The sequence below is a fragment of the Paraburkholderia heleia NBRC 101817 genome (genome assembly GCF_000739775.1).
In the GTDB taxonomy this organism is placed as follows: Bacteria; Pseudomonadota; Gammaproteobacteria; order Burkholderiales; family Burkholderiaceae; genus Paraburkholderia; species Paraburkholderia heleia.
The window spans coordinates 113,787-161,028 of sequence record NZ_BBJH01000001.1; the positions used below are offsets into that span (position 1 = coordinate 113,787).

The window sequence follows — 47,242 nt, forward strand, 5'->3', positions numbered from 1 at the left end:
TCGCCGCGCGCGAAGCGTTGCTCACCGCGTATCAGAACGCCGCCTATGCGCAGCAATATCGCCGCGTGGTCGAGCGCATTCGCGCGAAAGAGACGGCGCTCGGCGACGCGAAGCTGCCGCTCACGCGCGCCGTTGCCGTCAATCTCGCGAAGCTCATGGCCTATAAGGACGAATACGAAGTCGCGCGTCTTTATGCCGATCCTGCGTATCTGCAGAAGCTGCGCGAGCAGTTCGAGGGCGAGCCGGGACGCGACTACCAGCTGAACTTCTGGCTCGCACCGCCGCTCGTCGCGAAGCGCGACGAGCACGGTCATCTCGTGAAGCGCCGTTTCGGTCCGTGGGTGCTGCCGGTGTTGCGCACGCTGGCTCGCATGAAGGGGTTGCGCGGCACGGCGCTCGACGTATTCGGCAAGACGCAGGAGCGTCGCGACGAACGTCGCTCGATTGTGGAATACGTGGCGCTCGTCGACGAATTCTGCGCGAGCCTCGACGCGCAGCGCCTGCCCGTCGCACTGCAGCTGGCCGCGCTGCCCGACGAGATTCGGGGCTTCGGCCACGTCAAGGCGCGCAATCTCGCTGCGGCCGGGAAAAAGCAGGAGCGCTTGCTGGCCGACTACCGCACGCCCGCCACGCAGCGCGCCACGGCGTAACCGGCCAGCCGGCGATCAGGGGAGCAGGCGCCTGCCGATCAGGCGCGGCAGGCGCAGCGCCAACCCGCTCACGAGCCGCAGATGCATGCCCGCGAGCAGCAGGTTGTCGCGCACGTAGTTGAAATGCGAAACGCCGCCTTCATCGGCGCCGAAGTAACGCACCGGCGCTTCGATCTGGATCGGGCGCACGCCGGCCCAGCACAGGCGCACGGCGGCTTCGGGATCGAAGTCGAAGCGGCGCATCCACGTCTGGCGCTGCATGATCGCCTTGAGCGGCGCGATCGGGTACACGCGAAAGCCATACAGCGAATCGCCGATGCCGGCCCACAGTGTCTCGAAGTCGGCGAAGAAGTTCGACAGGCGCCGTCCCTGCACGCGCAGTTGCGGCGCGCTCGCGTCGAACTTCGGCAGGCCCAGCACCATGGCTTCGGGCGCGGCCTGCGAGGCGGCCATGAATTCGGGAATCAGCGCGGCGGGGTGCTGGCCGTCGGAGTCCATCGTCAGCACGTGAGTGAATCCGCGCGCGGCGGCGGCTTCGAGCCCCGCGAGCACCGCGCCGCCCTTGCCCCGGTTGTCGGGCAGCACGATGACGTGCAGGCCGGGGTCGTCGTTGGCCATGGCCTGCAGGCGCGCGGCGCTGCCGTCCGTGCTGCCGTCCACCACGACCCACACGGGGTTCCATTGCGCGCGTGCACTGCGTACGGTCTCGTCGAGCCTGGCCCCCGGGTTGTAGCTCGGGATCAGGACAAGATGCGTGGATGAAGGCGTGGCCATGGCAGCGAGTGCCTCGACAGCGTGAGACCCTGGAAAAATTCTAGCGCGCGCATAACCGCCTGGGCGGACGTCCGGCGCATCGTGCGCGGGGGCTTCGTATCGGGATGCTTCAGCGCTCGCGCCCGTGCCTGTGTCGGGCGCGGGGCGCGACTGCCGCTTTGCGTCGAAGGGTTGCACAGACACTCGTATTTCCTCAGAGGATGCAGCAGCGGAAAACGCGCCGCGTGTTCAGGCCAGGCCGCCGTTGATCGAGAGCACTTGCCCTGTCACGTAGGCGGCCGCGTCGGACACCAGGTACGCCACCATGCCCGCGACTTCCTCGGGCTGGCCGGCACGCTGCGCGGGCACGAGCTGCTTGATGCGCTCGGCGGGAAACGCGTGCCCGGCCATCGGCGAGGCGATGATGCCGGGCGCCACGGCGTTCACGGTGATGCCGCGCGAAGCCAGCTCCAGCGAAAGCGATTTCGTTGCGCCGATCAACCCGGCTTTCGCCGCCGCGTAGTTCGCCTGGCCGCGATTGCCCATCACGCCCGCGAGCGAGGCGATGTTGACAATGCGCCCGCGGCGCGTGCGGATCATCGGCATGAGAAGCGGCTGGGTAACGTTGAAAAAGCCGTTGAGCGACACGTCGATCACGCGGTGCCATTGCTCCCGGCGCATGCCCACCAATGGCGCGTCGTCGTGAATGCCCGCGTTGTTGACCAGGATCTGCACGGGCGCGTCTTCCACGAGACGGGCGAGCGCCGCTTCGGCGGCGTCGGCGTCGGTCACGTCGAAGGCAATGGCGTGCGCGCTGCCGCCCGCCGCGACGATGCGCTGCGCGACGGCCTCGGCCTCGGCCAGCCGCCGGTTCGCGTGCACCCAGACCTCGTGGCCCGCCTGCGCGAGCGCAACGCTGATGGCCTGCCCGAGTGCGCCGCTGCCGCCTGTCACGAGAGCACGCATGGGTTTTCCTCCCTCAATCCTGGCCAGCGCCGGCAGGCATGGCACCGCGCGCCGCGCACGTCAGTCAACGCACGCGGTGCGCCGCGACATAGGCGGCCAGCGTGCCGAGCGTCGCGAAGATCTTTTCGTTTTCCGGATTGTCCGAGCGCAGCTCGAAGCCGTACTTCTTCGAGATCAGCAGCGCAATTTCCAGAATGTCGATCGAGTCGAGCCCGAAGCCTTCGCCGTAGAGCGGCGTGTCGGCGCTCACTTCGTCGAGCGAGACATCTTCGAGGTTCAGCTCTTTCACGATCTGCGTGGCGAGCTCTTGTTCCAGTGCGTTCATCATGCGTGGGCTCTCCGGGCGTGTGGGCCGACAGCACCGGCCGCCCGTTTTTAGGGTTCGTTTGCTGTAAAAGTTACCAGGATTCTAAGTGAAGGGTATCGGTGCGTATACCGGGCTCCCAGGCGAAAGGGTTACAGAGGGTCGGTGCCAGGCGGCGCGCATTTTTGCGGCCGGAACGCGCGAGACGCTTGCGCGGCGTTGGGCCTGTCTGGATCGGACAAAAGCCCTGGCTGGCGCGATTCCCAACATTCGGTTACAAACCGGCGTCGGGCAGGACAGGTGATCGGGTCCCGTCAATCTTAAAATGTGCGTGCCTGGACACGCTTGCAAGAAACCGGCCCGATACTTGCCTTTCTTATGATGATTCGGGGCGCTTGCCTCACCCTACGATTCGCTTACGAGCCTATTTGCGATATAAGCCAGATGCCTTCCTCACTTAGCCAGACCGCCCTGGTTCGCACCGGGGCCGAACGCCCGCCGGCGCCATGCATATGGCGCGCCGGCGCACGCGTGCGCGGAGGCGGGCGATGAGCGCCGTGGCTGCGGCGGCGCGCGCGGCGTCTGGCGTGGCGGCGGTGGCCGCCTGGCAGATCGGCGCGCACTACGCGGTGGCGACCCCGGGCGCGCACGGCTTCGGCCTTGCCATGACGCTCGTGCCGCCGCTCGCGATCGCGCTGGCGGCCGCCGCGCGCTCGCCGCGCCGGGCGTGGCTGCTGCCGCTCTGGACGCTCGTGGTGCTCGCGCTGTGGTTCATGCGCACGCCGCTTGCTTTGCACTTTGAATGGGGGCTGTATCTGGAGCATGTGAGCTTCAACCTCGCGATGGCGCTCTTGTTCGGGCGCACGCTCGCGGCGGGGCGCGTGCCGCTTTGCACGCAGTTCGCCTCGCTGATCCACGGCGGCGCGCTGACGCCCGCCGTGGCGCGCTATACGCGCCAGATCACGCTCGCGTGGACGCTCTTTTTCGTCGCGATCGCCGGCGTTTCGACGCTGATGTTCGCGGTTGCACCGATCGTCGCGTGGTCGACGTTCGCCAACTATCTGGCGTTGCCGCTCGTGGCGGCGATGTTCGTCGCCGAGCACGCGTGCCGGCGTTTCGTGCTGCCTGGCGAGCCGGATGCCGGCATGCTCGACGCGATCCGCGCATACCGGCAGACGACCCGGGTCCGCGCGGAGCATTCCTGATCATGGATGCCGCCAGCCAGCCCGGGGACAGGCAGGGAACAACGCAGGAATCCGTATTGACTGAAGTTATGCAGACTCATCCGCTCGTTTTTCATCCGTCGCCCGACCAGGTCATTGCCTGGCGCGACGGCGCGCCCGTCACGGTGCGCGCGTTCCTCGCCGATGTCACGCGTGTGGCCGCGGCGCTGCCGGCGGGCGGCCACGTGTTCAACGTCTGCCGCGACCGCTACCGCTTCACCGTGGGCCTGTGCGCGGCGCTCGTGTCCGGCCGCATCAGCCTGCTGCCCTCCACGCAGACGCCGGAAACCGTGCGCCAGCTCGCCTCGTTCGCCCCCGACGCGTTCTGCCTGCACGACGCGCCCGATTGCGCGATCGACCTGCCGCGTTTCGCCTGGCCCGAAGCGCCGCAGCAAGCCGACGCGAACGCGCCGTTCGCCGTCCCGCAGATCGACGCCTCGCGCGTCGTGGCCTACGTGTTCACGTCGGGGTCCACCGGCGCGCCGGTGCCGCATGGCAAGACATGGGGCGTGCTGGTGGCGGGCGTGCGCGCGTCGGCCGAGCGGCACGGCCTGCTCGCCGCGCACGACTGCACGATCGTCGGCACGGTTCCGCCGCAGCACATGTACGGTTTCGAAGTGACCGTCCTGCTCCCGCTGATCGGCGGCTGCGCGTTCAGCAACCGGCTGCCGTTCTATCCCGTCGACATCCGCGACGAACTCGAAGCGGTGCCGCAACCGCGCGTGCTCGTGACCTCGCCGATCCATCTGCGCGCGCTGCTTGCCACCGATCACGCGCTGCCGCCGGCCGAGCGGGTGCTCTCGGCCACCGCGCCGCTCTCGGAAAAGCTCGCGATAGAAGCGGAAACGCGCCTGAAGGCGCCGCTCGTCGAAATCTACGGCAGCACCGAAACCGGCCAGATCGCGACGCGCCGCACGGCGAAGGGGGCAACGTGGCAACTGCTCCCGAAGCTTCGTTTCGAAGCGCGCGAAAGCGCGGCGCAGGACGACGAAGGCCCGACCATGTGGGTATCGGGCGGCCATGTGGAAGAGCCGGTGCCGATGGGTGACGCGATCGAACTGCTCGACGCTGAGCGTTTCCTCCTGCACGGCCGCAAGACGGACCTCATCAACATCGCGGGCAAACGAACCTCGCTCGCGTACCTCAATCATCAGCTCAACGCGATTCCAGGCGTGGTGGACGGTGTGTTCTTCATGCCCGACCACCTCGAGCACGATGCGCGTACGGGCCACGACGTCGTGCAGCGCCTCGTCGCGCTCGTGGTCGCGCCGACGCTTGCGCTCGCCGATCTGCAGCGTGCGCTGCGCGAACGCATCGATCGTGCGTTTCTGCCGCGTCCGCTCCTGTTCGTCGATGCCCTGCCGCGCAACGACACCGGCAAGCTGCCGCACGACGTGCTCGCTGCGTTCGTGGCGCGGCAGATGCGCGGCGCTCCCGCGCAGGACGCGCAGGACGCGGGCGACGCTTTGGCCAAGCCGGCGTCCGCGCTTTCGTTCACGATTCCCGCCGATCATCCCGCGCTGCCTGGCCACTTCCCGGGTCACCCGATCGTGCCCGGCGTCGTGCTGCTCGATCACGCCATCGACGCGATCGGCGCAGCGCTGAACCGGCCGTTCGACACGTTCAGGCTCAGCAACGCGAAATTCCTGAGCCCGGCCGCGCCCGGCGAAGCACTCGACCTCGCCTGGGACGCGGCGGTGAGCGGCGCGATCCGCTTCACGCTGCGTGCTGGCGCACGCGATGTCGTGAGCGGTGTCATCAGCGACGCAGCGGCTGACGCGCCCGGCGCCGGGCCGCTCACGCGCGCGAGCGCGCAGACTGGAGCGCAGCCATGACGAAGCGCACCGACTGGGCGAACCAGCAGGAGCGCAGCAACACGCTGCTCCTGCGCATCATGACCTGGCTCTCGCTGCGCCTCGGCCGCCGCGCGGGCCGCGCGCTGCTGCATCTGATCGCGCTGTATTTCGTGCTGTTTTCACCGCGCGCGTGCGCGGCCTCGCGCGATTACCTGCGCCGCGTGCTGGGCCGCCCGGCGCACTGGCGCGACGTCTACCGCCACGTGTTCACGTTCGCCTCGACGATCCACGACCGTATCTATCTGGCGAACGCGCGCTTCGACATGTTCGACATCCGCCCGCACGGCCATACGCTCGTTGACGAGACGCTCGCCAAGGGGCGCGGCGTGTTCCTGATGGGCGCGCACCTCGGCAGCTTCGAGATCGTGCGGGCGCTCGGCCGCACGCGGCCCGACCTGCGCGTGGTCGTGACGATGTACGAGGAGAACGCGCAGAAGATCAACGCAACGCTCGCCGCCGTGAATCCCGCGGCGAAGCCCGAAGTGATCGGGCTCGGCCAGGTCGGCTCGATGCTGAAGGTGCACGAGCGTCTCGACCAGAACTGCATGGTGGGCATGCTCGCCGACCGCACGCTGCTCGCCGGCGACGCCGCCACCATGCGGCGCATGGCGTTTCTCGGCGAGCCGGCGGCGTTCCCGCTCGGACCGCTCTACATGGCCGCGATGCTCAGGCGCCCGGTGCTCTTCATGACGGGCCTGTATCGCGGCGGCAATCGCTATGACGTGCACTTCGAAACGCTGGCGGACTTCACCGACGTGCCGCGCGAGTCGCGCCAGCGCGCCATCGACGCGGCGCTCGCGCGCTACGTCACGCTGCTCGACCGCTATTGCCGCAAGGCGCCGTACAACTGGTTCAACTACTACGACTTCTGGCAGGGCGGCAAGCAGGGCGCGAAGGTTGGACAAGCAGCCCCGGCAACTGCGGCGGCAGGCGCTGCGGCCCGGGGGCCGGCGCCGGTGCGACGCCACGCGGCGCGCCCCCCTGCCGAGCTTCCCGTGCACGAGGTGACCGACGCATGAGCGCGATCCGCCGTTGCGCAAGCTTGCGCGCGCGCTGCCTGCGAGCGCTGGCGAGCGCCGCTTTCATCGCCGCTTCCCTCATCGCGGCGGGCGCGCCTCGCGCGCCGGCACAGGCTGCCGAAACCGCGCAGCCCGCCTGGACGCTCGACCGCCTGATGTCCACGCTCGCGCAGCACAAGTCCGGCCGCGCGAGCTTCACCGAGACGAAGTACCTCTCGATCGCCACGCAGCCCGTCGAGTCGTCGGGCGAACTCGTGTTCGTCGCGCCCGATCATCTGGAAAAGATCACGCAGAACCCGAAGCCCGAGCACCTCGTGGTGGACGGCGACATGCTGACTGTCCAGCGCGAGAACCACACATACACGCTGGCGCTCGCGCGCTATCCGGAGCTGGGCGCGTTCATCGAGAGCATTCGTGCGACGCTCGCGGGCAACCGCTTCGCGCTGGAGCAGGTGTACAAGGTCGCGCTCACGGGCGAGGGCGACGACTGGACGCTCACGCTCACGCCGCTCGACTCGCGCATGCGCAAGGTGGTGAATACGATCACGATAGACGGCACACGCGACGCGATGCGCAGCGTCGCGATCCAGCAGGCAGACGGCGATCATTCGGTGATGCGCCTGCACGCCCTTTCCGCGGACGCGAACTGATGGATCCGCGCGCCCATCCGGTCCTTGCGCGCGGCTTCGCGCTCGTGCAGCGCCGCGCCGTTGCGGTGTGGCTGCTGGGCCTCGTCGCATGCGCGGTGGCGATCGGCCGTGCGAACTTCACCGCCGATCTCTCGGCGTTTTTACCGCGTTCGCCGAGCCCCACGCAGCAAGTGCTCGTCGATCAACTGCGCGACGGCCTGGCTTCGCGGCTCATTCTGATCGGCATCGATGGCGGCTACGAGAGCACGCGCGCGGCGCTTTCGCGCCGCGTGGCGGCGAGCCTGCGCGCCGATCCGCAATTCGTGGCGATTCACAACGGCTCGGGCCAGAACGACGCGCGCGACGAGCAGTTCATGTTCGCGCACCGCTACGTGCTGAGCCCTGCGGTCACGCCGCAACATTTCACGGAGCAAGGCCTGCACGCGGCGCTGGGCGAGAGCCTCGATCTGCTGACGTCGTCGGCGGGCCTCGTTGCCAAGGATCTGCTGCCGCGCGACCCGACGGGCGAAGCGGCGGCCATGGTCGGTCAGCTCGACAGCGCGGCGCAGCCTGCGAGCCGCGGTGGCGTCTGGGCCTCGCGCGACGGCCGGCGCGCCGTGCTGGTGGCGCAAACGGCGGCCGCCGGCTCCGACACCGACGCGCAGTCCCACGCCATCGACGCCGTGCGCGCCGCCTTTGCTGCCGCCACGCGCACCTTGCCCAATGCTTCGGCCTACCAGGTATCGCTGACAGGGCCGGGCGTGTTCGCGGTCGCCACCCGCGACGCCATTCGCCACGACGTGGAGCGCCTCTCCACCCTGAGCCTCGTGCTGATCGTCGCGCTGCTGCTCACGCTGTACCGCTCGCCGCGCACGCTGGGGTTCGGGCTCTTGCCGGTGTTCTCGGGCGTGGCGGCGGGCATTGCCACGGTTTCGCTCGTGTTCGGCACAGTGCATGGCTTGACGCTCGGCTTCGGCACGACGCTGATGGGCGAAGCGGTGGACTATTCAATCTATCTGTTCGTGCAGTCGTCGCAGGGCGGCCCCCGCGGTGCGCCCCAGGGCCGCGAGACGATGCGCGCCTGGCTCGCCGCTTACTGGCCGACCATCCGCCTTGGCGTACTGACCTCGGTGTGCGGTTTCGCGACGATGCTGTTCTCGGGCTTCCCCGGCCTCGTGCAACTCGGGCTCTATTCGATTGCGGGCCTCGTGAGCGCCGCGCTCGTCACGCGCTTCGTGCTGCCGCAGCTGTGCGGCGCAGCCGTCGCGATTCGCGATGTGTCGCGCATCGGCGCGGCGCTCGCGCGCCTCGCGCACGCCGCGCCGCGCCTGCGCTGGCCGCTCGCGGCGCTCGTGCTCGCCGCCGTGGCGTCGCTCTGGCTGCATCGCGACGTCCTCTGGAGCCACGAGCTTTCCTCCCTGAGCCCCGTGCCTGCTGCGAGCCAGACGCTCGACACGCGTCTGCGCGCGGACGTCGGCGCGCCCGACGTGCGCTATCTCGTGGTGATCCCGGCCGCGAGCGAGCAGGCCGCGCTCGAAGGCGCGGAGAAGGTCGGCGCGCAGTTGCAGCCGCTCGTCGAGCGTGGCGTCCTGGGCGGCTTCGAGAGCCCCGCGCGCTACCTGCCGAGCGACGCCACGCAGCGTGCTCGCCTCGCGAGCCTGCCTGCCAGGGACGTGCTCGCGGCGCGCCTGCAGGAAGCGATCAGGAACCAGCCGGTGGACGTGAGGCCCGACGCCTTCGCGCCGTTCCTCGCCGACGTCGAGGCGGCGCGCAACGCGCCGCTCGTCACGCGCGCGGACCTCAAGGGCACGTCGATGGCGCTCGCTGTCGATGCGCTGCTGACCCGGCGCGACGGGCAATGGAGCGCCATGCTCGCCTTGCGCGCGCCGCGCAATACGCAAGGCGCACAGGCCGTGAATACGCCGAGCCTCGACGCCAGCGCCGTGAGCGGCGCCGTCGCCCGTGCGAACGTGCCGGGCGCACTGTTCGTCGACCTGAAGGCCGAAGCCGACCGCATGTACGTGGATTACGTGCACGAAGACATTCGGCTCTCGCTCGCGGGTTTCGTCGTCATCGTCGTGCTGCTGGTATTCGCGCTGCGCTCGATCTCGCGCGCGGCGCGCGCGCTCGCGCCGCTCGTCGCGGCGGTGCTGGTCGTGGCGGCGGGATTCGCGCTGGCGGGCGTGCCGCTGACCATCCTGCATCTGGTCGGCATGCTGCTCATCGTCGCGGTGGGCTCGAACTATGCGCTGTTCTTCTGCAAGCGCGACGACCAAGCGGGCATCACGCCGCGCACGCTCGTCTCGCTGCTCGTCGCCAATCTCGCGACGGTGGCGGGCTTCGGTCTGCTCTCGCTGTCTCATGTGCCGCTGCTCGAAACGTTCGGACTGACGGTCGGGCCGGGCGCGATGCTCGCGCTCGTGTTCGCGGCGATTCTCGCGCCGCCGCTCGTGCGCAGCGGCGCCGGAGCGCACATGAGCGCCGGTACGCCCGACGAGCGGCGGCCCGCTCGCCCGCGCACCGAACGCGCGCAGATGCGCCACCCGCACGGAGGCCGCGCATGAACCCGGCTTCATTGCCCGCTACGCGAGTGACGCACGCCCCCGCCGCGGCGCGACGCTGGAAGCCGTCGCCGTTCATCTGCGGCGCAGCGGCGCTGCACGCGGGCGCCGCCGCCGCCGTGGCCGCGCAGCCGCACGCATGGCCGTGGGCAGCGGGCAGCGTGGTCGCCTCGCATCTCGCGCTCACCGCCGCGGGCCTGTGGCCGCGCAGCGCACTGCTCGGCCCGAACTGGGTGCGCCTGCCCGAGCACGCGGGGCGGCGCATCGCGCTCACCGTCGACGATGGTCCGGACCCCGAAGTGACGCCGCGCGTGCTCGACCTGCTGGACCGCTTCGATGCGCGCGCAACGTTCTTCTGCATCGGCGAGCTGGCGCAACGCTACCCGCATCTGGTCGAAGCGATCGTGGCGCGCGGCCATGCCGTCGAAAATCATAGCCAGCGCCATCGGCATACGTTTTCAGTCTCGGGGCCGTTCGTGATGAAACGCGAGATCGAGGCGGCGCAGCGCACGCTCACCGAAATTGCGGGTACACCGCCACGCTTTTTTCGCGCACCGGCGGGCCTGCGCAATCCGTTCCTCGAGCCGGTGCTGTGCGGCGTCGGCCTGCACCTCGCGAGCTGGACGCGGCGCGGCTTCGACACCTGCGCGAAGAGCGCCGCCACGGTCACGCACCGCCTGCTCGATGGCCTGGCGGCGCGCGATATCCTGCTCGTGCACGATGGCCATGCGGCGCGCGACGCGCGCGGCAAGCCGCTCGTGCTCGATGTGCTGCCGCCGCTCCTGCGCGCCGCCGCCGAACGCCAGCTGCAGTGGACCACACTGCGCGCGTGCCTCGACGGCGAAACCGGTCAACCCTGATCCCACCGCCGCGCCAACGGACCGACTAGACGTGAAACCACTCATCCTTTCGCATTTCACCGCCACCAGCTGCCTCGGGCGCGGGCTCGACGCGACGCTCGACGCGCTGCGCGGCGCGCGCGGAGGCCTTGCGCGCTGCGACTTCGCGCGCGCGGACCTCGAAACGTGGACCGGCGAGGTGGCGGGCCTCGAGAGCGAGACGTTGCGCGCCGATCTTGCGGACTACGTGTGCCGAAACCACCGTCTTGCACAGATCGGCTTCACGCAGGACGGTTTCGCCGAACACATTCACGCCGCCGTCGCGCGCTACGGCGCCGCTCGCGTGGGCGTGTTCGTCGGCACCAGCACCTCGGGCATTCTCGAAACCGAAAACGCCTACCGGCAGCGCGACCTGGAAAGCGGCGCGCTCAAGCCGGGCTTTCATTACGCGCAGACGCACAACCCGTTCGCGCTGGCCTCGTTCGTGCGCGCGTACTTCGGCCTGCGCGGGCCGGCCACGTCGATTTCTTCGGCCTGTTCTTCGGGCGCGAAGGTGTTCGGTTCCGCGCGCCGCATGATCGAAGCGGGGCTGATCGATGCGGCCGTGGTGGGCGGCGTCGATTCGCTCTGCCTGACGACGTTGTACGGCTTCAACTCGCTCGAACTGCTGTCGCGCGATCCGTGCCGCCCGTTCGACGTGAACCGCAACGGCATTTCGATTGGCGAGGCCGCGGCGTTCGCTTTCCTCGAGCGCACGCCCGACACGCTGGACGACGATGCCATCCTGCTGCTCGGCGTGGGCGAATCGAGCGACGCGCATCACATGTCGTCGCCGCATCCCGAAGGGCTCGGTGCGCGCGCCGCGATGGCGCAGGCGCTTTCCGCCGCGGGCGTGGCGCCAGGCGAAATCGGCTACATCAATCTGCATGGCACGGCCACGCCGAGCAACGACGCCGCCGAGAGCCGCGCAGTCAACGCGCTGTTCGAGCGCACGCCGTGCAGCTCGACCAAAGGTGCGACGGGGCACACGCTCGGCGCGGCGGGCGCGCTCGAAGCCGTGATCGCGGCGCTCGCGCTGCGCCATCGCTTCGTGCCCGCCGGCGTCAACACCACGCAGCCCGACGCCGCGCTGGGCCTCGACTACGTGCTGGAAAGCCGCGAGGCGCAAGTGGGTGCCGCGCTCAGCAATTCATTCGGTTTTGGCGGCACGAACTGCAGCCTCCTGTTCGGCCGCGCGGACCGCGCACATCACGGATGACCGCCATGAGACTTTCCGCATTCATCGAAAGCGTTGGCGTGATCGGCCCGGGTCTCGCCAACTGGCCGCAGACGGCCGACGTGCTCGCCGCGCGCACGCCCTACGCGAGCGCACGCACGCTGCTGCCGCCGCCCGAGGGGCTGCCGGCCGCGGAGCGCCGCCGGACCGGGGCCGTCGTCAAGACCGCGCTCGCCGTGGGCCACGAAGCCGTCGCGGCGAGCGGCCGCGACGCGACGACGCTGGCCGCCGTGTTCGCGGCCTCGGGTGGAGACGGTCAGAACTGCCACATCATCTGCGACGCGTTGGCCGGCGACGACCGCCTGCTTTCGCCCACACGTTTTCACAACTCGGTGCACAACGCGCCCGCGGGCTACTGGAGCATCGCGACGCGAGACCGGGCTGCCTCGAACGTGCTGTGCGCGCACGACGGCAGCTTCGCGGCGGGCCTGCTCGAAAGCGCGTGCCAGGTGGCCGTGGATGGCGCGCCCACCTTGCTGATCGCCTACGACGCCGACTATCCCGAGCCGCTGCATGCGTTGCGGCCCGTGGCCGATGCGTTTGGCGTGGCGCTCGTGCTCGCGCCGCAGGCGAGCGCGGCGACGATTGCGCGCCTCGACGTGACACTCACCGAAGCGCCGGCGACACCGCTCGCCTCGCCCGAACTCGAAGCGCTGCGCACGAACAATCCCGCCGCGCGTGCGCTGCCGCTGCTCGAAGCGCTCGCGCGCATGGACACATCTGGCCAGCCTGTGAGCGTGGTCGTCGACTATTTGCCCGAACTGCGCGTGCAAATCGACGTGACGGGCCCGGACGCGTTTGGGGAGGGCGCATGACGACGCAAGCCGACCTGCCGGATACGTTCGCGGACGTGATCGCGAATGCCGCGCCGACCGCGCCGCTCGATCGCGCATGGATCGCGGCGCGCATACCGCACAGCGGCGCGATGTGTCTGCTCGATGGTGTGCAGGCGTGGGACGGGACACGTATCCTTTGTACGGCGACAAGCCATGGCGATCCGCACAACCCGCTGCGCTCGCGCGGCCGCCTCGCAGCCGTGTGCGGCGTGGAGTACGCGGCGCAGGCGATGGCGGTGCATGGCGCGTTGCTCGGTGCAAGGGATGGCGCGGCGGCGGGCCGCCCGCGCGTGGGCTTTCTTGCGAGCGTGCGTAACGTAATGGCGCATATCGAGCGTCTCGACACGCTCGCCGCGCCGCTCGCGATCGAAGCCGAACGCATGAGCGGCAGCGGCAGCACGATCCTCTATGGTTTTACGGTGCGCGGCGAGGGCCGCGTACTGCTTACGGGGCGCGCGGCAGTGATGCTCGACGCGTCCGCAGTCGTTCGCTGACAACACGAAAGGGAGCCCGACGATGAAATCCAAACGGTTCATACTTGCGGCGCTCGTGCTGGGCGTGGCCAGCACGATGGCGCATGCCGATGTTCACGAAGTGAAGGAGGACATCAAGCACGATTCGAAGGAAGCCGCCGCGAAAACCGGCCACGCCGCGCGCGAGTTCGGCCACGCCACCGCGAACGCGGCGAAGACGGTGGGCCACGGCATCGCGCATGTGTCGCGCGAGGGCTACGAGGCCACGAAGCGCGCGACCAAGCGCGTGTTCCATAAGGACGGCAGTGGCGAAAGCAGCGAGAAGAGCCAGACGTAGAGCTATCTTTCGCTGGGCGTAGGCACACGTAGGCGTTTACCCTCGCGACCACCCACGCTGCGCGCGTGAGCCTTCACCCGGCGCGCCTTCCCGTCCGCGCGCTGTTATCAGCCCCGCAGCATCCCCTGCCGACGCTTCAAGATACCGCCGCCCTTGCCGTTAATACAGTGGCGGCGTCATCACTCGCCTCACGGCGGGCGGTGCGCCGCACACCACACTAGAGATCGGGCCGGCCGCGGGCGCTACCTGCACCACACGCACCGCGGCAACTGGAGGGGAAGAAGGTATGGTCTATTCCCAAGCGGCGGGAGCGTTCGACGCAGCGGGATCACGGGACGGTCAGTCGGAGGAGGAATCGGACGGGGCAAACAGCGGGGCCGATGAAGCGCTCGCACAGGAGCGCAGCGTATTGCGGCTGGTGTCGCGCAGCATGCCCCTGCCGGAACTGCTGGCGCAGGTTTGCTGCCGCGCCGGGCGGCTCTTGGGCGCGGGCGCGAACTGCGCGATCCTGCAACTGGACGGCGATGGCCGGCGCTTGCGCATCGGCAGCGCGCCATCCTTGCCGGCGCAGTATCACGCCGCGTTCGACGGCACGCCGGTCGGTTCCGGCACGAGCCCGTCCGGCACGGCAATCGCCGAGCGGCGCACGGTGTGCGTGGAGGACTACGAGCTCGCGCACGAGTGGGGCGAGTACCGCCGCATCGCGCTCGACAGCGGCCTGCGCGCGGTCTGGACGACGCCGCTCGACGACGACAACGGCGGCCTGCTGGGCGCGCTCGCCGTGTACCAGGGCCGGCCCTGGCGGCCCAGCGCGGCCGAGGAGGCGCTGCTGTGCGACATCGCCCGCAGCGTCGCGGCCCTGCTCAACCAGCAGACCATGGCCGAGCGTCTCGCGCTCAGCGAGGAGCACCATCGCCTCGTGGTGGACCATCTCAACGAAGGCATCGTGATGCAGGCCCGCGACGACACCGTGCTCGCCTGCAACCGCAGCGCGCGGCGCCTCCTGCACCTGCCCGAGGACGCCATCGGCATGAGCATCATGAAGGTGATTCCGCGCGTGCTCGACGAAGGCGGCAAGCCCCTGCCCACCTCGAAGCGCCCCAGCATGAAGGCGCTCGAAACGGGCACGCCGGTGCTCGGCGAGACGGTCGGCCTCGAACTCGCGGATGGCGAGATCGTCTGGGTGAGCGAGAACGTGCTGCCGATCTTCCGGCCCGGCGAAAGCGAGCCGATTTCCGTGGTGGTGTCGTTCACGGACATCGGGCCCGTGCGCGAGGCGCAGCAGCAATTGCGCTACCTCGCCACGCGCGACGCGCTCACAGGCCTTTATAACCGCACCTTTCTTGCCGAGCGCATGCATGCGATGCTGGAGAGCGCCACGTGCTCGGCGAAGCCGGCGCTCCTCTTCGTCGATCTCGACGGATTCAAGAAGGTCAACGACACAGGCGGCCACGAAGCCGGCGACTCGCTGCTGCGTGACGTGGGGCGGCGCCTTACCGGGTGCGTGAGCGAGGGGGACACGCTCGCGCGTGTGGGCGGCGACGAATTCGTGATCGCGGTGTGCTGCTACCAGGGCGTGGACGAACTCGTCGCACTCGCGCAGCGCGTGCTCGGCGCGATAGCCGCGCCGTTCATGGTGGCGGGCAACGAGTACTACCTGGGCGCCTCGATCGGCATCAGCCTGTATCCCGACGATGGCCGCAGCGCCGCCGCGCTCATGCGCAACGCCGACTCGGCCATGTACGCGGCCAAGCAGCGCGGCACCAACCAGTTTCAGTTCTTCACGACCGAGCTGCGCCAGCGCCTGCAGCGCCGCTTCCAGATCGAGCGGGGGCTGCGCCGCGCGCTCGCTTCGGGCGAACTGCGCCTCGTCTATCAGCCGATCGTGGATGGCGAAAGCGGCCGCATGATCGGCGCCGAGGCGCTGCTGCGCTGGGAGAGCGAGGAGCTGGGCCAGGTCTCGCCGGCGGAGTTCATCCCCGTGGCCGAGGACACCGGCATGATCCTCCCGATCGGCCAGTGGGTGCTCGAGCACGCGTGCCGCCAGGCCGCGCAGTGGCGGCGCCTCCTCGCGCCCGACTTCGTCATGGCGGTCAACTTCTCGCCCCGCCAGATCGCAGAAGGGCTGGTCGAACAGGTGGAAGCATGCCTCGCGCGCACGGGCCTCGCGCCCGACGCGCTCGAAGTGGAGATCACCGAAGGCATTCTCATGAGCGACAGCCAGAGCGTGCTGCCACTCCTGCACGCGCTGAACGCCATTGGCGTGCGCATTTCGGTGGACGACTTCGGCACCGGCTATTCGTCGCTGGCGTATCTGAAGCGTTTTCCGCTGCACCACCTGAAGGTCGATCGCACGTTCGTGGCGGGCCTGCCCGACAACCGCGACTCCGTGGCGATCACCCAGGCCGTCGTGGCCATGGCGCATTCGCTCGGCATGCGCGTGACCGCCGAAGGCGTGGAAACGCCGGAGCAGTCGTCGTTTCTGCGCTCGCTGCGCTGCGAACGGCAGCAGGGCTATCTGTTCGGCAGGCCGGTGAGCGCCCAGGTCTGCGCGGCGCTGCTGCGTGAGCATACTGCCGGCTCGCCTGCGCGCGGGCGTGTGAGGGCGCCCTGATCCAGCACGGTCGTGCGGCAGCGGCAGGCTCAAGATTTCCCGCGCCAGGCCGTAGACGTTGGCAGGGAGCGGATGCCGGACGCATCGCGCCACACGTAAAGGACACCAGAGAATCATGGATAGCGGCTTCGCAATCGACGAACGAACCCGGCTGACGAGCACGAACCAGTTCGAGCTGCTGCTCTTCCGTCTCGGCGCGGCGCCGGGCAGCGAGGTTGGCGAAGTCTTCGGCATCAACGTTTTCAAGGTACGGGAAATCCTGAGCATGCCGGCGATCACGCCGATCGCGGCGTCGTCCCCCTACGTGCTGGGCGCGGCGAACATCCGCGGCCAGGTGATGCCCGTGATCGACCTGCCGCGGCTCATGGGCTGCGAGCCGGCCACGGGCCTGAACATCCTGCTCGTGACCGAATTCGCGCGCTCCACGCAGGGCTTCGCGCTCGAAAGCGTGGACGAGATCGTGCGGCTCGACTGGAGCCAGGTGCTGACCGCCGACGTCACGATGGGCAACCGCGTGACGAGCATCGCGCGGCTCGAGAACGACCCCGAGAGCAAGAAGCTCGTGCAGGTAGTGGACGTGGAGCAGGTGTTGCGCGACGTGTTCCCGGCGCAGCACGGCGCGGTCGTGCCGGAAGACGTGGGCGAGCCCGCGATGATTCCGCCGGGCGCGAAAGTGCTGGCCGCCGACGACTCGGGTTTCGCGCGCGAGCTGATCGGCCAGAGCCTCAAGGCGCTCGGCGTGGAATACACGATGGCGAAGACGGGCCTCGAAGCGTGGAAGCAGCTAGACGAGATTGCGGCAAAAGCGGAACGCGACGGCGTGCGCGCGAAGGATCGCATTGCGCTCGTGCTGACCGACCTCGAGATGCCGGAGATGGACGGCTTCACGCTGACGCGCAAGATCAAGGCGGACCCGCGCACCGTGGATATTCCCGTGGTGATTCATTCGTCGCTCACGGGCACCGCGAATGAAGCGCACGTGAAGAATGCAGGCGCCAGCGGCTATGTGGCGAAATTCGCCGCTGGCGACCTCGCGGGTGCGATTCGCAGCGCGCTCGCCGGCAAGCCTGTTTACGCCTGATTTCGTGAGCCGATGAGGTCACTGGCGCGCGAACAGGCGCCCCAACTGCGGCTCGCTATCGTGCATCCCCGCGAGCCGCAGCGCGTGCCACGCCATCGCGTAGTTGCTCGACAGCACCGGCTTGCCGGTCTGCGCTTCGAGCCGAGGCACGAGCGCGGCCACGCGCAGGCTGGTGCACGACACGAACACCGCATCGGCATCGTCGTGGCGCGCCAGTGTGTCTATCGCGCGGCGAATCGAACTCGCATCGATGCGCGCCACCTCGTTGTCGTCCGCATGCTCGAACGAAGCCATGCGCGTGACGGCCACGCCGCGCGCCTCGATGTAATCGCGCATGAAGTCGTTGATGGTGCGCACATAGGGCGTCAGCAGCGCCACACGGCGCACGTCGAGCGCCTTTAGCGCGGCGAGCGCGGCCGTGATCGGCGTGGTGCAGGCAATGTCAGGCCGGACCTCGCGGATGCGCGCCGCGACCTTTTCTTCGCCTATCACCATCGAAGCCGACGTGCAGCCGAACGCCACCACGTCGAGGCGCTCGCCGGGCAGCATCAGGCTCACCGCGGGGGCGATGCGCGCCTCGATTTCTGCGAGGCGAGGCGGCGTGATGTCCGGCGAATTCTCGAGCCGGCTCTCGTAGAACGCCACGCCCGGCTGGCGCAGCAGATCGCGCCACTCGTATTCGATGGTGTGATCGGTGGCCAGCACGACGAGGCCGATCGCGGCGCGGCGGGCAATGCCGCCGTCGAGCGCGAAGTCGAGTTTGGTGTAGGCATCCTCGTGATTTTGCGGCGCTGCGGCAGATATCATTTCAGCGTCAATCCCGTCATGTCGAGTTCGGGCTCGCGCCCGGCCATGATGTCGGCGAGCAGTTTTGCCGTGCCGCACGACATGGTCCAGCCCATGTGTCCGTGACCCGTGTTCAGAAAGAGGTTGCGATGGCGCGTGCGGCCGATCAGCGGGGTCCCTTCGGGCGTCATCGGCCGCAGCCCGGCCCAGTGCGCCGGCTGCGTGTAATCGGCGCCTTGCGGAAAGAGTTCGCGCGCCGAGCGCATCATGGAAGTGAAATCGGCGGGCGTGTGGCGCGTGTCGTAGCCCGCGAAATCCGCGGTGGCCGTGAAGCGCAGGCGCGCGCCAAACCGCGCCCATGCCACAAGGTGATTCTCGTCCACGCCGCCCATCTCGGGCGGGCGGTGTGCAGGCCCGCAGGGGAAGGTGGCCGAATAGCCCTTCACAGGGTAGACCGCGATGCGGTAGCCGAGTGGCCGCGCGAGGATCGGCGACCAGGAGCCGAGCGCGAGCACGTAGTCGTCGCCCTGGATCACGCCGGCGCTCGTGCGTACGCCGGCAATGCGATCGCCGGCGGCTTCGATGGCCTCGATAGGTGCATCGAACACGAAGCGCACGCCCATACGTTCGCAAACCTCTTTGAGCCCGCGCGTGAAGCGGTGCGCGTCGCCACTTGCGTCGCTCGGGCAGTAGATCGCGCCCGCAATGCGTTCGCGCGCGTGGGCGAGCGCGGGCTCGCGTACCGCGACCGCGGCGGCGTCGAGCGTTTCGAGCGGCAGTCCGTTTTCGACGAGGATCGACATGTGGGCGCGCCCGCGCTCGAACGAGGCCGCGTCGCGATAGAGATAGAGCAGGCCGCGGCTGATGAGATCGTATTCGAGCTGCTCGCGCGCTGTGACCTCCTGCAGTTGATGCTGCGCATAGCGGCACAGCCTCACCTTGCGCGAGGTGTTCTCGCGCGAGCGCGCCTCGGTGCAGTTGAGCAGGAATTGCGCGCACCATGCCCACATGTGCGGATCGGCCTTCAGGCGCAGGTGCAGCGCCTGGCCTTCGACGAACAGCGATTTGAGCAGGATTTTCGGCGCGCGGGGCGACGCCCACGTGTACGAGTGGCCCGGCGCGACGAGCCCGGCGTTGGCGAAACTGGTTTCGAGCGCAACGCCAGCGCGTCGCTCGATAACGCTCACGTCGCGGCCGTCGCGCGCGAGGTAATACGCGCTCGTGACGCCCGCTATGCCGCCGCCCAGTACGATGGTCTTCATTCGCGCCCCTCCGTGCGTGTATACAAACTACCTTCACGCGGCCACGAGCGCACGCAATTTGTATTCGCGCATACCCTATGGCAGTTAAACGGTGGCATGCATCTATCATGAATAGGTCGTTATGCGCCGCTACCCCATGCAAGCTGCGCGCCATGAGCGAGCAGGACCTGCAGGGCATCGCACTGGACGAATTATTTCGTTTCGCTAACTGACCGCGCGGGCTCGCCTGCGTTGCAGCATCGCCCGGTCGGGTCCACGCTCAGGAGCCGCTCACATGAATCCTCAGAACAATGGCACGCTGCACGCAACTCTCGCGTTCATGCTCTTTTCGCTTGCCGCGCTGGCACCCGGACTCGCCCAGGCAGAGACCATCAAGATCGGCGTGCCGGTGCCGCTCTCGGGCAGCAGCGCCGCAGCGGGCACGGATATCCTGAACGGCGCAAAACTCGCGGCTGCGAAGATCAACGCGGCGGGTGGCGTGCTCGGCAAGCCAATCGAACTCGTGCCCGAGGACGACGCGTGCGACGCGCAAACGGCGGTTCAGGCCGCACAGAAACTCGTGGACGCGGGCGTGGTCGCCGTGGCGGGCGGCTACTGCTCGAGCGCGGCATTGCCCGAGCTGACCGCCTTCCACCGCGCCGGTATTCCCTACGTGCTTGACGCCTCGACCAATCCGAAGCTCACGGAAATGGGCTACGACAACGTGTTCCGCACGATTGGCCGCGACGACGAGCAAGGGCCTTTCGCGGCCAGCTTCATCAAGAATTCGCTGCACGCAAAGCGCGCGGCGGTGATCGACGACAACACGACCTATGCCAAGGGTCTCGCGCAGAACACCGTGGAATCGCTCAAGAAAATGGGCGTGGACGTGATCTACGCCGACTCGATCACGCCGGGCCAGATGGATTATTCGCCTACGCTCACCAAGGTTGCCTCGCTCAAGCCGGACGTGATCTATTACACCGGTTATTTCTCCGAGGCGGGTCTGCTCGTGAAGGAAGCGCGCCAGGTGGGCCTGAAGATGACCTTCATGGGCGGCGACGGCACCAATGACCCCACGCTCATGAAGACGGCGGGGCCGGCCGCCGACGGCATGATCATCACGACCGCGCCGCTCGCACAGTTCCTTCCTGGCGCGCACGACTACCTCGATCAGTACAACAAGAGCTATGGCCAGGGCCCGGGGCCGTACTCGGTGTACGAGTACGACGCCGTGGGCGTGACCGCCAAGGCCATCGCCGACGGCAAGTCGGCCAAGCCCGCGGACATCAGCGCCGCGCTGCACAAGATCACGAACTACCCGGGCGCCACGGGGACGATCGGCTTCAATCCGAAAGGCGACCGCAGCCGTGCCGTGTACATCACGGTCGTCGTGCACAACGATCAGTTCGAGCCTTACCAGCGCCAGGATGCGAGCGGCAAGTGGGTGGCAATGAAGTAAGCGCGCCGGGCTGCTCATGAGCACCTTTTTCCAGTTCGTCATCGAGGGGCTGACGATCGGCTCGTTCTACGCGCTCGTCGCCCTCGGCTACACGATGGTCTACGGCATCATCCGGCTCATCAACTTCGCACACGGGGATCTCTTCATGGTGGGCGCGTTCGTGGGCTGGAGCGCGCTTTCCGCACTCGCGGCCGCTCGCCTGCCGCTCGCGCTCGCGCTGTTCCTCGCCTTCGCGGCGGCCATGTTCGCGACCGGCGTGCTCGGCGTGGCGATTGCGCGCGTGGCCTACCAGCCGTTGCTGCGCGCGCCGCGCCTGTCCATTCTCATTACGGCGCTAGCCGTATCGCTGTTGCTCGAGAATGGCGTGCTGATCGCCTACGGCGCGGGCTTTCGCACCTACCCGCACCTGCTCACGCATACCGGCTTCGAGATTGCGCAAGTGCACATCACGTTTGCGCAGATCGGCATAATCGCGTCCAGCTTCGCACTGATGGTCGCGTTGTATTTGTTCGTACACCATACATTCGTCGGCACGGCCATGCGCGCGCTCGCCATCGACCAGGACGCGGCGCGGCTCATGGGCATCGACGTCGAGCGGCTCATCCAGCTCACGTTTTTCATCGGCTCGTCGCTCGCCGCGGTCGCCGGCGTGATGGAAGGGCTCTTCTACACACAGATCAACTTTTTCATGGGCTTCGTGCTCGGGCTGCGGGCGTTCACGGCGGCAGTGCTCGGCGGCATCGGCAATATTCCGGGGGCGATGGTGGGCGGTGTCCTGATCGGCCTGCTGGAGGCGTTCGGCGCGGGCTACGTGTCGTCCCAATGGACCGACGTGTTCGTGTTCGGCGTGCTGATCGCCGTGCTCGTGGTCAAGCCCACCGGGCTGTTCGGCGAACGCGTGGTCGAGAGGATGTGAGACATGCGTGCGCGGGCCACGGACACCTCATGGGTCGTTTCCGGCGTGCTGATCGCGTTGGCGATCGCGCTGCCCCAGTTCGCGAGCGGCTATATCGTCGACGTCGGGCTGACCATCATCACCTACGCGATTCTGGGCCTCGGGTTGAATGTCGTCGTGGGCTATGCCGGGTTGCTCGACCTCGGCTACGCGGCGTTTTTCGCCATTGGCGCCTATACCACAGCGCTGCTCGAAACGCTGCTGCACTTCTCGTTCTGGGCGACGCTGCCGTTCAGCCTCGCCTTTGCCGGGGCTTCCGGCGTCGTGATCGGCTATCCCACGTTGCGCCTGCGCAGCGACTATCTCGCCATCGTCACGCTCGGCTTCGGCGAGATCACGCGCATCGTCGCCACCAATCTCGACATTACCGGCGGCCCGAACGGCATCTACGGCATCGAGCCGCCGAGCCTGTTCGGCTTCGAATTCAGCTCGCCGCGCTCGGTGTATGTGCTGGGCATGGCGTTCTTCATCGTCGTACTGGTGTTCGCCGTGCGGCTCGGACGCTCGCGCCTCGGGCGCGCGTGGACCAGCATCCGCGAGGACGAAGCCGCCGCCGAGGCGGTCGGGGTCGCGACCTTGCGCGTGAAGATGCTCGCCTACGTGATCGGCGCGCTGATCGGCGGCCTCGCGGGCAGTCTCTTCGCCGCGCGCTTCGGCACGATCGACCCCACGGCATTCACGTATCTGCAGTCGGTGACGATCCTCATCGTCGTCGTGATGGGCGGACGCGGCAGCATTCCCGGCGTGATCCTCGGCGCGCTGATCGTCGCGGGGCTGCCGGAAATGCTGCGCTTTTTGAACCTGTGGCGCATTTTCGGCTTTGCCGTCGCGCTCGTCGTGCTCATGTTGCTGCGCCCGCAGGGACTGTGGCCCGCGCGCGTGCGGCGCGCCGCGCCGCGGCCCGAGGAAGAGACGGTGGCGCACGAAGCGGAAGCAGCGGAAGCGGCGGGCAAGCAAAGCGAGGCGGCTGTCTCGCTCGCCGATAGCGGCGGCCTCGAAGCCGCCGCCGCGCGCGAAACCCTGCTCGAAGTGCATGACCTCGAGCGCCGCTTTGGCGGCGTGCGCGCGGTCGGCGGCATCACGTTCCAGGTGCGCAGCGGCGAGATTCTCGCGTTGATCGGCCCGAACGGCGCGGGCAAGACCACAGTGTTCAACTGCCTGACGGGCGTGATCCGCCCGAGCGGCGGCCGCCTCGTCTGGCGCGGCGAGCCGCTTGGCGGCGGCGCGCCCCATCGCAACGTGCATCGCGGCATCGCGCGCACGTTTCAGGGCATCCGTCTGTTCAACCATATGAGCGCGTTCGAGAACGTGCTGATCGGCATGGATCACCGGCTGCACACCACCCTCGTGGCCGAGCTGGCGGGCACGCGCGCCGCGCGCGCCGAAGCGGCCGGGCACGGCGCGCTCGGTCAGCGCTGGCTCGACCTCGTGGGGCTCGGCGCGCGCGCGAGCGAATATGCCTCGGACCTGCCGTACGGCGATCAGCGCAGGCTGGAAATCGCCCGCGCGCTGGCGAGCCAGCCACGCCTGCTGCTGCTCGACGAGCCTGCCGCCGGCATGAACCCAACCGAAAAGCACGCGTTGATGGCGCAGATCCGCCGCATCCGCGACCTGGGCGTGACGGTGCTGCTGATCGAGCACGACATGGCGCTCGTGATGGGCGTGTCCGACCGCATCATCGTGATGGATCATGGCGAGATCATTGCTCAGGGCACGCCCGTGCAGATCCAGAACGACCCCGTGGTGATCGACGCGTACCTGGGCACGGCCGAGGAAGACGACGGACCCGACGCCACGGACGGGGAGAAGTCGCTATGGGGTTAGATACGGCCGGCAAACTCCTCGACGTTCGCGACCTGCGTGTGAATTACGGCAACATCGAAGCGCTGCACGGCGTTTCGCTCGATGTCGGGCCGGGCGAGATCGTCGCGCTGCTTGGGGCCAACGGCGCGGGCAAGACCACGACGCTGCGTACCGTCTCCGGGCTGCTGCGTCCGCGCGGCGGCAGCATTGCGTTCGAGGGACAGGCGCTCGTCGGGCTGCCGTCGCATCGCATCGTCGCGCTGGGGATCGGCCACGTGCCGGAAGGGCGGCGCATTTTCGGCACGTTGACGGTCGAGGAGAACCTGCGCCTGGGCGGCTACCTGTTGCGGCGCGACGCCGTCGCGCTCGACCAGGGCATTGCTCAGGCATACGAAACGTTCAGCCGGCTGCGCGAGCGCAAGGATCAGCTCGCCGGCACGCTGAGCGGGGGCGAGCAGCAGATGCTCGCGATTGCGCGCGCGCTCATGCTCAAGCCAAAACTCGTGCTGCTCGACGAGCCCTCCATGGGGCTCGCGCCCAAACTCGTGCGCGCGATCTTCGAAGTGATCGCGCGCATCAGCCGCGCGGGCACGGCGGTGCTGCTCGTGGAGCAGAACGCGCGTCAGGCGCTGCGCATTGCGAACCGCGCCTACGTGCTCGAAGGCGGCCGCGTGGCGCTCGCGGGTTCGGCCCGCGAACTGGCCGACGACAACCGGGTGCGGGCAACGTATCTCGGCGGCAGTGCGGCGGCGCAGGAAGGCGGCGCCGTTTAGCGCTGCCAGATCGGGGCGGCGGCGCGGGTCGAAGACCGCGAATGCGACCCGGAGCGCCGCTGTTGCTCAGTGAAATGCGCGATTCGCGCGAGGCCTCGGGCGGCGGGTTGCCGCTGCCGCACGACCGGCGTTCGCGGCAGATTCGCGATTTCCTGCCTGCGGCGCGCGTCACATCTGCTTGAACAGGTGCGCGTACTGGCGGCTCACGTCGAGCGCGCCAGCGTGCCCGCGCAGCCTCAACGTCATCTTCCCGATCGCGCTGACCGAGGCGCATTCCACCTGGTCCACGTTGACCACCGTACCGCGGTGAACCTGCCAGAAGCGCGCCGGGTCCAGTTGCGCGCATAGCTCCCGCAGGCTCGTGCGGATCAGCAGTTCGCCGCTGCGCGTCGTGACCACGACATATTTGTCGGCGGCTTCGAAGTACAACACATCTTCCACCGGCACCATGCGGATGTCGTTGCCGCTGGACGCGCGCAGATATCGCAGCGGCGCGGCGCGCGGTGCGCTATCCGCATTGCCCGCACGCGCACCGGCACGCGCTTCGCGAACGTCCTGGGTGATCGTTTCCAGCTGGCGCAGCACGCGCTGCAGCTCTGCCTGCATTTGCGGCGGCCCGGCGTCGTTCGCCGCCGACCGCGCGAGCCGTGCGCGCAGGCGCTCCACCGTGCGGGCGAGCCGGGGGGGTTCCACGGGTTTGAGCAGATAGTCGATGGCGGCGGCCTCGAAGGCTTCGAGCGCGTAGGCGTCGTAGGCGGTCACGAACACGATCTGCGGCGGCGCGGCGAGATTCGCGCAGGCGCGCGCGACATCGAGGCCGGTCGCGCCGGGCATGGCGATGTCGAGGAACGCGACATCGGGCGCCAGCGCGCCGATGCGCTCGATGGCTTCGTGGCCGTTGCCGGCCGTCGCCACGATGTGCAATTGCGGCCACACGGCAGCGAGTTCGCGCGTAAGCGCGGCGGCGATCAGCGGCTCGTCCTCGGCGATCAGCGCGGTCGGGGCGTCGGGCGAGCGCAGCGAGGCGTCGCCGTGTTGCGCCGTATCGGCAGGCGTGTGGCGTCTCATGATCTGGACTCCTGCACGCCTGCACGTGCGTCCACCGCGTTACGCAACGGCAGCCGCACGCGCGCCACGAGGCCATGCGGAACGTTTTCGATCAGCGTGAGCGATGCTTGCTCCCCATAGAGCGCCGCAAGCCGCTCGCGCACGTTGACGAGCCCGACGCCCGCGCCCTGGGTGCCCGGCGTCGCGCCGAAGCCCGGGCCCGTGTCGGTCACGCTCAGCTCGACATGCTCGCCGGCGCGCCGCGCGCCGACGTCGATTCGGCCGCCCTCTACCGCGCCCTGAATGCCATGCTTGAGCGCGTTTTCCACGAGCGGCTGCAACAGCATGGGCGGCACCGCGAGGTCGGCGCAATCGCGCGGCAGGTCGAGCGCGTAGGCGAGGCGCGGGCCGATGCGCATGGCGTGCACGGCGAGCATCGAATCGAGCACCTTGAACTGCACCTCGAGCGTTTCGCTTTGCGCGCGCGCGGCCTCCAGCGTCGCGCGCAGGAAGCGGTTGAGGCTCGCGAGCAGCTCGCGCGCACGCGGCGGGTCGGACGCGATCAGGCTGTCGAGCGTGGCCAGCGTGTTGAAGAGAAAGTGCGGCTCGATCTGTGCCTGCAGCGCCCGCAGGCGGGCGCTGAGCGCCGTGCGCTCGGCGGCTTCCTTCTGCCATGCCGTGCGTGCGACCTGTTCGCTCAGCTCGGCAATGCGCGTGCGCGACCAGCCATACCAGGTGACGAGCAGCGTGGCGGTGAGCGCGATCCAGCCGGTGAGCGCGAGATCCTTCGTCGCGAACGCGTGGCGCAGGCCGATGCCGAGCACCACGCTCGCAATGCCGCGTCCGAGCGCCGCGCCGAGCACGATCGCGAGCACCATCGTCAGGGCGAGCCGCGGGCCAGTGAGCGCATTGTGGCGTTGCACAAAAAAACGGCCGACGTCGAGCAGCAGCATGATGGAAAGCCCGATCGCCTGGCTGAAGACGAGGTTGTCGATAAATCGCTCGTGAAAGCCCGCGGCAGTGAGCGCGACTGCAATCAGCGCGTTGCCGATCACGACGATCACGGCCTCGCGCGCGAACCCTGCGAGCAGGACATTGGCGGCCGGCGCGGGCAGGCGGGCGGCGGCATTCGGAAACTCGACGTGCGTGCCAGGAATCATGCAAACCAGCTTGTGACGATGAGGTTGAGCAGCCTGTGTGGCGTCGCAACGGCGGCGAGACCGGCAGCGACGAGACTGAAGAATGAACCGCGCATGGCGAGGCGATGGCCGCGGACGTTGCCGTGGCGGATCGCCCAGATGGCGCGCCCGACGCTTGCGAACGTCAGCAGCGACAGACCGTGCACCCAGGACAGATGGCCCGGATGCAACTCGCGGATGTCGAACGAACTGAGCGCGGCGGCGAACATCGTCAGCGTCCAGAGGCGGCCGAGCCACTTGTGCCGCGCGCTGCCCTTTTCGGCCAGCATGACGGCGGTTCCGAGTATGACAGAAAGTGTTGCGGCGACGACGTGCGCAGCAATGATGGCAGGCATGCTGGCTCTCCTTGGCAGGTCGAGCGGGGGCGATGTCTGCAGTGTGGCGAGCGGGGGCCGGGCGGGCGAAGGGGATGCGACGAAGCGTGGAGAAACGGGCGCGAATGGAGCCTGGGTGGCGCGAACGGCCGACAGGCGGACCGCGCGGAGTGCCATGGCATGGTATGTGTCTTGCTTCGCAGCAGCCTCATCACAATCCGGTCCGCACCTGCGAGGCGCACAGCGATCCGACCTGAGTGCGCCTGACCCGCTAGACTGAGCACTGGCTCGCGTGCACGAAACGCCCGGCTTCGGGCGCTCACGCGCCGTGATGCCGGCGTCGCCGGCCCGTCGAATTCGCGCCGGCTCGCCCTTCCCGCCATTGCCCAGAGATATCGATGACCAGGTTATTCCGCATGACCGCGCTCGTTGCGTGGTGTCTGTTGTTCCTGCCCGCTACGGCGGCGTTGGCTCAATCGGTCCAGGTGGACCAGTCGGACCCGCAGGCGCTCATCAAGACCGCCACGCAGCAGGTGCTCGACGAAGTCCGCACGAAGGCGATCGCGCCGGACGACATCGCGCGCATCCAGGATATCGTCAACCGCGACATTCTCCCGTACGTCGATTTTCGCCGCACCACGCGCCTCGCCATGGGGCCTCACTGGCGTAGCACCACGCCCGAGCAGCAAGCGCAGGTCGAGCAGCAGTTCCAGCTGCTGCTGATCCATCTCTACTCGGGCGCCATCGCGCAACTGAAGCCTGACCAGAAGATCGACTATCTCCCCATGCGCAGCTCGCCGGGCGATACCGACGTCGTCGTGCGCACGCTAGCGCAGACCAGCAGCAATCCGGTTGAAATCGATTACCGTCTGTACAAGACGCCGCAAGGCTGGCGCCTTTACGACCTGAACGTGCTCGGCGCGTGGCTGATCCAGACCTATCGCCAGCAGTTCAACGAGAAGATCCAGCAGGGCGGCGTGGATGGGCTCATCCAGTTCCTCACCGCGCGTAACCAGGAGCTCGTCTCGGGCAAGACGCAGACGCAGTGACGCGCGATTTTTGCGTCTGCCTCCCGCGACCTGCGAAAATCTGGACGGCCGGGCCCCGCGCGCGTGGGCGCTGTACCATTTCGAGGCGCGCCTTATGCGCATAGATGGGCCGTGCGCTTGCCCGAGCCGGCGCGGCCCCGATGTTCCCTTTTTTTGCCGATCCGATCCGACATGAATTTCCCGCTGCCGCCGCAGGGCCGACGCAACCGGGTGTTTCCGCCAAGCCCGCCTACGCTGCACAGCCTCGCCTCCGTCATTACAGGCGTGGTCGTGGTGTGCGGCCTGTACTTCGGGCGCGCGGTGCTGATCCCCATTACGCTCTCGGTGCTGCTGAGCTTTCTGCTGGCGCCGCTCGTGACCACGCTGCGGCGCTTTCATTTGCCGCAGTTCCTCGCCATTCTCGTTGCGGTGCTTTCCACCGTGCTCGCCCTTGCCGGTGTGGGCGCGCTGATCGCGGCGCAGGTCTATCAGCTGTCCGCCTCCCTGCCGCAGTATCAGGAAGAGATCGAGCAGAAAGTGCAAACCGTGCAGGAAAAAACCGTGGGCCGCGCCGATTCGCTCATGTCGCGGGCCGCCACCGCGCTGCAGCGCGTGACGCCCACGCCGCCGCCGGCGCCGCCGCAGCCGCGCGGGCGCGCGGCGCGCAACCAGCCGCAGCAGCCGATGCCCGTGGAGATCCATACGCCCGCGCCCACGCCGCTCACCCTGGCGCAAAAGGCGCTTGCCCCGGCTATCGCGCCGCTCGAGACGACCTTCATCGTGCTCGTGGTGACCATCTTCATCCTGTTCCAGCGCGAGGACCTGCGCGACCGGCTCATCAGCGTGTTCGGCTCCGACGACCTGCACCGCACCACGACCGCCATCAACGACGCCTCGCAGCGGCTCTCGCGCTACTTCATCGCTCAAGTCGGCGTGAATGTCACGGTGGGCGGAGTGATCGCGCTGGGGCTGGCGGGCATCGGCGTGCCGGGCGCGCTGCTGTTCGGCGCGGTGGCGGCGCTCATGCGCTTCGTGCCGTACATCGGCATCTGGATCGCGGCGATCATGGCGACGATCGTCGCTGCGGCTACGCAGCCGCAATGGACCATGGGCGTGACGACGCTGATCTTCTTCATCGTCGTGGACGTGGTGGCCGGGCAATTCGCCGAGCCGATGGTCTATGGCAAGCGCTCGGGCCTCTCGCCGCTTGCCGTGGTGGTGGCGGCGATCTTCTGGAGCTGGCTGTGGGGTCCCGTGGGGCTCGTGCTTTCCACGCCGCTCACGCTGTGCATCGTCACCCTGGGCCGCTACGTGGACCGGCTGAACTTCCTCACGATCCTGCTCGGCGACCAGCCCGCTCTCACGCCCGCGCAAACCTGCTACCAGCGCCTGCTCGCCGACGATCCCCACGAAGCGCTGCTGCAGGCGGACCGGCTGCTCACGGGCATGCCGCTCATCGACTACTACGAGCAGGTGGTGTTCGAGGGCCTGCGCTTTGCGCGCAACGACGCCTTGCGCGGCGTGCTGCCCGGCGAGCAGGTCGCGCGCATCAACCAGGCGCTGCTCGATATCGTCGAGGATCTCGAATCCGTGGACGATTCGCGTCACGCCGCACCCGAAGAGGAGAGTGCGAGGAAGGCCGCCGAGGGCGCGGACGAAGGCGCAAAGGTGATCGAGTTTACCCTCTCGCCGGACGCGGGCGAGGTGCTCTGCGTGCCCGGACGCGGCGCGTTCGACGACGTGGCGGTGGCGATCGTCGGCCAGTTGCTCATGCGGCGCAACATCCCCTGCACGGCCACCACGTACGATGAAGTGCGCGCCACGCGCGGGGCCATGATCGACGAGCGCTCGCCGGCCATCTGCGTGGTGTCGCTCGATGCGCCCGAGTCGGCGCCGTATCTGCGCAATCTCGTGCGGCGGCTGCGCGAGCGCGCGCCCGACGCGACCATCGTGGTGGGCATCGGCGCGGGCCTGCGCGACGACGGCGCGGGCATTGCCGACGACCCCGGCACGCTCTTTCCGACCTCGCTGCGCAACCTCGTGGAGGAATGCGGCGCGGCGCTCGTGCCGGCACACCCGCCGCTGCCCGAAAAGAGGGTGGCAACGCCGGATATGCAGGATCAATATCGTGCAGGTGCGAAATTGTGACAGTCACGCGCTTGTCACATTGAGGCTCGAATATATGCGGCCCTGTGCCCCTGGTTGCGGCATGAAAGTTACTAGGAGACGACGTTGCTGAGCCCGAAAGAATTCGCCACGCTGATGCTGGTCCGCCATTCGCCGGACCAGATCGACATGAACCGCGAGGAACTGGACACGCTGCTCGAGCGTCAGCTGGTTGCGCTCGAGCAATGGACGCAAGACCGCCGCCGGCTTTCGCTCACGATTGCCGGCCGCTCGCTGCTCGAGGCGGTGGGGCGGCTCGAATACACGACGGGTTTGCCCGGGAGGGATGGCGACGAGCGCCTTGCCGCCGGTCTTTGATGTCTTTGCAGTGAACCTGCTTGCGGCCCGGCCCCCGGATGGAGCCGGGCCGTGTCGTTATGCAAGACACATTTTTTGCGCGTGCGTTTACTGAGGCATGCCAGGTAATTATGTGCCTTTGCCCACGTCCGAGGGCGTGATCGCCTTGTGTCCCCCAAAGGACGCTGCTACGCTGATTCGGGTCTCCGGCGGCATCGTGCGCAGGCCGGCACACGCTGTCTGACGGAAGGATTGCGGCAGGCGTTTTCCTGTACGGGTATTTCCCCATCGCCCGGCTCGGTGGCGCTCGTCAAACTGACTCCATCCTCCAGAGTCTTTCCCAACTCACCTACCCCCTAAAGCAAAAGGAGGATCTATGGCAAAGCGTATTGCCTACGTGACCGGCGGCATGGGCGGCATCGGAACGGCCATCTGCCAGCGTCTGCACAAGGATGGCTACACGGTGATCGCGGGCTGTGGCCCGAACTCGCAGCGCAAGGCGCGCTGGCTCGACGAGCAGAAGGCGCTTGGCTACGAGTTCGTCGCCTCCGAAGGCAACGTGGCCGACTGGGACTCCACGGCCGCTGCGTTCGAGAAGGTGAAGAAGGACGTCGGCGAAATCGACATTCTGGTCAACAACGCCGGCATCACGCGCGACGTCGTGTTCCGCAAGATGACGCACGAAGACTGGGTCGCGGTGATCGACACCAACCTCACGAGCCTCTTCAACGTCACGAAGCAGGTGATCGACGGCATGATCGAGCGCGGCTGGGGGCGGGTGATCAACATCTCGTCGGTGAACGGGCAGAAAGGCCAGTTCGGTCAGACGAATTACTCGACGGCCAAGGCCGGCATTCACGGCTTCACAATGGCGCTCGCGCAGGAAGTGGCGACCAAGGGCATCACGGTCAACACCGTTTCGCCCGGCTATATCGGCACGGACATGGTGAAAGCGGTGAAGCCCGAAGTCCTCTCGAAGATCGTCGACAGCATTCCGGTGCGGCGGCTTGGCGAACCGGCGGAAATCGCCTCGATCGTGGCGTGGCTCGCATCCGACGAAGCGGGCTTCTCGACCGGCGCGGACTTCTCGCTCAATGGCGGTCTGCACATGAGCTGAGCGTGGCCGCGGCTTCCTTGCGCGGGGCTTGTGAGTATAACGAAGTGATCTGGCGGGAGCGGCGCAATGCCGGCTCCCGCTTTGTATTCCGGGGCGATGGGTTTGCCTTGGGTCTGGCTGGATGGCGATATGCAACAGGAATGCTTCGGTTCGCCCGGTTGAAGGGTGGGCGCGAGCGTTCACGCCACGCGTTCCATTTGCGCCGCACCAGGCGGCAGTTCTTTCTAGACTATCGTCATGGCCTCAACCCGTGACCGCAATCCGCCGTCGCCGCCGCTTTCCCGCTATCGAAACAAGCGGGACTTCCATGTCACGCCTGAACCGGCGCCGTCGTCGGCCGGTCCGCCCGCTGAAAATGGACCTCTGGGCTTTGTTGTGCAGAAGCACTGGGCGAGCCGGCTGCATTACGACTTCAGGCTCGAACTCGACGGGGTGCTGCTGTCGTGGGCCGTACCCAAAGGCCCGTGTTACGACCCGAAGGAAAAACGGATGGCCATTCACGTGGAGGACCATCCTGTCGACTACGCGGGCTTTGAAGGCACGATTCCGGCAAAACAATACGGCGCCGGAGACGTGATTGTCTGGGATCGCGGCACCTGGGAACCCGTCGGCGATCCGCGTGAGGGGATGACTGCCGGCAAGCTCGTCTTCCGGCTCCACGGCGAAAAGCTTGCCGGACTCTGGGAACTGGTTCGCATCTCCAGGACCGGCGGCAGACAAGACCCATGGATGTTGTTCAAGAAGCGCGATGCGTGGGCGCAGCCGCTTGCCGATTACGATGTCATCAAGGCGCTTCCCGACAGCGTGACCGCAAGGCCGCTCGGGCTCATCGAGGAACGTGCGCCGAGGGCAGCGAAGCCTGCGAGCAGCGGGTCGCCGGAGATAGACCTTCGCGCGGCGGTTTCTGCGCCGTTGCCTGCCAGGCTCGAGCCCCAGCTCGCGACCCTGGCGCCTGCGCTTCCTGCGAGTGGTGACTGGATAGCCGAAGCCAAGCTCGACGGCTACCGCATGCTGTCTCGCGTCGCCAAAGGCCGGGTGCGGCTCATCACACGAGGCGGCCAGGATTGGACCGCGAAGTTTCCCGCGCTCGCTGCAGAGGTCGAAGCGCTTGCGCTCAGCAGTGCGTGGCTGGATGGCGAAATCACCGTCCTCAAGAACGGCATTCCCAATTTCGCTGCACTGCAAGATGCGATAGACGGCAACGCGAATCGGGACATCGTCTACTTCCTGTTCGACCTGGTCTACCTCAACGGGAAAGACCTCAGGAAGGTGCCGCTGTGGTCGAGGCGCAGGCTTCTCGCGCAGCTTCTTGCACATGCCGGCGAGCCCATCCGGTTCAGCCAGGACTTTGAGGCGCCCCCTGCGCAACTGTTCGAGGCCGCCTCGGGCCTGGGGCTTGAGGGCCTCATGCTCAAGCGCCGCGACGCGCCCTATGAATCGGGGCGGACCCAGACGTGGCTCAAGGCGAAGTCCCGATTCCGGCAGGAACTGGTCATCTGCGGATTCACGGGCCGAGGCGGCAAAGACGGCGAGGTCGGCAGCCTGCTGCTTGGTTATTACGCAGACGGCAAGCTTCACGACGCCGGAAGCGTCGGCACCGGCTGGGACGCCAGGGCCGCGCGGGACCTGTGGGCGCGGCTGGCGCCGCTCGAAACGGATGCGGCACCGTTCGACGTCGCTGTCGCGAGGCCGCGCCGCTGGCCCCGGCGCTCGGCCGGCAGCGAGCGGTGGGTTCGCCCTGAACTCGTCGCCGAGGTCGAATTCGCGGACTGGACCGCGGATGGTGTCATCCGGCAAGCCTCCTTCCGGGGTCTGCGAATCGACAAGCCAGCTACGGGCGTCATCAGGGAGGGCGCCAGGACGCAGGCCCCGGAGCCGCAGCCGAAGCTGAAAATCACGCATCCGGAACGCGTCGTCGACCCGTCGGCCGGGATCACGAAGGCAGACCTGGTCCGCTACTACGCGAGTATTGCGGAGCGGATGCTGCCGCACCTGCTGGCCCGGCCCATTACGATGGTCCGCGCGCCTGCGGGTATCGCCGAAGCCCTGTTCTTCCAGAAGCATGCTGACAGAACAGGCATGCCTGGATTGACGACACACGACCGCAGTCTCTGGCCGGATCATCCGCCTCTGCTGACCGTCGATACGGTCGACGCGCTGCTGTCGGCGGCACAGATGAACACCGTCGAGTTTCACACATGGAATTCGACCGTGCGACGGCTCGACAAGCCCGACAGGGTCATCTTCGATCTTGACCCGGGCGAAGGCGTGAAATGGGGACGCGTTCAGGAAGCGGCGCTGCTGGTGCAGACGTTGTTGTCGGAACTGGGCCTGCGAGCCTGGCTGAAGACGAGCGGCGCAAAGGGGTTGCACGTCGTCGTGCCGCTGGCCCCGCGGCTGGGCTACGATCCGGTCAAGGCATTCTCGCAGGCATTCGTTCGGCATCTGGCGAAGACGATTCCCGTGCGCTTCTCGGCGACCGCCGGCGCTTCGAACCGGGTCGGAAAGGTCTATGTCGACTACCTGCGCAACGGCAAGGCGCAGACCACCGCCGCGGCATTTTCCGCGCGGGCGCGACCCGGAATGGGCGTCTCGATGCCGCTCTCCTGGGAGCAGCTCAAGGACCTCAAGGGCGGGGCGCAGTGGACGGTCCAAACGGCCCGCGAGTACCTCAGCTTCCAGCAGCAGGACCCGTGGGCGGATTACTGGACGGGGGCGCAATCGTTGGCATCGGCGATAAAGCTCCTAAAATGAAACCACCGCTGGTCGGCGGCGGCACGCGCTTTGCGTAAGCGACAGCCGAACATGCCAATCCGCGAGGAGACGTCCATGCCCGCCCGCTCAATCGCTTCCCTGACGCTGTCCTTCGGGCTCGTTTCGATACCGGTGAAGCTCTACACCGCCACTGAGAGTTCGTCCGACGTCCGGTTTCACATGCTGGCGCCCGACGGCTCGCGCGTGAAGCAGCAATACGTCTCCGAGAAGACGGGCGATGTTGTCGAGCGCTCGAGCATGAACAAGGGCTACGAATTCGAAAAGGACCGTTTCGTGGTCTTCACGAGCGACGAGCTAAAAGCCCTGGAAGACGCTGCGAGCCATGTCGTCGAAATCATGGCTTTCATCCCGGAAGAGGCGATTAACCCGGTCTTCTACGACAAGGCCTACTACATTGCGCCCGACAAGCGAGGCGGCAAGCCGTACAGCCTGTTGCAGCAGGCGCTCGTAGAGAGCGGCCGTTGCGCATTGGCGAAATGGGCGTCGAAAGGACGGACGCGGATCGTGCAGGTGCGCCCCGAGGAAGACGGGCTCGTCTTTCAGCAATTGCTTTACGCCGACGAGGTTCGCTCGCTGGCCGACCTGCATGTCGAACGTGTCGACGTATCCGATACCGAGATGAAACTCGCGTTGCAGATTATCGAGCAGGGCGCCGAAGACAATTACGACCCGACTGCGTACGAAGACGAAGAGAAGAAGCGCATCCTCGCAGCCATCGACGAAAAGATCGCCGGCAAGCAGGTCGTCGTTCACGAGGCCGACGAAGAACGGGCCGGCGGCGGACAGGTTATCGACCTGATGGATGCCTTGCGCGCGAGTTTGAAGGGGGGCGCGAAAGCGAAAGCCGCTGCGGCGCCCAAACGCAGCAAGAGCGCGGAGCCGGTTACCGAGCTTCCTGTCGCGCCCAAAACGCGCAAGCCGCCGGCGCGTGCGACCAGGGCGCCCGCTGAGGCGCCTGCAAAGGTCCGGGCACGCAAGTGACGCCACAAGCCGCCGCGCGCGAGATCTCGATGCGCGAACTGCAGGCCATGCTGGGCGTTACGCGGAGGGTGGTATCCGGTCTCATTGCGGCAGGATTCGTGAAGCCGTCACGGGGGCCGCGAAACGCCTACCGCTTCACGTTCCAGGACGTCGTGCTGCTGCGTACGGCGTTGCGGCTGCGCGATGCGCGCATTGCGCCGCGCAAGATCATCATGGCGCTCACGCGGCTCAGAGACGAGTTACCCGATGCGTTGCCGCTCACGGGCATTCGCGTATCGGCAGTCGGTAACGACGTGGCGGTGCGGACCGGCCCTTCGCAATGGGATGCCGCCACCGGTCAGTTCCTGCTCGATTTCGAAGTTGCGCAAATCAAGGGCGATGTCGTGTTTCTCGACTCGGCGCCCGCGCAGAAGAATCTGGCGCATCAGGCGCACGAGTGGTACGACCTCGGCGAGCAGTTGAGAGCGTCCGATGCGAGCGGCGCCGAACGGGCGTACAGGAAGGCCATCGCGTTATCGCCGCAACCTTTTTATGCTGCCTTCGTCGACCTGGGCGCGCTGCTGTGTGAGCTCGAATCCCGGTGCGAAGACGCGCTGCATGTATTCGACGAGGCGTTGGCGCACTTCCCCAACGACGCCGTGCTGCACTTCAATCGCGCGATTGCGTTCGAGGAGCTGGGGCGCTTCGAAGACGCTGAGCGAAGCTATACACGCTGTCTCGAACTCGACCCGACATACGCGGACGCCCACCACAATCTGGCGATGCTGCTCGAAAAACGGGGCGACCCGCAGGGCCTCGTCCGCCATTTGAGCGCGTATCGACGGCTGACGACCTGAACCGTGCAGAAGGCGGCAAGCTGGCCGTCTCAGTTGGCCACGTCAAACCGTCGCCACAAGAATCGACTCTCCGCTCGCAGGCCTTAACCCATCGCTACGGTCTGCGAAATAACGCGCGGTGAGATCCGCGGTCGAGACATGGCGCGCCTCGCGCAAACCGGCCTCGCGCGCCAGCGCAAGCATCTCGCCGGGCGCAAAAAAGCTCACGAACGGCGTACCCGCCGCCTTCGCGCGTGCATACACGGCGGCATGCTGCGAGCGCTCGGGCTCGTCGATGAGTTCGAGCGGCAAGAGGAAGGTCATGACGAGCGTCGAGCCCGGCGCGAGCTGCGCGATCTGCCGCAGCGTCGCGAGGTTGGCTTCGCGCGTGAGATACATGGAAACGCCCGTCGAGGCGATCACCGCGGGGCCCGCGGCATCGAACCCGGCCGCGGCGAGCCGTTCCCACCACGTCTCGCCGGCTTCGAAATCCACCGGAACGAAGCGCAGCCACGCCGGCTCGCGAAACCCCAGCGCCATGAGCCGCTGACGCTTCCATGCCTGCGCGCCTGGCTTGTCCACCTCGTACACGTGCAGGCGCGAGGCGATTTCGGGGCGGCGCTGCGCGAACGTGTCGAGTCCCGCGCCGAGAATCGCGTACTGCCGTGCGAGCCCTGTTGCAGTCTGTTCGGCCACGAGGTCTTCGACAAAGCGCGCGCGCCCGACGATCGAGGCACGATAGCCGCGCGTCCCTTCAGGGTGCATATCGGGCCGCTCGCGCCAGTTCGACTCCGGCGCGGCGATCTGCATGCCGGTTTCGTCTTCGAGCACGTGGGGCGCATCGTCGACCTGGACGTGCAGCGCGCGCCACAGCGCGACGCGGATGGCAGTGCTGTCGGGAGCGGCGGTATGGCTGGCGGGCATGGTTCGGTCCTCTCGCGCGGGTTTCGCCGCACGATTATCGCCCGCCTGGCTCGCGGCCGTGCGTTCCGTAGATGTCGGCGCTCACCTGCCGCAACGCCTCGATCATCACGCTCGCCGCGGGCGTAAGGAGCCCGTCCGCACGCGTGATGATGCCGAAGTCGTCCATCTGGCAATCCATCGGCACCGGCAGGATCGCGACCATGCCGTGCGCCGCGTAGTAGCGCGCCACGTCCTCGGTGAGCACGGCGATCATGTCGCTTTGCTCCAGCACGCGCGTGATGAAGAGCAGCGCGGGTGTCTCGACCACGTTCGACGGGGGCGCGAGGCTCGCGCGCTGGAACATCAGCTCGAAGCGGTGGCGCAGCACGCTGCCGACCGGCGGCACGACCCAGGTGGCACGCGCGATGTCCGCGAGCGCAATCGGTCGGGCTTTGTCCTGCGCCGCCACAAGCATGGGATGCCCCGGCCGGACCACGGCGCACACGGGCTCGCCCGCGAGCGGCTCGTAACGCAGCTGGAGCTTGTCGTGCTCGGCGGAAAGACGGCCCAGCACCACGTCGAGCTTGTCCTGCGCCAGGTGTTCGAGCAGCACGTTGCTGGCGTCGATTTCCACGGAGACGCGCAGGTTCGCATGCGTGCGCTTGACCGCCGCAACGGCCGCCGGCAGCACGCGCACACCCGGCGAGGTGATCGCGCCCACCGCCACGTGGCCAAGACGCCCGGCCTTCAGTGCGCTCAATTCCTCTTGCGCCTGGTCGAGGCTGCCGAGCACGGCGCGCGCGTGGCGGATCAGCGCGTCGCCATACAGCGTGGGCCGCATGCCGCGCGGCATGCGCTCGAACAGCACCGCGCCGAGCATGTCCTCGAGCTCGCGCAGGAGCTTCGAGGCGGCGGGCTGCGTCATGTTCAGCGCCGCCGCCGCGCGGTGAATGTTGCCTTCCTCCGCCAGCGCCACGACGAGAAGCAACTGCCGCGTTTTCAGCCGCGTGCGCACGTACCAGGGGCTCGTATCGAGCATGTCTTTCGCCTGTTTTCCCAAATAGTATTAGGTGTTTATACCAATGCCGATTTCGATATCGGAAGCGTCCATTATTTCATTAGAAGGTTATCAGACTTCTCCCTAGACTGTGCCGAATCCATCGCTCGAAGCAATCGGCGAATTACCCGCTCCACAAGACGAACACGATGTCGGATACCCAACCCAAACTGCGCTCCCAACAGTGGTTCGGCACCACGGACAAGAACGGCTTCATGTACCGAAGCTGGATGAAGAACCAGGGCATTCCCGATCACGAATTCGATGGTCGCCCGATCATCGGCATCTGCAACACCTGGTCGGAACTCACGCCCTGCAATGCGCATTTCCGCAAGCTCGCGGAGCACGTGAAGCGCGGCATTTATGAGGCGGGCGGCTTTCCGGTCGAGTTCCCGGTGTTCTCGAACGGCGAGTCGAACCTGCGCCCCTCGGCCATGCTCACGCGCAATCTCGCCTCCATGGACGTGGAAGAGGCGATTCGCGGCAACCCCATCGACGCCGTCGTGCTGCTGTGCGGCTGCGACAAGACCACGCCCGCGCTGCTGATGGGCGCGGCGAGCGTGGACGTGCCCGCCATCGTCGTGACCGGCGGCCCGATGCTCAACGGCAAGCATGAAGGCAAGGACATCGGCTCCGGCACGGTGGTCTGGCGGCTGCACGAAGAGCTGAAGGCGGGCGAGATCGACTTGCACCAGTTCCTTTCGGCAGAAGCGGGCATGTCGCGCTCGGCGGGCACCTGCAACACCATGGGCACCGCCTCGACGATGGCCTGCATGGCCGAATCGCTCGGCGTTTCGCTGCCGCACAACGCCGCGATTCCCGCCGTCGATTCGCGCCGCTACGTGCTCGCGCACATGTCGGGCATCCGCATCGTGCAGATGGCGCTGGAAGACCTGAAGCTTTCGAAAGTCCTCACACGCGAAGCGTTCGAGAACGCCATTCGCACCAACGCCGCCATCGGCGGCTCGACCAACGCCGTGATTCACCTGAAGGCGATCGCCGGGCGCATCGGTGTCGATCTCGAACTGGAAGACTGGCAGCGCATTGGCCGCAACACGCCGACCATCGTCGATCTGCAGCCTTCGGGCCGCTTCCTGATGGAAGAGTTCTATTACGCGGGCGGTCTGCCGGCGGTGCTGCGCCGGCTCGGCGAAGCGAATCTGCTGCCGCATCCCGACGCGCTCACGGTCAACGGCAAGTCGATCTGGGACAACGTGCGCGAGGCGCCCAGCTACAACGACGAAGTGATTCGTCAACTCGACAACCCATTGATCGCGGACGGCGGCATCTGTATCCTGCGCGGCAATCTCGCGCCGCGCGGCGCCGTGCTCAAGCCGTCGGCGGCCACCCCCGAGCTGCTCAGGCATCGTGGCCGCGCCGTGGTGTTCGAAAACTTCGACCACTACAAGGCGACGATCGGCGATGAATCGCTCGACGTCGACCGCGACTCCATTCTCGTGATGAAGAACTGCGGTCCGCGCGGCTACCCCGGCATGGCCGAGGTCGGCAACATGGGCCTGCCGCCCAAGCTGCTGCGCCAGGGCGTGAAGGACATGGTGCGCATTTCGGATGCGCGCATGAGCGGCACGGCTTACGGCACGGTGGTCCTGCACGTGGCGCCCGAAGCGGCGGCGGGCGGCCCGCTCGCGGCCGTGCGCAACGGCGACTGGATCGAGCTGGACTGCGAATCGGGCCGCCTGCATCTGGACATCAGCGACGAGGAGCTCGCGCGCCGTCTGAGCGACGTCGATCCGGCGGCCGCGCCCGGCGTGGCGGAGCAACTCGGCAAGGGCGGCTATGCGCGCCTTTATGTCGATCACGTGCTGCAGGCCGACGAGGGTTGCGACCTCGACTTCCTCGTGGGCAAGCGCGGGGCGGAAGTGCCGCGGCATTCGCATTGAGCGTTTGATGCAACGAGTCGGGGCGCGCCGGCGCCCTGAGCGCGGCAGAGACGAAGGGCAGACCGGTCTAGAGAAAGAACGAGGTTGGAGACACGATGACGAACCCGCAGGTGCTGCAACACGAAAGCCCCGCTGCACTGGCAAGCGCCAGCAGCGAGGAACAGCGCATCGTCGGCCATATCGCGCGCCGGCTTCTGCCTTTTCTCGCGCTGATCTATGTGGTGGCATACGTCGATCGCACCGTGGTCGGCTTCGCGAAGCTGCACATGAACGCGGCCGTGGGCCTGTCCGATGCCGCCTACGGTCTGGGCGCCGGCCTCTTCTTCATCGGTTATTTTCTCTGCGAAGTGCCGAGCAATCTCGCGCTCGCGCGCTTCGGCGCGCGCGTGTGGTTCGCACGCATTCTCTTCACGTGGGGCGTGATCACGATGCTGATGGCGCTCGTGAGCGGCCCGAAGAGCTTCTATGCGCTGCGCTTTTTGCTGGGCGCGGCGGAGGCCGGTCTCTATCCCGGCATTCTGTATTTCCTCACGCAGTGGTTTCCCATGCGCCACCGCGCGCGCGTGATCGGCCTGCTGGTGCTCGCGCAGCCCGTCGCCGGCATCGTCACCGGGCCGATTGCGGGCGCGCTGCTCGAAACGCAGGGCTTTTTCGGCATGTCGAACTGGCAGACGCTCTTCGTCGTGAGCGGCCTGCCCGCCGTGCTGCTGTGCATCCCCACCCTGCGTCTGTTGCCCGAGTCGCCCGCGCACGCGCGCTGGCTCGACGGCGCCGGGCGCCGCTGGATCGAGCGCGAACTCGCCGCCGACCGGCGCGCCTACCGGCTCGACACGCATCGCAACCCGTTTGGCGCGCTCAAGGATCGCCGCGTGCTGCTGCTTGCGCTGCTGTTCCTGCCGTTTCCGCTGTGCATCTATGGTTTGTCGCTCTGGTTGCCTACCATTATCAAGGCGTTCGGCGTGACCGATTCCACGGCGGGCCTGCTTTCCGCGGTGCCGTATCTGTTCGCGGTAGCGGGCCTGCTGATCGTGCCGCGCCATTCGGACAAGCATCGCGAACGCTACGGCCACATCGTCGTGGTCTCGGGCGTCGCGGCGCTGACGATGGCCGCGAGCGCGTGGTTCCACGCGCCGGCGCTGCAACTGCTGTTCATCTGCCTGACCGCATTTTCGATCTACTCGATTCAGGCCGTGGTCTGGGCGCTGCCCGGCGAGTTCCTCACCGGCGCGAGCGCGGCCGTGGGGATCGCGACGATCAACTCGCTCGCGAATCTCGGCGGCTATCTCGGCCCCTATGGCATCGGGCTCATCAAGGACGCGACGGGCAGCCTGGCGGCCGGGCTTTACTTTCTCGCGGCCACGCTGGTGTTCGCGGTGCTCGTGACGTTCGCCGTGCGCGCGGTGCTGCGCACGCCTCGCCGCGGCACGGGAGAACTGGCGAGCGAATCGTGATGGCGCGGCCTGACACCCTTTCTCAAGCAGGACTGAAGACATGACTACGAGCCGTACGCCCCGCTACCGGGGCATTTTCCCCGTCGTGCCGACCACGTTCACCGAAACGGGCGAACTGGATCTGGCAAGCCAGAAGCGCGCCGTCGATTTCATGATCGACGCGGGCTCGGACGGCCTGTGCATTCTCGCGAACTTCTCGGAGCAGTTCTCGCTCTCCGACGACGAGCGCGAACGCATCACGCGCACCGTGCTCGAGCACGTGGCGGGCCGCGTGCCCGTGATCGTGACGACCACGCACTACGGCACGCCGGTTGCCGCCGCACGCAGCAGGCGCGCGCAGGAGCAGGGCGCGGCGATGGTGATGCTCATGCCGCCGTATCACGGCGCGACCTTCCGTGTGCCCGAGCAGCAGATTTACGACTTCTACGCGCGCGTGTCCGACGCGATCGACATTCCGGTCATGATTCAGGACGCGCCCGCGAGCGGCACGGCGCTTTCCGCCGCGTTCCTCGCGCGCATGGCCCGGGAGATCGAACAGGTCTCGTACTTCAAGATCGAAACGCCGGGCGCGGCGAACAAGCTGCGCGAGCTGATCAAGCTGGCGGGGGAGGCCGTCGAAGGCCCGTGGGACGGCGAAGAAGCCATCACCTTGCTCGCCGACCTGAACGCCGGTGCGACCGGCTCGATGACGGGCGGCGGATTCCCGGACGGCATTCGGCCGATTATCGAAGCCCACCGCGAAGGCCGCGCCGACGACGCATTTGCCCTTTACCAGAAGTGGCTGCCGCTCATCAATCACGAAAACCGCCAGGCCGGCCTGCTCGCCTGCAAGTCGCTGATGAAGGAAGGAGGCGTGATCGAGTGCGAACTGCCGCGCCACCCGCTGCCCGCGATGCATCCCGCGACGCGCGCCGAGCTGATCGATATTGCGCGCCGCCTCGATCCGCTCGTGCTGCGCTGGGGTAAATAAATCATTCGTCATGCAGAATAAAAAATCTCCCTGAAAAGAAGGGGCGGAGATACGTCATGAAAGCGTCCTATACGTTGGGTATTGTCGGCGTCGGCAAGATCGCGCGCGACCAGCATCTGCCCGCCATTGCGGGCAATCCGGGCTTCGAACTCGTCGCGAGCGCGAGCCGCAACGCGCAGGTTGAGAACGTGCGCAACTACAAGGACATCGGTGCGCTGCTGGCGGCCGAGTCCGATCTCGACGCCGTCTCGCTGTGCGCGCCGCCGCAGGTGCGCTACGCGCAGGCGCGCGCCGCACTGGAAGCGGGCAAGCACGTCATGCTCGAAAAGCCGCCTGGCGCGAGCGTGAGCGAAGTCGAGGCGCTGCGTGAACTCGCGCAACAGCGCGGGCGCACGCTGTTCACCACGTGGCATTCGCGCTGCGCGAGCGCCGTCGAGCCCGCGCGCGCGTGGCTCGCCGAGCGCACGATCCGCGCCGTGCACGTGCGCTGGAAGGAAGACGTGCGCCGCTGGCACCCGGGTCAGCAGTGGATCTGGGAGCCTGGCGGCCTCGGCGTGTTCGATCCGGGCATCAACGCGCTTTCCATCGTCACGCGCATCCTGCCGCGCGAAGTGCTGCTGCAGGGCGCGACGCTGCATGTGCCGGCCGACTGCGCAACGCCGATCGCGGCGCAACTCGACTGCATCGACACCGATGGCGTGCCCGTGCGCGCCGAGTTCGACTGGCGCCACGGGCCGGTCGAGCAATGGGAAATCGATGTGGAAACCACGGACGGCCTGCTCTCGATCGCCGAAGGCGGCAAGCGCCTCGCGATAGCGGGCGAGCCGGTCGCGCTCGATGCGGAACGGGAATATGCGGCGCTCTATGAGCGCTTTCACTGGTTGATCGCACACGGCACCGACGACGTGGACGTGCGCCCGCTGCGCCTCGTGGCGGACGCGTTTCTGCTCGGCAGGCACGTCGAAGTCGAGGCGTTCGGCAACTGAAGACGCTTGTTTCAAGCGCTTCTTTCTAGCATTACACGCGCATTACACAGACGCATTACACACGTAGTACACCACACCTGAGGAGACAGGAGCATGACCAGCAAGATCCGCCGTTTGACCCTTCGTGCCGCCTTCGCGGCGATGTGCATCGCCCCGCTCGGCATGAACGTGGCGGCGCACGCCGACTCGCCCGTGAAGATCGGCTTTCTCGTGAAGATGCCGGAACAGGCATGGTTCATCAACGAGCAGAAGGCCGCCACTGCGCTCGGCCAGAAGGAGAACTTCTCGGTGGTGAACATCGGCACGCCGGACGGCGAGAAGGTGCTCGCCGCCATCGACAACCTCGGCGCGCAAGGCGCACAAGGCTTCGTGATCTGCGCGCCGGACGTGCGTCTCGGGCCGGCAATCCAGGCGCGCGCCAAGCGCTACAACATGAAGTTCGTCACGGTGGACGACCAGCTCGTCGACTCGTCGGGCAAGCCGCTCGCCAACGTGCCGCACCTTGGCATGTCGGCGCTCAAGATCGGCAATCAGGTTGGCCAGGCGATCACCGACGAAATGAAGCGCCGCGGCTGGAAGCCCGAAGAAGTGGGCGCGCTGCGCATTACCGACTATGAGCTGCCCACGGCGAAGCTGCGCACGGACGGCGCGACGCAATCGCTGCTGGCGGGCGGCTTCAAGAAGGAAAACATCTTCGACGCCCCGCAAAAGACCACCGACGACGAAGGCGGCTTCAATGCGGCGTCGCCGGTGCTCGCCCAGCATCCGAACATCAAGAAGTGGGTGGTGTTCGCGCTCAACGAGGAAAGCGTGCTGGGCGCCGTGCGCGCGACCGAACAGCTGCACATTCCTTCGGCCGACGTGATCGGCGTGGGCATCAACGGTGCAGGCGAAGCGTTTGCCGAGTTCCAGAAGAAGCAGCCTACGGGCTTCTACGGCACGATCGCCGTGAGCTCGACGAACCACGGCAAGGAAAGCGCCGAGAACCTCGTCGACTGGATCCGCGACGGCAAGCAGCCCGCCGCCGACACGCAGACCACCGGCAAGCTGATGACGCGCGACAACTGGACGGCCGTGCGCGCCGAGCTGGGTATCTAAGGACTGCGTAGAAGACTGAGGCGAAGCAAAGGGCAGGGATGCAATGACTGAAACCATGACTGACGCGAACGTGCAAGCGAACGCGAACGCGGTGAAGGGCGCTCAACAGGGGAATCGCGCGTATCTGGAGCTCGACGGCATGACCGTGAGCTTCCCGGGCGTGCGCGCGCTCGATCGCGTGGCGCTGGAAGTGCGTGCCGGCGAAGTGCACGGCTTGATGGGCGAGAACGGCGCGGGTAAATCCACGCTGCTGAAGGTGCTCTCAGGCGTGAACCAGCCGCAGGAAGGCACGCTCAAGCTGAATGGCGTGGAGCACCGCTTCACGACCACGAAGGCGGCGCTCGAAGCGGGTATCGCGATCATCTATCAGGAACTGCATCTCGTGCCCGAGCTGACGGTGGCGGAAAACCTGATGCTCGGGCAGTTGCCCAACCGCCTCGGCGTGCTCGACGAAGGCACGCTCGTCAAGCGCGCGATGGATGAACTCAGGCGGCTTGGCGAGCGCATCGATCCGCGCACGCCGGTGAAGCATCTCTCCATCGGCCAGCGTCAGATGATCGAAATCGGCAAGGCGCTCATGCGCGACGCGCGCGTGATCGCCTTCGACGAACCGACCAGCTCGCTCTCGGCGCGCGAAACGGAGAACCTGTTTCGCATCATCAACGCGCTGCGTGCGGATGGCCGCGCGATCATCTACGTCACCCACCGCATGGACGAAGTCTATGAGCTCTGCGACCGCGTGACGGTGTTCCGCGACGGCAAGCGCATCGAGACGTTCGATTCGGTGGCCGATCTCGATCGCAATCGCCTGATCGCGGCGATGGTGGGCCGCTCGATCGAGGACGTGTACGGCTATCGTTCGCGCCCAGCCGGTGACGTGCTGCTCGAAGCGAAGGGCCTGCTGGGCCCCGGCCTCGTCGAGCCGGTGTCGTTCACGGCGCGGCGCGGCGAGATCGTCGGCTTCTTCGGGCTCGTGGGCGCGGGTCGCTCGGAACTCATGAAGCTGATTTACGGCGCGACGCGCGCGAGCGCGGGTCACGTCGAGCTCGACGGCCAGCGCGTCAATTTCGCAAGCCCGCGCGACGCCGTGCGCGCGGGCCTCGCGCTATGCCCCGAGGACCGCAAGCAGGAAGGCATCGTCGCGATCGCCTCGGTGGCCGACAACCTCAACATCAGCGCGCGCCGTCACTTCAGCCCCGCACGCTTCCTGCTCGACGCGCGGCGCGAGCGCGATCTCGCGCAGGACTACATCAGGAAACTCGCGATCAAGACGCGCAACGGCGACACGGCCATCGGCACGCTGTCGGGCGGCAACCAGCAGAAGGTGATTCTTTCGCGCTGGCTCGCCGAGCGCATCGAGGTGTTCCTGATGGACGAGCCCACGCGCGGTATCGACGTGGGCGCGCGCGCCGAGATCTACAACCTGCTGTACGAGCTTGCGGAAGCGGGCAAGACCGTCATCATGGTGTCGAGCGACCTGGCCGAAGTGATCGGCGTGTCGGACCGCATCATCGTCATGCGCGAAGGCCGGATTGCCGGCAGCCTGCCGAAGGCCGAAGCCTCGCCCGACGAACTGATCAAGATGGCGCTGCCGCGCTGAAGCCTGTTTATTTTGCCTTGCCGGTCGCGTCCGAAAACGGCGTCAAGCGGCGCCCGCGACCGATCCGAAACGATGAACTGAAATGAGTGAAGCCATGCAGCCACAGGGCACGCCTACCGTCAACGAAGCCGCCGCGCCGGTTACCCCCCAGCGCGCGCGGGCGTGGGACATGATCAACAAATCGGGCATCGTGGTGGTGTTCGTGGTGCTGTTCGCGGTGCTATCCGCAACGGTGCCCGACTTCCTCACGACCCGCAACATTCAGGGTCTGCTGCTCTCCGTCACGCTGATCGGCTCGATCGCCGTCACGATGATGTTCGTGCTCGCGCTCGGCGAGGTCGATCTTTCGGTCGCTTCGATCGTCGCGTTTTCGGGCGTGGTGGCCTCCACGGTCATCACGCAGTCGCATAGCGTGATGCTCGGCATTGCGGCCGGCGTGCTCGCGGGCGGCGCGGTGGGGCTCGTGAACGGCGTGCTGATCGCGCGCTTCAAGATCAACTCGCTGATCGCCACGCTCGCGATGATGGAGGCCGTGCGCGGCCTCGCGTTCCTCACCTCGAACGGCGACGCCGTGATGATCTCCGAAGAACGCTTCTTCGATCTGGGCGGCGGTTCGTTCCTGGGCATCTCGTACCCGATCTGGAGCAACATCATCGGCTTCGTGGTGTTCGGCTTCCTGCTCAAGAAAACCGTGTTCGGCAAGAACGTGCTCGCGGTGGGCGGCAATAGCGAAGCGGCGCGCCTTGCCGGCCTGCCGGTCACGCGCATCAAGATCACGGTGTTCGTGCTGCAGGGGCTCATTACGGGCTTTGCGGGCGTGATGCTGGCCTCGCGCATGAGCCTCGGCGACCCGAAGACTTCGGTGGGTCTCGAACTCGGCGTGATCTCGGCATGCGTGCTGGGCGGCGTGTCGCTCACGGGCGGCGTGGCGACAATCTCGGGCGTGCTGGTGGGCGTGCTGATCATGGGCGCGGTGCAGGACGCCATGAGCCTCATGAACGTGCCGACGTTCTATCAGTACCTGATTCGCGGCGGCATTCTGCTGCTTGCGGTGCTGTTCGACCAGTTCCGGCGCAGCAAGCGGGCGGTGTGAGGCATGT

Annotated in this window: 40 protein-coding genes and 1 pseudogene (1 of these 41 running past the window's edge); 31 read left to right on the forward strand and 10 right to left on the reverse strand. The window is 67.3% G+C overall.

From position 1 onward, the window contains the following. Nucleotides 1–650 carry the 3' portion of an indolepyruvate ferredoxin oxidoreductase family protein gene (locus BHE01S_RS00480; protein WP_042259307.1) on the forward strand. 2,938 nt of this gene lie to the left of the window's left edge, so 650 of the gene's 3,588 nt are visible here — the last part of the coding sequence; its start codon lies beyond the left edge, outside the window; it ends in the stop codon at nucleotides 648–650. Nucleotides 651–665: 15 nt separating this feature from the next. Here the strand turns inward: BHE01S_RS00480 and BHE01S_RS00485 are convergent, their stop codons facing one another. The 3 genes from BHE01S_RS00485 to BHE01S_RS00495 all read right to left on the reverse strand — a co-directional run bounded on the left by BHE01S_RS00485 (nucleotide 666) and on the right by BHE01S_RS00495 (nucleotide 2,694). Beyond that, the gene (locus BHE01S_RS00485) at nucleotides 666–1,424 is read right to left on the reverse strand and encodes a glycosyltransferase family 2 protein (RefSeq protein ID WP_042259309.1); all 759 of its coding nucleotides are present in this window, start codon (nucleotides 1,422–1,424) and stop codon (nucleotides 666–668) included. A 228-nt stretch (nucleotides 1,425–1,652) separates the two neighbouring features. Further along, the gene (gene fabG, locus BHE01S_RS00490; protein ID WP_042259311.1) at nucleotides 1,653–2,369 is read right to left on the reverse strand and encodes a 3-oxoacyl-ACP reductase FabG; all 717 of its coding nucleotides are present in this window, start codon (nucleotides 2,367–2,369) and stop codon (nucleotides 1,653–1,655) included. A 64-nt stretch (nucleotides 2,370–2,433) separates the two neighbouring features. After that, nucleotides 2,434–2,694, reverse strand: coding sequence for a phosphopantetheine-binding protein (locus BHE01S_RS00495; RefSeq protein WP_028202434.1), 261 nt, complete (start codon nucleotides 2,692–2,694; stop codon nucleotides 2,434–2,436). A gap of 527 nt (nucleotides 2,695–3,221) precedes the next feature. Between BHE01S_RS00495 and BHE01S_RS00500 the strand changes: the two genes are divergently transcribed. The 12 genes and pseudogenes from BHE01S_RS00500 (at nucleotide 3,222) to BHE01S_RS00555 (ending at nucleotide 17,417) form a co-directional block, all read left to right on the forward strand. After that, nucleotides 3,222–3,878 carry a COG4648 family protein gene (locus BHE01S_RS00500; protein ID WP_042259418.1) on the forward strand — a complete coding sequence of 219 codons (657 nt, stop codon included), beginning with the start codon at nucleotides 3,222–3,224 and terminating at the stop codon, nucleotides 3,876–3,878. A 68-nt stretch (nucleotides 3,879–3,946) separates the two neighbouring features. After that, the gene (locus BHE01S_RS00505; protein ID WP_084068436.1) at nucleotides 3,947–5,731 is read left to right on the forward strand and encodes an AMP-binding protein; all 1,785 of its coding nucleotides are present in this window, start codon (nucleotides 3,947–3,949) and stop codon (nucleotides 5,729–5,731) included. Continuing rightward, nucleotides 5,728–6,672 (forward strand): annotated as a pseudogene (locus BHE01S_RS00510) (LpxL/LpxP family acyltransferase); the annotation flags it as partial. The gene BHE01S_RS00505 and the pseudogene BHE01S_RS00510, both read left to right, overlap by 4 nt. Nucleotides 6,673–6,767: 95 nt before the next feature. Further along, nucleotides 6,768–7,421, forward strand: a complete 654-nt coding sequence (locus BHE01S_RS00515) for an outer membrane lipoprotein carrier protein LolA (protein WP_042259313.1) — start codon at nucleotides 6,768–6,770, stop codon at nucleotides 7,419–7,421. Beyond that, entirely contained in the window at nucleotides 7,421–9,964 is a 2,544-nt protein-coding gene (locus tag BHE01S_RS00520) for an MMPL family transporter (RefSeq protein ID WP_084068438.1), read from the forward strand. The genes BHE01S_RS00515 and BHE01S_RS00520 overlap by 1 nt, the downstream gene beginning before the upstream one ends. Next, nucleotides 9,961–10,821 (forward strand): polysaccharide deacetylase family protein, encoded by an 861-nt coding sequence (locus tag BHE01S_RS00525; protein ID WP_042259315.1) that lies wholly within the window; start codon nucleotides 9,961–9,963, stop codon nucleotides 10,819–10,821. Before BHE01S_RS00520 ends, BHE01S_RS00525 begins: the two co-directional genes overlap by 4 nt. Before the next feature lie 31 nt (nucleotides 10,822–10,852). After that, nucleotides 10,853–12,058 carry a beta-ketoacyl-[acyl-carrier-protein] synthase family protein gene (locus BHE01S_RS00530; RefSeq protein WP_042259318.1) on the forward strand — a complete coding sequence of 402 codons (1,206 nt, stop codon included), beginning with the start codon at nucleotides 10,853–10,855 and terminating at the stop codon, nucleotides 12,056–12,058. 5 nt (nucleotides 12,059–12,063) lie between these two features. Continuing rightward, the gene (locus BHE01S_RS00535) at nucleotides 12,064–12,891 is read left to right on the forward strand and encodes a beta-ketoacyl synthase chain length factor (RefSeq protein ID WP_042259425.1); all 828 of its coding nucleotides are present in this window, start codon (nucleotides 12,064–12,066) and stop codon (nucleotides 12,889–12,891) included. Continuing rightward, complete coding sequence (locus BHE01S_RS00540) at nucleotides 12,888–13,406, forward strand: hotdog family protein (protein ID WP_157025053.1); 519 nt, start codon at nucleotides 12,888–12,890, stop codon at nucleotides 13,404–13,406. Before BHE01S_RS00535 ends, BHE01S_RS00540 begins: the two co-directional genes overlap by 4 nt. Nucleotides 13,407–13,428: 22 nt before the next feature. Next, on the forward strand, nucleotides 13,429–13,722 hold the full coding sequence (locus tag BHE01S_RS00545) for a hypothetical protein (RefSeq protein WP_042259320.1): 294 nt from the start codon (nucleotides 13,429–13,431) through the stop codon (nucleotides 13,720–13,722). Between the two features lie 286 nt (nucleotides 13,723–14,008). Next, the gene (locus BHE01S_RS00550; RefSeq protein ID WP_063769064.1) at nucleotides 14,009–16,336 is read left to right on the forward strand and encodes a putative bifunctional diguanylate cyclase/phosphodiesterase; all 2,328 of its coding nucleotides are present in this window, start codon (nucleotides 14,009–14,011) and stop codon (nucleotides 16,334–16,336) included. A gap of 115 nt (nucleotides 16,337–16,451) precedes the next feature. Further along, nucleotides 16,452–17,417: a chemotaxis protein gene (locus BHE01S_RS00555; protein ID WP_042259321.1), complete on the forward strand. Its 966-nt coding sequence runs from the start codon at nucleotides 16,452–16,454 to the stop codon at nucleotides 17,415–17,417. An 18-nt stretch (nucleotides 17,418–17,435) separates the two neighbouring features. Here BHE01S_RS00555 and BHE01S_RS00560 read toward each other — a convergent pair whose 3' ends face one another. Both BHE01S_RS00560 and BHE01S_RS00565 read right to left on the reverse strand, forming a co-directional pair. After that, a complete protein-coding gene (locus BHE01S_RS00560; RefSeq protein ID WP_042259323.1) occupies nucleotides 17,436–18,224 on the reverse strand; it encodes a maleate cis-trans isomerase family protein in 789 nt (262 codons plus the stop codon). Then, nucleotides 18,221–19,465 (reverse strand): D-amino acid dehydrogenase, encoded by a 1,245-nt coding sequence (locus BHE01S_RS00565; RefSeq protein WP_042259325.1) that lies wholly within the window; start codon nucleotides 19,463–19,465, stop codon nucleotides 18,221–18,223. Before BHE01S_RS00565 ends, BHE01S_RS00560 begins: the two co-directional genes overlap by 4 nt. A gap of 274 nt (nucleotides 19,466–19,739) precedes the next feature. Between BHE01S_RS00565 and BHE01S_RS00570 the strand changes: the two genes are divergently transcribed. From BHE01S_RS00570 to BHE01S_RS00585, 4 genes are read left to right on the forward strand one after another with little or no spacing between them, the layout of a single operon-like run. Next, a complete protein-coding gene (locus BHE01S_RS00570) occupies nucleotides 19,740–20,906 on the forward strand; it encodes a branched-chain amino acid ABC transporter substrate-binding protein (RefSeq protein WP_042259326.1) in 1,167 nt (388 codons plus the stop codon). Nucleotides 20,907–20,922: 16 nt separating this feature from the next. Beyond that, nucleotides 20,923–21,822, forward strand: a complete 900-nt coding sequence (locus BHE01S_RS00575) for a branched-chain amino acid ABC transporter permease (RefSeq protein WP_042259328.1) — start codon at nucleotides 20,923–20,925, stop codon at nucleotides 21,820–21,822. A 3-nt stretch (nucleotides 21,823–21,825) separates the two neighbouring features. Beyond that, nucleotides 21,826–23,685, forward strand: a complete 1,860-nt coding sequence (locus tag BHE01S_RS00580) for a branched-chain amino acid ABC transporter ATP-binding protein/permease (RefSeq protein ID WP_042259330.1) — start codon at nucleotides 21,826–21,828, stop codon at nucleotides 23,683–23,685. Then, nucleotides 23,676–24,437, forward strand: coding sequence for an ABC transporter ATP-binding protein (locus BHE01S_RS00585; protein WP_042259332.1), 762 nt, complete (start codon nucleotides 23,676–23,678; stop codon nucleotides 24,435–24,437). The genes BHE01S_RS00580 and BHE01S_RS00585 overlap by 10 nt, the downstream gene beginning before the upstream one ends. Before the next feature lie 168 nt (nucleotides 24,438–24,605). Here BHE01S_RS00585 and BHE01S_RS00590 read toward each other — a convergent pair whose 3' ends face one another. The 3 genes from BHE01S_RS00590 to BHE01S_RS00600 are packed head-to-tail and all read right to left on the reverse strand — an operon-like array spanning nucleotide 24,606 to nucleotide 27,018. Next, a complete protein-coding gene (locus BHE01S_RS00590) occupies nucleotides 24,606–25,505 on the reverse strand; it encodes a LytR/AlgR family response regulator transcription factor (protein WP_084068440.1) in 900 nt (299 codons plus the stop codon). After that, nucleotides 25,502–26,644, reverse strand: a complete 1,143-nt coding sequence (locus tag BHE01S_RS00595; protein WP_042259334.1) for a sensor histidine kinase — start codon at nucleotides 26,642–26,644, stop codon at nucleotides 25,502–25,504. The genes BHE01S_RS00590 and BHE01S_RS00595 overlap by 4 nt, the downstream gene beginning before the upstream one ends. Then, the gene (locus tag BHE01S_RS00600; RefSeq protein ID WP_042259336.1) at nucleotides 26,641–27,018 is read right to left on the reverse strand and encodes a DUF2306 domain-containing protein; all 378 of its coding nucleotides are present in this window, start codon (nucleotides 27,016–27,018) and stop codon (nucleotides 26,641–26,643) included. The genes BHE01S_RS00595 and BHE01S_RS00600 overlap by 4 nt, the downstream gene beginning before the upstream one ends. 377 nt (nucleotides 27,019–27,395) lie before the next feature. Between BHE01S_RS00600 and BHE01S_RS00605 the strand changes: the two genes are divergently transcribed. The 7 genes from BHE01S_RS00605 to BHE01S_RS00635 all read left to right on the forward strand — a co-directional run bounded on the left by BHE01S_RS00605 (nucleotide 27,396) and on the right by BHE01S_RS00635 (nucleotide 36,197). Next, nucleotides 27,396–28,046, forward strand: a complete 651-nt coding sequence (locus BHE01S_RS00605; protein WP_042259339.1) for an MlaC/ttg2D family ABC transporter substrate-binding protein — start codon at nucleotides 27,396–27,398, stop codon at nucleotides 28,044–28,046. A gap of 171 nt (nucleotides 28,047–28,217) precedes the next feature. Next, entirely contained in the window at nucleotides 28,218–30,173 is a 1,956-nt protein-coding gene (locus tag BHE01S_RS00610) for an AI-2E family transporter (protein ID WP_063769065.1), read from the forward strand. An 84-nt stretch (nucleotides 30,174–30,257) separates the two neighbouring features. Next, nucleotides 30,258–30,509 carry a hypothetical protein gene (locus tag BHE01S_RS00615; protein WP_042259342.1) on the forward strand — a complete coding sequence of 84 codons (252 nt, stop codon included), beginning with the start codon at nucleotides 30,258–30,260 and terminating at the stop codon, nucleotides 30,507–30,509. A gap of 355 nt (nucleotides 30,510–30,864) precedes the next feature. Beyond that, on the forward strand, nucleotides 30,865–31,605 hold the full coding sequence (locus BHE01S_RS00620) for a 3-ketoacyl-ACP reductase (protein WP_042259344.1): 741 nt from the start codon (nucleotides 30,865–30,867) through the stop codon (nucleotides 31,603–31,605). A 237-nt stretch (nucleotides 31,606–31,842) separates the two neighbouring features. Then, entirely contained in the window at nucleotides 31,843–34,359 is a 2,517-nt protein-coding gene (ligD, locus tag BHE01S_RS00625) for a DNA ligase D (RefSeq protein WP_042259346.1), read from the forward strand. A 75-nt stretch (nucleotides 34,360–34,434) separates the two neighbouring features. Then, nucleotides 34,435–35,361 (forward strand): non-homologous end joining protein Ku, encoded by a 927-nt coding sequence (ku, locus tag BHE01S_RS00630; RefSeq protein ID WP_042259348.1) that lies wholly within the window; start codon nucleotides 34,435–34,437, stop codon nucleotides 35,359–35,361. 29 nt (nucleotides 35,362–35,390) lie between these two features. After that, on the forward strand, nucleotides 35,391–36,197 hold the full coding sequence (locus BHE01S_RS00635) for a tetratricopeptide repeat protein (RefSeq protein WP_174479480.1): 807 nt from the start codon (nucleotides 35,391–35,393) through the stop codon (nucleotides 36,195–36,197). Between the two features lie 42 nt (nucleotides 36,198–36,239). On the opposite strand, the gene BHE01S_RS00640 is transcribed toward BHE01S_RS00635, so the two are convergent. Continuing rightward, nucleotides 36,240–37,100 (reverse strand): class I SAM-dependent methyltransferase, encoded by an 861-nt coding sequence (locus tag BHE01S_RS00640; protein WP_042259352.1) that lies wholly within the window; start codon nucleotides 37,098–37,100, stop codon nucleotides 36,240–36,242. 34 nt (nucleotides 37,101–37,134) lie between these two features. Further along, complete coding sequence (locus BHE01S_RS00645) at nucleotides 37,135–38,118, reverse strand: LysR substrate-binding domain-containing protein (protein WP_042259354.1); 984 nt, start codon at nucleotides 38,116–38,118, stop codon at nucleotides 37,135–37,137. Nucleotides 38,119–38,285: 167 nt separating this feature from the next. On the opposite strand from BHE01S_RS00645, the gene BHE01S_RS00650 reads away from it, so the two are divergent. The 7 genes from BHE01S_RS00650 to araH all read left to right on the forward strand — a co-directional run bounded on the left by BHE01S_RS00650 (nucleotide 38,286) and on the right by araH (nucleotide 47,235). Beyond that, entirely contained in the window at nucleotides 38,286–40,037 is a 1,752-nt protein-coding gene (locus tag BHE01S_RS00650; RefSeq protein ID WP_042259357.1) for an IlvD/Edd family dehydratase, read from the forward strand. Nucleotides 40,038–40,132: 95 nt separating this feature from the next. After that, nucleotides 40,133–41,488, forward strand: coding sequence for an MFS transporter (locus tag BHE01S_RS00655; RefSeq protein ID WP_042259359.1), 1,356 nt, complete (start codon nucleotides 40,133–40,135; stop codon nucleotides 41,486–41,488). A gap of 40 nt (nucleotides 41,489–41,528) precedes the next feature. Continuing rightward, the gene (locus BHE01S_RS00660; RefSeq protein WP_042259361.1) at nucleotides 41,529–42,458 is read left to right on the forward strand and encodes a dihydrodipicolinate synthase family protein; all 930 of its coding nucleotides are present in this window, start codon (nucleotides 41,529–41,531) and stop codon (nucleotides 42,456–42,458) included. 56 nt (nucleotides 42,459–42,514) lie between these two features. Continuing rightward, nucleotides 42,515–43,444 (forward strand): Gfo/Idh/MocA family protein, encoded by a 930-nt coding sequence (locus tag BHE01S_RS00665; protein WP_042259364.1) that lies wholly within the window; start codon nucleotides 42,515–42,517, stop codon nucleotides 43,442–43,444. 93 nt (nucleotides 43,445–43,537) lie between these two features. Further along, a complete protein-coding gene (locus BHE01S_RS00670) occupies nucleotides 43,538–44,542 on the forward strand; it encodes an arabinose ABC transporter substrate-binding protein (RefSeq protein WP_042259366.1) in 1,005 nt (334 codons plus the stop codon). A gap of 55 nt (nucleotides 44,543–44,597) precedes the next feature. Further along, entirely contained in the window at nucleotides 44,598–46,142 is a 1,545-nt protein-coding gene (gene araG / locus BHE01S_RS00675; protein WP_042259435.1) for an L-arabinose ABC transporter ATP-binding protein AraG, read from the forward strand. Nucleotides 46,143–46,224: 82 nt separating this feature from the next. Next, entirely contained in the window at nucleotides 46,225–47,235 is a 1,011-nt protein-coding gene (gene araH / locus BHE01S_RS00680; RefSeq protein WP_042259368.1) for an L-arabinose ABC transporter permease AraH, read from the forward strand. The last annotated feature ends 7 nt before the right edge of the window (nucleotides 47,236–47,242 follow it).

Excerpts from the sequence above, each read along its gene's own strand:
- BHE01S_RS00485 (WP_042259309.1), bottom strand. The coding sequence starts at position 1,424 with ATGGCCACGCCTTCATCCACGCATCTTGTCCTGATCCCGAGCTACAAC.
- fabG (WP_042259311.1), bottom strand. The coding sequence starts at position 2,369 with ATGCGTGCTCTCGTGACAGGCGGCAGCGGCGCACTCGGGCAGGCCATC.
- BHE01S_RS00495 (WP_028202434.1), bottom strand. The coding sequence starts at position 2,694 with ATGAACGCACTGGAACAAGAGCTCGCCACGCAGATCGTGAAAGAGCTG.
- BHE01S_RS00500 (WP_042259418.1), top strand. The coding sequence starts at position 3,222 with ATGAGCGCCGTGGCTGCGGCGGCGCGCGCGGCGTCTGGCGTGGCGGCG.
- BHE01S_RS00505 (WP_084068436.1), top strand. The coding sequence starts at position 3,947 with ATGCAGACTCATCCGCTCGTTTTTCATCCGTCGCCCGACCAGGTCATT.
- BHE01S_RS00515 (WP_042259313.1), top strand. The coding sequence starts at position 6,768 with ATGAGCGCGATCCGCCGTTGCGCAAGCTTGCGCGCGCGCTGCCTGCGA.
- BHE01S_RS00520 (WP_084068438.1), top strand. The coding sequence starts at position 7,421 with ATGGATCCGCGCGCCCATCCGGTCCTTGCGCGCGGCTTCGCGCTCGTG.
- BHE01S_RS00525 (WP_042259315.1), top strand. The coding sequence starts at position 9,961 with ATGAACCCGGCTTCATTGCCCGCTACGCGAGTGACGCACGCCCCCGCC.
- BHE01S_RS00535 (WP_042259425.1), top strand. The coding sequence starts at position 12,064 with ATGAGACTTTCCGCATTCATCGAAAGCGTTGGCGTGATCGGCCCGGGT.
- BHE01S_RS00540 (WP_157025053.1), top strand. The coding sequence starts at position 12,888 with ATGACGACGCAAGCCGACCTGCCGGATACGTTCGCGGACGTGATCGCG.
- BHE01S_RS00545 (WP_042259320.1), top strand. The coding sequence starts at position 13,429 with ATGAAATCCAAACGGTTCATACTTGCGGCGCTCGTGCTGGGCGTGGCC.
- BHE01S_RS00550 (WP_063769064.1), top strand. The coding sequence starts at position 14,009 with ATGGTCTATTCCCAAGCGGCGGGAGCGTTCGACGCAGCGGGATCACGG.
- BHE01S_RS00555 (WP_042259321.1), top strand. The coding sequence starts at position 16,452 with ATGGATAGCGGCTTCGCAATCGACGAACGAACCCGGCTGACGAGCACG.
- BHE01S_RS00560 (WP_042259323.1), bottom strand. The coding sequence starts at position 18,224 with ATGATATCTGCCGCAGCGCCGCAAAATCACGAGGATGCCTACACCAAA.
- BHE01S_RS00565 (WP_042259325.1), bottom strand. The coding sequence starts at position 19,465 with ATGAAGACCATCGTACTGGGCGGCGGCATAGCGGGCGTCACGAGCGCG.
- BHE01S_RS00570 (WP_042259326.1), top strand. The coding sequence starts at position 19,740 with ATGAATCCTCAGAACAATGGCACGCTGCACGCAACTCTCGCGTTCATG.
- BHE01S_RS00575 (WP_042259328.1), top strand. The coding sequence starts at position 20,923 with ATGAGCACCTTTTTCCAGTTCGTCATCGAGGGGCTGACGATCGGCTCG.
- BHE01S_RS00580 (WP_042259330.1), top strand. The coding sequence starts at position 21,826 with ATGCGTGCGCGGGCCACGGACACCTCATGGGTCGTTTCCGGCGTGCTG.
- BHE01S_RS00585 (WP_042259332.1), top strand. The coding sequence starts at position 23,676 with ATGGGGTTAGATACGGCCGGCAAACTCCTCGACGTTCGCGACCTGCGT.
- BHE01S_RS00590 (WP_084068440.1), bottom strand. The coding sequence starts at position 25,505 with ATGAGACGCCACACGCCTGCCGATACGGCGCAACACGGCGACGCCTCG.
- BHE01S_RS00595 (WP_042259334.1), bottom strand. The coding sequence starts at position 26,644 with ATGATTCCTGGCACGCACGTCGAGTTTCCGAATGCCGCCGCCCGCCTG.
- BHE01S_RS00600 (WP_042259336.1), bottom strand. The coding sequence starts at position 27,018 with ATGCCTGCCATCATTGCTGCGCACGTCGTCGCCGCAACACTTTCTGTC.
- BHE01S_RS00605 (WP_042259339.1), top strand. The coding sequence starts at position 27,396 with ATGACCAGGTTATTCCGCATGACCGCGCTCGTTGCGTGGTGTCTGTTG.
- BHE01S_RS00610 (WP_063769065.1), top strand. The coding sequence starts at position 28,218 with ATGAATTTCCCGCTGCCGCCGCAGGGCCGACGCAACCGGGTGTTTCCG.
- BHE01S_RS00620 (WP_042259344.1), top strand. The coding sequence starts at position 30,865 with ATGGCAAAGCGTATTGCCTACGTGACCGGCGGCATGGGCGGCATCGGA.
- ligD (WP_042259346.1), top strand. The coding sequence starts at position 31,843 with ATGGCCTCAACCCGTGACCGCAATCCGCCGTCGCCGCCGCTTTCCCGC.
- ku (WP_042259348.1), top strand. The coding sequence starts at position 34,435 with ATGCCCGCCCGCTCAATCGCTTCCCTGACGCTGTCCTTCGGGCTCGTT.
- BHE01S_RS00635 (WP_174479480.1), top strand. The coding sequence starts at position 35,391 with ATGCGCGAACTGCAGGCCATGCTGGGCGTTACGCGGAGGGTGGTATCC.
- BHE01S_RS00640 (WP_042259352.1), bottom strand. The coding sequence starts at position 37,100 with ATGCCCGCCAGCCATACCGCCGCTCCCGACAGCACTGCCATCCGCGTC.
- BHE01S_RS00645 (WP_042259354.1), bottom strand. The coding sequence starts at position 38,118 with ATGCTCGATACGAGCCCCTGGTACGTGCGCACGCGGCTGAAAACGCGG.
- BHE01S_RS00650 (WP_042259357.1), top strand. The coding sequence starts at position 38,286 with ATGTCGGATACCCAACCCAAACTGCGCTCCCAACAGTGGTTCGGCACC.
- BHE01S_RS00655 (WP_042259359.1), top strand. The coding sequence starts at position 40,133 with ATGACGAACCCGCAGGTGCTGCAACACGAAAGCCCCGCTGCACTGGCA.
- BHE01S_RS00660 (WP_042259361.1), top strand. The coding sequence starts at position 41,529 with ATGACTACGAGCCGTACGCCCCGCTACCGGGGCATTTTCCCCGTCGTG.
- BHE01S_RS00665 (WP_042259364.1), top strand. The coding sequence starts at position 42,515 with ATGAAAGCGTCCTATACGTTGGGTATTGTCGGCGTCGGCAAGATCGCG.
- BHE01S_RS00670 (WP_042259366.1), top strand. The coding sequence starts at position 43,538 with ATGACCAGCAAGATCCGCCGTTTGACCCTTCGTGCCGCCTTCGCGGCG.
- araG (WP_042259435.1), top strand. The coding sequence starts at position 44,598 with ATGACTGACGCGAACGTGCAAGCGAACGCGAACGCGGTGAAGGGCGCT.
- araH (WP_042259368.1), top strand. The coding sequence starts at position 46,225 with ATGAGTGAAGCCATGCAGCCACAGGGCACGCCTACCGTCAACGAAGCC.